This window comes from Sulfitobacter sp. HNIBRBA3233 (genome assembly GCF_040149665.1).
GTDB lineage: Bacteria > Pseudomonadota > Alphaproteobacteria > Rhodobacterales > Rhodobacteraceae > Sulfitobacter > Sulfitobacter marinivivus.
Window position 1 is genome coordinate 56197 of the sequence record NZ_JBEFLP010000004.1, and the last position, 56381, is coordinate 112577.

Below are 56381 nucleotides of genomic sequence, written 5' to 3' on the forward strand. Positions count from 1 at the left end.
GCGAAAGCATCGGCGCCCAGCAGGAGCGGCTTCGCGATGTCCAGCCGCAGGCGCGGATCAACAAGGGCAAGGATCAGGCATGAGCTATCTGGAGCATACGGTAAAATCCGTTCCCAGCGGATTTCGGAAGATCCTGTACCTGAACTGGCCGGTGATCCTGCTGCTCTGTGCCGTATCGGGAACCGGTTTTCTGATGCTTTATTCGGTGGCCGGCGGCACCTTCGATCCTTGGGCCGCGCCACAGATGAAGCGTTTCGGTCTGGGGGTCGCGCTGATGATCGCTGTGGGGCTGGTGCCGATCTGGATGTGGCGCAACCTTGCCGGTGTCGCCTACGGCGTCTCGATCATGCTGTTGATCGCCGTGGAGTTCTTTGGCTCGGTCGGGATGGGTGCGCAGCGCTGGATCGATCTGGGGTTCATGCGTCTGCAACCGTCCGAGCTGACCAAGATCACGCTGGTGATGTTTCTGGCCGCCTACTACGACTGGCTGCCGGCGCGGAAAACATCGCGTCCGCTGTGGGTGCTTTTGCCGGTTTTCATCATCCTTCTGCCGACGGCGCTGGTGCTCAAGCAACCCGACCTCGGGACAGCGATCCTTCTGCTGACGGCTGGCGGCGGCCTGATGTTTCTGGCGGGCGTTCACTGGGCCTATTTCGCGACTGTCGTGGCCGCCGCTGCGGGGCTGATAGCTGCGGTGTTCCAGTCGCGCGGCACCCCGTGGCAGATGATCAAGGACTATCAGTTCCGCCGCATCGACACCTTTCTTGACCCCAGCTCGGACCCTCTGGGCGCGGGCTATCACATCACGCAGTCGAAAATCGCACTGGGGTCCGGAGGATGGACCGGGCGCGGCTTCATGCAAGGCACCCAGTCGCGACTGAATTTCCTTCCCGAGAAACACACCGATTTCATCTTCACCACCCTTGCCGAGGAATTCGGCTTTATCGGTGGCGTGTCGTTGCTGCTGCTCTACGCGCTGATCATCATCTTCTGCGTGGTGTCGGCGATCATGAACAAGGACAGGTTTTCCTCGTTGCTGATCCTCGGGATCGCGCTCAACTTCTTTCTGTTCTTCGCGGTTAACATGTCGATGGTCATGGGCCTTGCGCCCGTCGTCGGTGTGCCGCTGCCGCTGGTCAGCTACGGCGGATCGGCGATGCTTGTTCTTCTGCTGGCCTTCGGGCTGGTTCAATCCGCGCATGTTCACAGGCCAAGGTAATCCCCCCTATGTCGATCTTTCATTTCGCTTTCAACGTGTCCGATCTGGACAAGACGCGTGACTTTTACGGCGGCCTTCTGGGCTGTTCGGAAGGGCGCAGCTCCGACACATGGGTCGATTTCGATTTTTTCGGCCACCAGCTGTCGTGCCATCTGGGCCCGGTGATGAAGGTCGAGAATACGGGCCGTGTCGGCGAACACATGGTGCCGATGCCCCATTTCGGTGTGGTGCTGGAATACGACGACTGGCGCGCGCTGGCCGACCGTCTGACCGCCGAGGGCGTGGATTTCGTGCTGGCGCCGCAGACCCGCTTCAAGGGAGAACCGGGCGAGCAATCGACCATGTTCTTTTACGATCCCTCGGGCAACCCGATCGAGATCAAGGGCCTGAAATCCATGGCCGGAGCTTTTGCCACATGATCAACGTTCTTTTTGCCGCCCGTTCCGAACGCTGGGACATCTACGAACAGCCCCTGCGCCGTGCCCTGAAGGCTGCCGGTATCGACGCGCAGCTGTCGCAGGATATCCCGCCCGAAGAGGTGGATTACATCATCTACGCGCCGAACAGCGATTTGCAGGATTTCGGGCCCTACACCCGCGCAAAGGCGGTTCTGAACCTCTGGGCCGGTGTGGAAAAGATCGTCGGCAACGACACGTTGAAGATCCCGCTGGCCCGGATGGTCGACCCGGGCCTGACCAAGGGCATGGTCGAATGGGTCACCGGCCATACGATGCGTTATCATCTCGGCATGGACAGCCATATCGTCAATCCGGACAACGAATGGGATCACAGATCGCCACCTCTCGCGCAGGAGCGCGGTGTGCTGATGCTGGGGATGGGTGCGCTCGGCACCGCCTGTGCAGAAGTGCTCGCCGGTCTGGGTTTTCGCGTGACCGGCTGGTCGCGCAGCCCGAAATCGGTGAACGGTGTGACCTGCCTGCACGGTGCAGACCAGCTTGAGGATGCGCTGGGGCGCGGCGAGATCGTGATCACTCTCCTGCCCGACACCCCGGCGACCGAAAACACGCTGAACGCCGAAACACTGGCGCAATTGCCGAAGGGGGCGTTCATCATCAATCCGGGGCGCGGGCCATTGATCGACGACGATGCCCTGCTGGCCGCCCTCGATTCAGGCCAGATCGCCCATGCGACGCTGGATGTTTTCCGGGTAGAGCCGCTGCCGCAGGATCACCCGTTCTGGCGGCATCCGAAGGTCACTGTGACACCGCATATCGCCGCAGACACCCGCGCGAGCACCGCATCCGAGGTCATTGTGGAAAACATTCGCCGCGGCGAGGCGGGTGAGCCGTTCATCAATCTGGTGGACCGTGAACTGGGCTATTGATCCCGCCCCGCGCGGAGCCGGTGCGTGCGGCCAGCCTCAGGCCGCGAGGCCGCGGCCCTTGAGAAGCGCCTCCACCCCCGGCAACCGGCCACGGAACGCAACGTAGAGCTCTGCCGCGTCCTGACTGCCGCCGGTCGACAGGATATGGTCCTCAAGCGCTGCCGCGCGCTCTGCGTCGAAAGCACCGCCAGCCTCGCGGAATGCCTCGAACGCATCGGCGTCCATCACTTCGGACCACATGTAGCTGTAATAGCCGCTGGAGTATCCGTCGCCGGAGAAGACATGGGCGAAATGCGGGGTGGCATGGCGCATCGTGATCGCCTCTGGCATCCCCAGCCGCGACAGGACCTCGGCCTGTTTGGCCATCGGATCTTCCGGCACCCCTTCGTCGTGGAAAGCCAGATCGACCAGCGCCGAGGCGACGTATTCGACCGTCTGGAACCCCATGTCATAGGTCGCGGCACCCAGCACCTTGTCCAGCATCTCTTTGGGCATCGGCGCGCCCGTGCGTGCGTGGGTCGCGAATTCGCCCAGCACTTCGGGCACCTCCAGCCAGTGCTCATAGAGTTGGCTGGGCAGTTCGACGAAATCACGCGCCACCGATGTGCCGCTGACGCTTTCGTAGGTCACATCGGACAGCATCTGGTGAAGCGCATGGCCGAATTCGTGGAACAGCGTGCGCGCATCGTCATAGGACAGAAGTGCCGGATCACCCTTGGCGAAGTTGCACACGTTGATGACGATGGGGGATTGGGTTTCGGGAAATTTGGCCTGGCTGCGCATTGCCGAACACCATGCCCCCGACCGCTTCGATCCGCGTGCGAAATAGTCCCCGATGAAGACAGCACAATGGGCACCCTCGCGGGTCACTTCCCAGGCGCGGCAATCGGGATGGTACAGCGGGATATCCAGCGGTTTGAACTCCAGCCCGAACAGCCGGTTGGCGCATGCAAAAGACGCCTCGATCATCCGGTCGAGCTGGAAGTACGGTTTCAGTTCCGCCTCGTCCAGATCGTGCTCGGCGGCGCGCCGCTTTTCGGAATAGTAATGCCAGTCCCACGGGGCCAGATCGTCGTTCACCCCGTCGCGGCGCATCATCTCCTGCAAGACCTGCGCATCCGCTTCGGCCTGCGCGCGCGCGGGCTCCCACACGGCCATCAGCAGGTCGCGCACCGCTTCCGGTGTCTTGGCCATTTCGGTTTCCAGCTTGTAGGTCGCGAAGTTTTCGTACCCCAAGAGTTCGGCCCGCTCCTGACGCAGCTTGAGGATCTCGGCCGCGATATCACGGTTGTCGGTCTCTCCGCCATTCGCACCGCGCGACACCCACGCGCGGTGGGCGCGTTCGCGCAGGTCGCGGCGCGGGCAGAATTGCAGGAACGGCGTGATCAGCGACCGCGACAGGGTGACAACGGGGCCGTCCGCGTCTTTCTCCGCCCCTGCGGCGCGGGCCGTGTCGATCACGAAATCGGGCAACCCTTGCAGATCGTCTTCTTCCAGCTTCATGAACCACGACCGCTCGTCCGCCAGAAGGTTCTGCGTGAACTGGGTGCCAAGGCTGGCCAGCCGCCCCTTGATCTCTTTCAGGCGCGCATCCTCGGCACCTTCCAATGCCGCACCGGAGCGGACGAAACCACGGTGGGTCAGCATCAGCACACGGGCCTGTTCATCGGTCAGATCCAGCGTATCGCCCTGGTCCCACACCGCATCCAGCCGCCGGAACAACGCCTTGTTCGACGAAATATCGGCGAAATGCGCCGACAGCTTGGGCGAAAAGTCGCGCTGCAACGCTTCGCGTGCGGGATTGCTGTCGGCGCCCGCAACGGTGAAGAACGTGCCGAGCACACGGTCAAGGGACTGTCCTGCCGCCTCCAGCGCCTCGACTGTATTGGCAAAATCGGGGGCGTCGGGATTGGTCGCGATGGCCTCAATCTCGGCGTTGTGGGCGGCCAGCGCCGCGTCCAGCGCCGGGGCAAAATCCTCGTCCTTGATCTTGTCGAAAGGGGCGATCGCGAAGGGGGTAGTCCAGTCCTGCAAAAGCGGATTGTTGGGCGTTGTCATGAGGGAAATCTCCTTTGCCGTACAAGCTAGGGCGGGGTGTCGGGGGTTACAACGCCCCTGCGCCGATCAGCCCTGCAAGGCGCCGCAGGTCGGACAATCGGCGCGCGGTTTCAGACCGATCTGGCGGCTTTCCCCGTACAGCGCATCGTAGATCGCCATCGACCCGCGCAAGGGCGCGCCCGCGCCTGTCAGCAGCTTGACCGCTTCCACCGCCATCATCGATCCCACGACGCCGGGCAGCGGACCGATAACGCCCGCCTCGGCACAGGAAGGGGCCAGATGCGGCGCGGGGGCTTGCGGAAAAATACAGCGGTAGCACGGCGCGCCCTTGGCGGGATCGAAAACGCTGACCTGCCCTTCCCATTGCGACAACGCGCCGGAGATCAGCGGCAGCCCCGCCGCCACACAGGTTTCGTTCACCAGATAGCGGGTATCGAAATTATCGCAGCCGTCGATGACGAGATCATAGTCCGCGAAAAGCTCGGCTGCGATCTCGGCGTCCAGACGGCGGTGATAGGGGAGGACCCGCACGAAGGGGTTCTGGGCCTGCATCTCGGACTGGGCCGAGAAAACCTTGGGCATGCCGATGGATGCATCCTTGTGGATGACCTGCCGTTGCAGGTTCGCACCTTCGACGCTGTCGTCGTCGATCACCCCGATGGTGCCCACGCCGGCCGCCGCGAGATATTGCAGCACCGGTGCGCCCAGACCGCCCGCACCCACAACCAGAACACGTGCATTCTTCAGGGCCTTTTGGCCCGCGCCGCCGACTTCGCGCAGGACGATGTGGCGGGCATAGCGGTTCAGTTCCACCTCGGAAAAGCTGTCGGGTTTTCCGGCGGGCTGGACCTCTTGGCGGATATCGACGCCGGTGCGCCCGCGCAGGCCACGGATCAGGCGTGCGTACAGCCAGACAAGAGCGCCGATGCCCACGAGGATCAGCCAGATCGCAGCGCTGCCACCTGTCGCCTCGCGCAGCGGGTGGCCGTCGGGCAGCACCAGCTGGATTGCGATCGCGGCAACCAGCAGCAGGCCCAGCGCCGGCCAGCGCGCCGACCGTGGGGTGCCCATCAGCGCACCAATCCCCCAGATCACGGCGGCAAGAAAAAGGACAAGCATGGCTACTCCGTTCCGGTGGATCCAAAGCCGCCTGCCCCGCGCACTGTCGGGTCCAGATCGGCTACGGCGGTGAACCTAGCCTGCGGTGCGGGCGCGACCACCATCTGGGCGATGCGCATGCCGTGGACGATCTCGAACGGGGCATCGCCCGCGTTCATCACGATGATCCCCAGGGGGCCACGATAGTCCGCGTCGATGGTGCCGGGGCTGTTGGGCAGCATTATCCCGTGTTTCAGCGCAAGGCCCGACCGCGGGCGTATCTGCGCCTCGTACCCCTGCGGCACGGCGATACGCAGGCCTGTGGGCACCAGTGCGCGCGCACCGGGGCGCAGCGTGATCGCCGCGCGATCCGGCAGGTTCGCGCGCAGATCCGCACCCGCCGCGCCGGGCGTTTCGTAGCGGGGCAGTCCCAGCGATTGGTCCGCCTCCGGTTCCCACGCGAGCCGCACCTCGGGCGTCATTGCGCGAGCGCCTGCGCGATCCGCTCCGCGAGCTTGGCGGCGACCGCGTCCTTGCCCATGCGCGGCCAGCTTTCCGCGCCGCTTTCGGTAATCAGGGTGACCGCGTTTTCTGCCCCCCCCATGATCCCCGTCGCGGGCGACACATCGTTGGCGACGATCCAGTCGCAGCCCTTGCGGGCACGTTTCGCCGTGGCGTTGGCGATCACCTCATCGGTTTCAGCGGCAAAGCCCACGACAAGCGCCGGACGCCCCGTCTGCATCTGGCTGACACCGCGCAGGATATCGGGATTTTCCGCGAAGGACAGATCGGGCAAACCGTCTTTGGATTTCTTGAGCTTGCGCTCGCTGGCCGAGGACACGCGCCAGTCCGCCACGGCGGCGGCGAAGACACCGGCATCCACCGGCAGCGCCGCTTCGACGGCATCTTTCATCTGCTGCGCGGTTTCGACCCGCACGACATGAACGCCTTCGGGTGGGGGCACGTCCGCCGGTCCGGTCACGAACACCACCTCTGCACCAAGTGCCGCCAACGCGCGCGCAAGCGCCGTGCCCTGCGCCCCGGAGGACCGGTTGGCGATATAGCGCACGGGGTCAATGGGTTCATGCGTGGGGCCAGAGGTCACCAGGATGCGTTTGCCCTTGAGCGGGCCATCGCCCAGCTGTGCCTCGATCGCGGCGACGATCTCCATCGGTTCAGACATCCGGCCGGGCCCGTATTCACCGCAGGCCATATCGCCGGAATTCGGACCCACCACGGCGATGCCGTCCGCCCGCAATGTCGCAAGGTTGCGCTGGGTCGCCGCATGTTCCCACATGCGCACGTTCATCGCAGGCACGATCATCACCGGCGTATCCGTCGCAAGCAGCAGGGTGGAGGCCAGATCATTCGCATGCCCTTGCGCCATCTTGGCCATCAGATCCGCCGTGGCGGGGGCGACAACCACCAGATCGGCGACACGCGACAACTGGATATGGCCCATCTCAGCCTCGTCCCCGAGGTCGAAGAGATCGCGAAAGACCTTGCGACCCGCGAGTGCCGACACCGACAGGGGGGTGACGAATTCCTCGCCCGCGCGGGTCAGCACCGGCGTTACCTCTGCGCCGCGTTCGCGCAGACGCCGGATCAGGTCGAGCGTTTTGAACGCTGCGATGCCGCCGCCGATGATCAGCAGAATATGTTTTCCCGCCAGCATGATACGTCCCCTCCGGCCCATGGATCACCGCGCAGCATAGGCGGGTGGTCGCGGCTACGCCAGCCCTCAGTCCGCGAAGACCGCGCAGGGATCGCCGCGCTCAGGCGCGGGCGAGGCAAGGGTCAGATCCCCGCCGCCGGGCACTGTGCCCTCCGGTTCGGCCTGAAGCAGCGTAAAGACGACAGTGCGCGGCGCGGCGTGGGCCAGCAGCGCTGGAACGCCCCAGTCGGCCCGCGCATGGCCGTTTCCGGTGATCACGGCGACAGGTCCGCCGGTATCGCTGAGCGCGGTCAGCGTGACATCGGCCAGCATCATATCACGCAGCCGCTGGGCATCGACCATGACCGGAAGCATCTCTGCCGGAAGCGCGCCGCAATGCGCCGCGTCCTGCATCGCCTCGCGTGTTTCCTGCTCTGCTTCGGAAGGCGGGACATCCAGACCGTAGCGCGATGCCAGCGGATGCTGCGAAAGCGGTGTCTGCAGCGCGTTCTGCACGGCACTGCGCGGCAGTCCGGCACCGTAGATCACCGCATCGGGTGCGGCGGCAAAGATCGGGTAGTACATGGCGAAATCGGGCCATCCGCTGTCGGCCCAGCCCAGCGCCTGCTCCAGTACGCCGGCATCGCTGCGCGGCACATCTGCTGCCCTGTCAGCCTGCGCGGGTGTCAGCATCTCGAACACGATGGCTGCGGGTGCGAGTTCGCCAACCCACTCCGCCTGCCGCCGGTGGTGATCGGGATTGTCATGTTGTTCGCCCAGAATAACAACATCCGCCTGCCGCGCGCCGGACGGCACATCGGCAGCGGCAGAAGACGCAAAAAGCGCGGCACCAGCGGCCGCGCTTCGCGCTATTTCAAAGAATGTCACCCGCGTCACGCAAGGAAGTGGAAGACTTCCTGCGACTGAAGCTCGAGCGACTTGCGCATTTTCGTGAATGCAGCCGCTTCGAGCTGGCGCACACGTTCCTTGCTGAGCTTGAGTTCCTGTCCGAGGCTTTCAAGGGTACGCGGCGTGTCACGCAACTTGCGCTCGCGGACGATGAACTGTTCGCGCTCATTCAGAGCGGACAAGGCATTGACCAGCCACGCGCGCAATTGCGCGATGTCGTGGCTTTCCTCGACACGCTCGGCAGCCTGCGCGCTGTCATCTTCCAGAGCGTCGATCCACTCGCGGCCCTCGTCCTCGGTGCTTTGGGTCGCATTGAGCGAGTAGTCGGAGCCGGAAAGGCGCCCTTCCATCATCTCTACATCGTGCAGCGGTACACCGATCTCGGTCGAGATCATCTGGCGCAGCTGGTGCTTGTCCAGTGTTTCACCGGCGGATGCGGCTTCACGCTCCAGACGTGCCTGCACCCGGCGCATGTTGAAGAAAAGGGACTTCTGGGAAGAGGTGGAGCCGGTGCGCACCATCGACCAGTTGCGCATCACGTGGTCCTGGATCGAGGCTTTGATCCACCAGACGGCATACGTCGAGAAGCGAACGCCGCGGTCGGGATCAAACTTGTCCGCGGCTTTCATCAGGCCAAGGCCGGCTTCCTGGATCAGGTCGTTCATCGGGGCGCCGTAGCGTTTGAATTTCGACGCCATCGAGATCGCAAGGCGCATGTAAGCAGTGATCAGACGGTGAAGGGATTCTTCGCACCGCTCGTCCCGCCAGGCATATGCCAGTCGCAATTCCGTTTCGGCGTCCAGCAGTTCCGCCTTCATCGCGGTACGTGTGAGTGAAAAATCCTGTGCAGTGCCCAGTGCCATTCTACGTCTCCCGTGTGAACGAAATGCCGCCTTGTGGTGGCTATTTGAAGTTACTACGCATGAAAGTGCATATTGGTTCACAAAAGGTTTCGGAAAATGTTGCCCAAGGGGACACTCGTACTAGGCGGCGCCGCTTCGGGCAAATCCGAATGGGCCGAAAATCTTTTGATATCCAGCGGGTTGCAATTGGTGTACCTCGCGACGGGTAGAATTGAAGACGACGAGACAAATGAGCGGGTCGCCGCGCACAAGAAGCGTCGCGACAGCCGCTGGACAACAGTCGAAACGCCACTTGAGCTGGGGCCATCGCTGGCAAAGCTCGACCCCTCGACACCCGTTCTGGTTGATTGCGCGACGATGTGGCTGAGCAACCAGATGATGGCCGAAGCGGATCTGGAGGCGGCGCAAATCAGGCTGCTTGAAGCACTGCGCGGCTGCCCCGCACCGTGGGTCATGGTGACAAACGAGGTCGGGCACGGGATCGTGCCGGACAATCGGCTCGCCCGCCGGTTCCGCGAGGCGCAGGGCAGGCTCAACATCGCCCTCGCGGCAGAGGCGGATCTGGCCGTCATGGTGATCGCGGGCCTTCCTCAAGTCTTGAAAGGAGAGCTACCATGACGGTCTGGCACTGGGTCCGGCACGGGCCGACACATGAGAAAACCTTTGTAGGCTGGCGCGATGTGCCCGCCGATCTGTCCGATACCGGCCTCATTGACCGGGTGCGCGCCCACCTGCCTGACAAGGCGCTGCTGGTCTCTTCGGATCTGGTCCGCGCCCGTGAAACCGCGCTGGCCCTGCAAGGGCCCGGCCACAGGTTGCTTGCCCCGCACAGCGATCTGCGCGAAATCCACTTCGGTGCCTGGGACGGAATGCATTTCAAGGATGTCGCGGCCCGCGATCCCGAACTCAGCCGTGCCTTCTGGGAAAAACCCGGCGATGTGCAGGCACCGGGCGGAGAAAGCTGGAACCAGACGCGGGCACGGGTGGATGCGCTGGTCGACGAGTTGAACACACAACACCCGCAAGCGCATATCATTGCGGTCGCGCATTTCGGTGTGATCCTGACGCAGGTCCAGCGCGCGCTCGGCGTCACGGCCTATGAGGCGATGGCGCATAAGATCGACAACATCTCGGTCACGCGGCTGACGCATGAAAGCGGCATATGGCAGGCAGCGCAGATCAATCACGTTCCGTGATGGACCACGTCACAAAACGGCGTTTGCCGGACACAGGCCAACCGGAATAAGACATGTCGCATGACATATGATCTCTTTATCGGTGACCGCCTGTTTTCAAGCTGGTCCTTGCGCGGCTGGCTGATGCTGCGAAAATTCGACCTACCCCACCGGATCCATCTGGTGGGGCTCTACAGCGGCACGATGGCTGACGATCTGGCAGCCCTCGCGCCCGCGCGCCTGGTGCCGACCCTTCGCACCCCCGAAGGGACGGTCATCGGCGAAACCATCGCCATGGCGGAAACACTGGCCGAGCGTCATCCCGAGGCGCGCATGTGGCCCGAGGACCCCGATGCGCGCGCCCGCGCCCGATGGCTCTGCGCCGAAATGGCATCCGGCTTCGCGGCCCTGCGCGACGGTTGCCCGATGCAACTGCGCCATGTGGATGGCGGTTTCGTGCCCGACGACGCCATTCTGGCGGATCTGGCGCGGATCGAAACCCTATGGTCGCACGCGCGCGCAGCAGCCGAAGCGGGACCGTGGCTTTTCGGGCGATACACACTTGCCGATGCTTTTTACGCGCCCGTTTGCGCGCGTATTGCAGGCTACGGCCTGCCTGTGTCCGACGCCGCGCGCGCCTATTGCGAGACAACGCTGACCGACCCTGATTTCAAAGAGTGGCGGACCGAAGCGCTCGGAGAGAGCCATGATCCGTTTCCCTATCCGCCCATCGGCAATCCCGAGCCGTGGCCAGTGTCTGGAACCGTGCGTTAACCAATCTTAAAGGACTCCTGCCTATTCCTTAACGCTGGCTGCGGTCGCGCGGCCAGCCACAGGAGAATCCGAATGGTCTCGCGCGCCTATAGCGTTGCATTTCAGGGCGTAGAGGCCCGCCCGGTCGAAGTGCAATGCGCCGTAACGCCGGGATTGCCCGCATTTTCCATTGTCGGCCTGCCCGACAAGGCCGTGTCAGAAGCGCGCGACCGTGTCCGCACGGCGCTGGCGTCACTGGCTATCGCGCTGCCGAGCAAAAGGATCACCATCAATCTCAGCCCGGCGGACCTTCCCAAGGAAGGCAGCCATTTCGACCTGCCCATCGCGCTGTCGTTGCTTGCGGCACTCGAAATCCTGCCGGGTGATGTGATCGAGGGTGTTGTATCGCTCGGAGAGCTATCGCTCGACGGGGCGCTGATCCCGGTTGTCGGGGCGCTGCCGGCGGCTATGGCGGCGGCGGCGGACGACCGCAGCCTGCTGTGCCCCGAAGGGTCGGGGGCAGAAGCGGCATGGGTGAATGCCTGTCAGGTCATCGCCGCACGAACGCTGGGCGATGTCGTGCGTCATTATACCGGTCAGGTCCCCCTGCCGCCCGCCGAACCCGGTGAAGTGTCGGCTCCGCCGCAGGGGCGCGACCTGCGCGATGTGAAGGGACAGGAACGGGGCAAGCGCGCCCTCGAAATCGCGGCTGCCGGGCGGCATCACCTTCTGCTGGTGGGCACGCCCGGATCGGGGAAATCGATGCTGGCCGCGCGGCTTCCGTCGATCCTGCCCCCGCTCACCGCCGTCGAGGCGCTGGAGACATCAATGATACATTCCATCGCCGGCCTGCTGGACGAAGGCGGCATATCGCGCTCCCGCCCGTTCCGCGAGCCGCATCACACCGCGTCGATGGCCGCGATCATCGGTGGCGGGCGGCAGGCCAAACCCGGCGAAGTCAGCCTTGCCCACAATGGCGTCCTGTTCATGGACGAATTCCCCGAGTTTCCGCGCACCGTGCTTGAAACCCTGCGCCAGCCCATCGAAACCGGCGAGGTGACCGTCGCGCGCGCCAACGCGCATGTCCGCTATCCCTGCCGCTTCTTGCTGGTGGCGGCGGCCAACCCGTGCAAATGCGGCTACCTGCCGGACCCCGCGCGCGCCTGCAGCCGGGCGCCCGCATGTGGGGAGGATTACATGGCGCGGATCTCGGGACCGTTGATCGACCGGTTCGACCTGCGTGTAGATGTACCGCCGGTGGCGTTCACCGACCTCGATCTGCCGTCATCGGAGGAGGGATCGGCCGAGGTGGCAGAGCGCGTTGGCACCGCCCGCGATATCCAGCAACGCAGGTTCGGAAAGGATGCACATTCACGCTGCAATGCGGATGCCGAAGGCGAGGTGCTGGAACGGATCGCCGCGCCCGATGGCGACGGGCGCGAACTGTTGCTGAAAGCGGCAGACAGGTTCGGGCTATCGGCGCGCGGCTACCACCGCGTTCTGCGCGTGGCCCGGACCATCGCCGACCTCGACGGGTCGGAGACTGTGCGCAAGCCCCATATCGCCGAAGCGCTCAGTTTTCGCGTCCCCAGCCTTGTTGTTGCCTGATCCACGCGGCCAGCCGGTCGAGTGTCACGCGGGCTTCCGGAAGGATGTTGTGAAACAGCGGCCAGACGTGCGGCAGATCGGCTTCCTCGCATAGCTCAACGCATACCCCGTCGCGGCGCAGTACATCGGCGAGCCTGCGCGCATCGTCACACAGGATTTCGGTATCGCCGACTGTGATCCACGAGGGCGGCGCGCCATCGAAACGACCGAACAGCGGGCTGACGCGGGGCTCTTGCGGGTCCGCGCCGCACAGGAAGGTCTCGGCAAGCTCCGCGGTGCGTTCCGCCGGCAGCATCACCTCGGCCTCGGCGTTCGATCGCAGGCTATCGCCGCTGGCGGTAAGATCGGTCAGCGGCGAGAAAGCGAACACCGCGCCCGGGCGCGGCCTGCCTTCGGCGCAGAGTGCCGCGATCAGGCCGAAGGCCAGCGCGCCACCGGCGCTATCGCCCCCCACCACCACCGACGCCGGATCGATCCCGTCCGCGATCAGCGCGTCCCAAGCAGCGCGCACATCTTCGGGGGCGGCCGGAAAGGGCGCTTCCGGGGCCAGACGGTACTGCGGCATCACCACGCGCGCGCCCAAGCGCTGCCCGATCTGGGCGGCCATCGCACGATGGGTGTCGGGGCTGCCGAAGACGAAACCGCCACCGTGGATATAGAAAACCGTGCGGTTGGGCTGTTGGCCGCGCGGCGTGAGCTCCAGACAGCGAACGCCACCCCAGCGGCGCCAGATGCGGCGCGTCCCGCCGGGGGCAAAGAAGAACAGGCGCGCCTGTATTTCCAGCGACCGGCGTAGCGTGGCGGGCGCCGCAGTGCGCAGGCGCGGCTTCTCGATGCGGCGTAACCAGCCGTTGAGAAGCCGCTGCCGGCGGCTCACTTCAACCGCGCCTCGATCGCATCCCAGACCTTGCCCGCAATATTGACGCCATCGAAGCGCTCAAGCTCCTGAATGCCGGTGGGGGAGGTGACATTGATTTCCGTCAGGTAGTCCCCGATGACGTCGATGCCGACGAAAATCTGCCCTTTTTCCTTCAGCAATGGTCCGATCCGGTCGCAGATTTCGCGGTCTCGGTCGGTCAGGCCGACCTTTTCGGGACGCCCCCCCACATGCATGTTCGACCGTGTCTCGCCATCGGCCGGAACTCGGTTGATGGCGCCGACGCATTCCCCGTCGACGAGAATCACCCGCTTGTCGCCTTTGGACACAGCGGGCAGGAATTTCTGGACGATGAGCGGCTCACGGCTGAAGCCGGTGAACAGCTCGTACAGCGAACTGAGGTTGCTGTCGCCTTGCGTCAGTTTGAAAACCCCCGCCCCGCCGTTGCCGTAGAGCGGTTTCAGGATCACATCGCCATGCTTCTCGCGGAAGGCGCGGATGGTGTCGAGATCGCGCGCGATGGTTGTCGGCGGCGTCAGATCGGGAAAGTTCAGCACCAGCAGCTTTTCGGGATAATTGCGCACCCAGAACGGATCGTTGACCACAAGAGTGGTCTCGCGCAAACGGTCGAGCAGATGCGTCGACGTGATGTAATGCATGTCAAAGGGCGGGTCCTGGCGCAGCCAGACCACGTCGAACTCGGCCAGATCGACCTCCTTGCGCGGCCCGAGCTTTGCGGGATCACCCTCGACACGCTGAACGGTCATGTCATGACCGCGCGCCGTAACGCGGCCTTCCTGATAGGCCAGATGGTCGGGCGTATAGAAGAAAAGGCTGTGGCCCCGTGCCTGCGCCTCTTCGGCGAGGCGGAAAGTGCTGTCGGCGTTGATGTTGACGTCCCCGATCGGGTCCATCTGAAAGGCGATTTTCATAGGTTTGTCCTTGCTGTTGCCCATTAGATGGCAAAGCGAGGCGGTCAGCGCAATGGTGTCATCCGTGACCGAAAGCGTTTTCGATGATCCGTGTGTCCCCCTGCCCATTTACCAGCGCAACATCGAAGCGGACTTCGGTCAGGGTTCCGAGCGGGCTGTCGGACAGGTATTCTTCGGCGCATTTGTAGATACGCCGCATCTGCGCCGCGGTAACACGATCCGCCGCACGTTCGAAGCTGCGGCTCTGCTTCACCTCGACAAAGATCAATCCTTCACCGTCTTCCACGATCAGATCGACCTCGCCCGCGCGGCCCCGCCAGCGGGACCGGGCCACCGCAAAACCGCGCCGTTCATAGTCCTGTGCAATCCGGCCTTCCGCCGCCAGCCCCCCGTGATGGGCCATCGCACCGCGATGCTGGTTAACAGGTCCGGTCACAGTTCGCCCTTTCCATCCTCGCTTCGGTTCAACGTGAGCGCCATCTGGTATACGCGGCGACGCGGCTGCGCGTGGGCCGCGGCAACCGCATCGACCGCATCGCGCATCGACATCTCGCCCAGCGCCGCCTTCAGATCCTCTTCTATATCCTCGAGGTTAACAGTTTCTGAACGCCCGCGGTCCACCAGCACCACGATCTCGCCCTTGGGTTTTTCGGTGGCGTAGATTTCGGCGAGATCCGCCAGCGTGCCGCGCCGGACTTCCTCGAACCGCTTGGTCAATTCCCGGCAGACCGCAACCTGCCGGTCCGCGCCGAGCGCTTCGGCGGCATCTTTCAGCATGGCACCCAGACGTTTGGGCGATTCGTAGAAAACCAGCGTTGCCGCAGTGCCCGCGAGGGCTTGCAGCGCGCTTGTCCGGGCGGCTTTGGCAGCCGGCAGAAAACCGGCGAAATGAAACGCGTCCGTGGGCAGCCCCCCGAGCGCAAGCGCCGTGAGCACCGCGCTGGGCCCCGGTGCGCATGTCACCGGCACCCCCGCTTCGGTGGCGGCACGCGACAGTTCAAACCCCGGATCGGCAATGAGCGGCATACCCGCCTCTGACGCGTAGGCAACCGACTGACCCTCGCGCGCAGCGGCGACCAGACGGTCCACGGTGTTGCCGCCGCTATGGTCATGCAGCGCGACGATCCGGCGTCCGTCCAGCGCCACGCCGTGAATATCCATCAGTTTGCGCAGGCTGCGCGTATCTTCCGCGGCCAGCACATCCGCACTGGCCAATGTATCGAGAGCCCGCAGCGTGATGTCGCGCGCGGTTCCGATCGGAACGCCCACGAAAATAATTCCCGGTGCCAGTTTCTGCTTATGGATATTCAAAGCTGGACCCGCCTCTCGCACACTATATGATTGCCACCGATATCGCACGGCCCCAGGGGCGTGCCAATGACCGGGGAGTACCGTTACCATGTTTGCCATCCGCCGCGCCACGCAAAAGCTTATGCGCCTGATGTTGTTGCCTTTCGTCATGGTGGCACTCGCCGCCTGTGATCCCGCCAGCCTCGGTGGAATCGCATCCAGCGCGGGTCCGCGCATCGACACCAGCGCGCCGGTGCCGGTCGCGCTGCTGGTGCCGCGCGGTGGTTCCGCCTCGGACAATCTGCTGGCCAGCAACCTTGAAAACGCCGCGCGCATGGCGATCCGTGATCTCGACGGGGTCGCGATCGATTTGCGCGTCTACGGCACAGCCGGGCAAGCCAGCGTCGCGGCCAACGCGGCACGGCAGGCCGTCGCGGACGGGGCCAAGATCATCCTCGGGCCAGTCTACGGCGAAGCGGCGAATGCCGCGGGCGTGGCCGTTGCGGCGGACGGCGTCAACGTTCTGTCCTTCTCGAACAACACCACCATCGCCGGCGGCAACGTCTTCGTGCTCGGGCCCACCTTCAACACGACCGCGCAGCGCCTCGTGTCCTACGCCAAGCGCCAGAACCGGGACCGTATCGTCGTCGTCCACGCCAACGACATCGGTGGCCAGCTGGGCCGCAGCGCCATCGTCTCGGCGATCAACTCCAACGGTGCGACCCTCGCGGGATCCGTCGATTACGCGCTCAGCCAGGAAGCGGTGCAGGCGGCGGTTCCCCGCGTGAAGGCGGCAGTCGACGCGGGCAACGCGAACGCGATCTTCCTGACCGCGAACTCCGCCACGGCGCTGCCGCTGTTCGCGGACCGTCTGCCGACGGCGGGCGTCTCGCCTGCCAGCACGCAGTACATCGGCCTGACCCGTTGGGATATTCCCGCACAGACGCTGTCGCTGCCCGGTGTGCAGGGCGGATGGTTCGCACTGCCCGATCCGGGTGCCACCACCGCTTTCTCGGCCCGCTACAGTCAGGCTTACGGTGAGCGCCCTCTCGATATCGCGGGTCTTGCCTTTGACGGGATTGCGGCCATCGGCTCGCTTGTCAAAAGCGGCAAATCCAACGCGCTGACGGCTGCGGCACTGACACAGGGCGCCGGTTTCAAAGGCGCGAGCGGTATCTTCCGGCTGCGCAGCGACGGCACGAACGAGCGGGGCCTTGCGGTTGCGACGATCCGCAACAATCAGGTTGTCCTGCTGGAACAGGCACCACAGGCCTTCGGCGGCGCCGGGTTCTGAGCCAGCGCGTGCAAGACGTTCCAGACCTGAATGCAGAAGAAGCGACAGCGCCACGCCTTGTGGCGCTGCCGTTCGAAATTTTCGACGCCCCCGCGATCGCCGCGAAAATCGAGGCGCTGGCCAAGACCGACAGCGGGGCCTCCGAGCTGCGCAAAGGAGTGCTGGAGCTGCTGCGCGACGCCCAGCGCGACGCCAGGAGCATCATCGCCGAACGGTTCGCGCAAAGCCCGTTCGACGCGGCGGCGATGACATCGTCCTATACCTACCTGACAGATTGTCTGGTCAAGACCGTGCTCGACTTCACGGCCACGCATATTGCCCCGCCCCGGTCCGCCGCTGAGGGTAAATCCCTGTGTATCATCGCTGTCGGAGGCTACGGCCGCGGCGAGATGGCGCCGTTTTCGGACGTGGATCTGTTGTTCCTGACGCGGGACAAGATCACGCCCTGGGCAGAGCAGCTGATCGAGGCGATGCTCTACGTTCTGTGGGATCTGAAGCTGAAGGTCGGCCACTCCAGCCGCACGATCCGCGACTGCGTCAAGCTGGGCGCGGACGATTTCACCATCCAGACCGCGCTTCTGGAACACCGCTATGTCTGCGGCAACACGGCGCTGGCGCTCGACCTCGACAGGACATTGAAGAAAGACCTGTTTTCCGGCTCGGGCCGCGATTTCATCGAGGCGAAACTGGCCGAACGCGACAGCCGCCACATCAAGCAGGGCCAGCGCTATGTGGTGGAGCCGAACGTCAAGGAAGGCAAAGGCGGCCTGCGCGATCTGCAATCGCTGTTCTGGATCGCCAAATACATCCATGGTGTCGAACATTCCGCCGACCTCGTCCCCGAAGGGGTCTTCCGGATGGACGAGTACGAAACCTTCAAGGCAGCCGAGAATTTTCTCTGGGCGGTGCGCGGTCATCTCCATCTGCTGACCAACCGGCCCACGGAACAGCTGACGTTCGACATGCAGGTACAGGTCGCCGAGGCCATGCGCTACGAGGATCGCGGCGGCCGCCGCGCGGTCGAAGTGTTCATGCAGGCCTATTTCCGGCACGCGACGGCCGTGGGCGATCTGACCCGCATCTTCCTGACCAAACTCGAGGATATGCACGTCAAGTCCGAGCCGCTTCTTGAAAAGTTCTTCCGCCGCAAACCACGGATCAAGAACGGCTATGTCGTGGTGCACAACCGCATCGCGATCGACGACGATTCCACCTTCCTCAGTGATCCGCTGAACCTGCTGCGCATTTTCGAGGAAGCGCTTCGCACGGGCATGCTGATCCATCCCGACGCCATGCGGACGGTCAAGGCGAACCTCCACCTGATCGACGACACCCTGCGCACCACGCCTGAGGCGCAACGCATCTTTCTGGATCTGCTGCTCAAGCACGGCAACCCCGAACGCGCGCTCAGGCGCATGAACGAATTGGGCGTGCTGGCCGCTTTCATCCCCGAGTTCGAGCCGATCGTGGCGATGATGCAGTTCAACATGTACCACAGCTACACGGTGGACGAGCATACCATCCAGACCATCGCCCACCTCGCGATGATCGAGAAAGGCGAGCTGGAGGAAGAACTGCCCGTTGCGTCTTCGATCCTGCAACAGGGCGTGAACCGGCGTGTTCTTTATATCGCGCTGCTGCTGCACGACATCGGCAAGGGACGGGAAGAGGACCATTCCGTCCTCGGGGCCCAGATCGCGCGCAAGGTGGCCCCGCGGCTGGGTCTGAAACAGGACGAGGTCGATACAGTCGAATGGCTGGTGCGGTACCACCTGCTGATGTCGGACATGGCGCAGAAACGCGACATCGCCGATCCGCGCACCGTGCGGGACTTTGCCAAGGCGGTGCAGACGGTGCGCCGGCTTGATCTGCTGTGCGTTCTGACCGTATGCGACATCCGCGGTGTTGGCCCCGATACATGGAACAACTGGAAAGCGGCGCTGATCCGCGCGCTCTACCGCCAGACGAAACGCGGGCTTCAGACCGGGCTGGAAGACATCAACCGCTCCAACCGCGGCGCCGAGGCGAAAAAGGCGCTGCGCAAGGCGCTGCCTGACTGGCCCAAAAAGGTTCTCAAGGCCGAGACCGACCGCCACTATCCGCCGTACTGGCAGGGGCTGCACGTCACGGCACATGTCGCATTCGCCGAAATGCTGCGCGACATGACCGAGGACGCGATCCGGATCGACCTGTTTCCCGACAAGGACCGCGATGCGACCCGCGCCTGTTTTGTCATGGCCGACCATCCCGGCATCTTCGCCCGGCTCGCCGGCGCGCTGGCGCTTGTCGGGGCCAATGTGGTGGACGCGCGCAGCTATACCACCAAGGACGGTTATGTCACCGATGCCTTCTGGATTCAGGATTCCGAAGGCAATGCCTACGAGGCCAGCAAGCTGCCACGCCTGCGCCAGATGATCGAGCGGACCCTCCACGGAGAGGTCGTCGCCCGCGATGCGCTGAAATCGCGCGACAAGGTCAAGAAGCGCGAAAAGGCCTTCCGCGTGCCCACGTCGATCACCTTCGACAACGATGGCTCCGATATCTACACGATCATCGAGGTGGATACCCGCGACAGGCCCGGACTTCTCTACGATCTGGCACGGGTGCTGGCGGATTCCAACGTCTACATCGCCAACGCGGTCATCGCGACCTATGGCGCACAGGTGGTCGATACCTTCTACGTGAAGGATATGTTCGGGCTGAAATACTACTCCGAAAGCAAGCAGCGGGCGCTGGAACGGAATTTGCGCGAAGCTATCCTGAAAGGTGTAGAGCGCGCCGCCGAGGGCTGATTGTCAAGCAGGGCTCGTTTCAACCATATTTCTTATTCGTTATGCTCGGGCATTCGCAGTTTGTTAACTTCTTTCTGGCGGGGCGCACCCGATGTGCGCCGGACCGTTCCGGCGGTCGCCGCATCTGTGAACAGAAAGGATCCGAACATGGGTTATTCGAACACGATCAAGATTTCGCTGCTGGCCGGCGCTGTTGCTCTGGTCTCCGCCTGCTCGACCGAGCAGGTCGTCGACACCGGCTTCGATACCGGCGCCTTCGTGGGGCGCACTGCCGTCAAGGGCGCGGTGGGCGCTGGCAAACTGGCCTACCGCGGGACCGCTGCCGCCGTGCGCAGGGCGCAAACAACAGAATGATGCTGCCTGCATCATGCCTGCCTCGGGCGCGGCGTCAGTCGCGCCCCTTTTTCTTTGGCGCGTCCGCGTTACGTAGCGGCGAATGGATCTGACCCGAAACATCGCCACGCTGCCGTGGTATCGCTTCTGCGACAGCCTTCTATTCTGGCAGGCGATGTGGTTCCTGTATTTCCAGCAAAGCCTTTCGGGCGCAGAGGCCATCGTTCTCTATGCGGTTTACGACATTTCCGTCACCGTGCTTGAGGTGCCCTCAGGCTATTTTTCGGACCGTCTGGGCCGCAAGCCGACGCTGCTGTTGTCCGCGCTCTGCGGTATGCTGGGGTGCCTGACGCTGGCGCTCGGCGGCAGCTTTCTGGCTTTCGCGGCGGGCCAGGCGCTGATCGGTGCCGCTGCGGCTTTCCGGTCGGGCACGGACAGTTCGCTGATGTACGAATCCCTCGATGCGGCGGGCAGAGCCGGTGAAATCGAGGCACAGGAGGTCCGCCTTCTGCGGTACTCGCTGGCGGGGTTTGCCTTGTCGGCCTTTGCGGGCGGGGTGTTGGCGCTGTGGATGCCGGTCTTGCCCTTCTATGCTACCGCGCTGGCGTTTGCGGCGGCCCTTTTCCTTGCCGCGCGGCTGGTCGAGCCGCCGAAGGCGGTGCGCGGGCGCGACGCGACGCTGGCGGGCCTGCGGTCGCTGCGCCGCAGCTTTGGCAATCCGGTTCTGCAATGGCTCTTCGCGCTGGCAGTCGTGATGTACGGGTTCAGCCACCTTCCCTTCGTCTTCGGCCAGCCGTTTATCCGCGAGGCGCTGGACGGGATTGGCCTCGCCGCCGAAGCACCGCTGGTGTCGGGCGGTGTGTCGAGCGTGATGATGCTGGTATCGGTGGCCGTCTCGCTGGTGGCGCTTTCGGTGCGCAAGACCATCGGCCTGCCCGCGACCCTGCTTGTGGCCTTCGCGATGCAGATCGCACTCGTGGGCGCGCTTACCCTGTCGACGGCGGTGGTGGTGATCGCTGTGCTGGTGCTGCGCATGGTCCCTGACGCTTTGGCAAGCCCGTTCATCGTGGCGCGCATCCAGCCGCTTCTGTCAGGGGACAGCCGCGCGACGTATCTTTCCCTCCAGAGCCTTGCGGGAAAGCTGCTGTTCTCATCCACGCTGCTGTTTGCCGCCTCGGGCGCACAGTCGGCGGGGCTGCTTCCGGCCGAAGATCTCCAGCGGATCCTTGGCTGGTACGCGCTTGCCGGTCTGGGCTGTCTTGTCGCGCTCGGCCTTGCAGCGCGCAGCGTTCCGGTCGAGGATAGCTTGCGATGAGCGCCTGAAAGGCAGCAAAGAGCCCCGCGTTCAGAAAACCCGGTGCGCGCCCAAATGCTCTGGTGCGGCACCGGCAGCGAGTGCCGCATAGTGATCGAACAGCGTGTCACTGCCGGTCTCGGGGGTTGCCGCGGCGTCGTAGCACTGGCGCACCGCATCCCAGACCAGCATCGATTCAGTGGCGTAATACCGTCCGATCCGCGCCAGTTCGGCCTTTTGCGCCCATGGTTTGTGCAGCCCCCCCGCCAGCCCCAGACCGGCTGCGATCATGTCGATCATCCGCACCGGCACTCGCCGCACCCGCAGCGGGCGGCCCAGCGCGGCGCACAGGGCCTGCGCCTGCTCCATCGGTGTGATCGCAGGCCCCGGTCCGCCAATGGGCAGCACGGCGTTGCGCTTGTCGCTGTCGGTGACGCAGGACGCGATGAAACGGCCCAGATCGCGGTCGCTGATCGGCTTGCACGCCGTCAGTTGCCCGTCCCCGAATACCAGAAACGGTTTGCCTGCCCGCACCCGCTCCACCTGCCCGGACAGCGATTTGAAGTACGCCGTGGGCCGCACGATGGAGTGCACGATTTCGGACCGCTCCAGCGCCGCCTCGAAGGCCAGCTTTGCCTCCTGAAAAGCCAGTTTCGGTTTCTGGACACAGATCGCCGAGAGCAGGACGAACTGCGCGATCCCCGCCTCTTCTGCGGCGTTGAGCAGATTAAGCTGCGCGGCATAGTCGATTTCCCACGCGTCCTGCGGCGCGCCGCTGCGCGAGGCAAGGCAACTGACCACCGCGTCAAACCGCTGCCCGCGCAAGCCGTCCTCGCGCAGCGACCGCGCATCGCGGATGTCGCAGCGGCGATGGTCGCCACCGCTGCCGGGATCGCTGCGGCCCAGCGTGACAACCACATGCCCCGCAGCGACCAGCGCATCCAGCGTGGCACGCCCCGCAGTGCCCGTGGCACCGGTCAGAAGGATCCGCAAAGATGTCATTGCGCCACTCTCCGCCCAAAGCGGTCGCCGCGCAAGCCATCGCGTACAGAAGACAATTGCGTGGCCGCGCGGCAATCGCTACGCCACGCCCATGCGCCATGAAAGGGACAGAACATGAAACCCATCCGCCTGCTGAGCGGCTTCTTCACCGTGGGCCTCTGGACCCTTCTCAGCCGCGTCCTGGGTTTCGTCCGCGAAGTGATGATCCTGTCGCTGATCGGGCCCGGGCCGGTCATGGATGCCTTTGTGGCCGCCTTCCGCCTGCCCAACATGTTCCGCCGTTTCTTTGCCGAAGGCGCCTTCAACGCGGCATTCGTCCCGATGTTCTCGAAACGGCTCGAGGCGCAGGGCGATCCGCTGGACTTTGCGAAAACGGCGCTGTCCGGGCTGTTCTTTGTGGTGCTGGTGCTGACCGGTCTGGGCATGGTCTTCATGCCCGGTCTGGTCTGGCTTACCGCCGAAGGCTTTGCGGGCGATGCCCGGTTCGATCTGACGGTGGGATACGGGCGCATCGTGTTTCCCTATATCCTGTTCATGTCGCTCTCGGCCCTGTTTTCCGGCATCCTGAACGCAACCGGCCGGTTCGCGGTGGCGGCTGCGGCGCCGGTCCTGCTCAACATCTTTGTCATCTCGGCTCTGACATTTGCCGCGCTGACCGACAGCGCGGCCATTGACTGGCTGGTCTGGTCGATCCCGCTGGCCGGTATCGCGCAGCTGGCGCTCACCTGGCGGGCCGCTGCGGCTGCCGGTTTTCCGCTGCGCCCCGCCCGTCCGCGCTGGACGCCCGAAATGCGCAGCCTTGTCACTATCGCGCTGCCCGCGGCCTTGGCGTCGGGCGTGATGCAGATCAACCTCGTGGTCGGACAACTGGTCGCCTCGCAATATGACAAGGCGGTAAGCTGGCTCTTTGCTGCCGACCGGCTGTACCAGCTGCCGCTGGGCGTTGTGGGCATCGCCATCGGGATCGTACTGCTGCCGGATCTGTCGCGGCGTCTGGCCGCCGGTGACGACAGCGGCGCGCGCCATGCGCTCAGCCGTGCGGCAGAGGTGTCCATGGCACTGACGCTCCCCTCTGCCGTGGCCCTTCTGGTGATCCCGCTGACGCTGGTATCGGTGCTGTTCGAGCGTGGCGCATCCGGTGTCGACGATACCGCCGCCATCGCCACTGCCGTGATGATCTACGCGCTGGGGCTGCCGGCCTTTGTGCTGCAAAAACTGGTCCAGCCGCTCTATTTCGCGCGCGAGGACACCCGCCGCCCGTTCTATTTCGCCCTCGTGGCGATGATCGTGAACGCGGGCCTTGCCTTTGGTCTGGCGCCTGTCGTCGGCTGGCTGGCCCCCGCCATCGCCACCACCATCGCGGCGTGGGTGATGTACGCGCTTCTGACCATAGGCGCGCGCGGTTTCGGCGATGCGGTGCGGATGGACGACAGATTCCGCCGCCGCATCTGGCGGATCATCGCGGCGGCCGCAATCATGGGCGTGGTTCTGTGGTTCTTCAACGTGCAGCTCAACACGCTTCTGGCGCTGCCGTGGTGGCGCGGTCTCGGTCTGCTGATCCTCATGGTGATCGCCGCTGTCAGCTACTTTGGCGTCGGCCAGATGATCGGCGCCTTCCGCCTGCAGGAGTTTCGCGCGAACATGCGGCGCGGCGGCAAGGGCTGAGCCCGCTAGCGGTTGCGCATCCGCGCCAGCATCCGGCCCCATTCGCCCGGCGCGCACAGGAAACTGAACGCAAAGCCGGTGACAAAACCCGCAAGATCGGCAACCCAGCCGTTGCCGACCTCGGCGAACAGGCTCCAGACCAGTTGCAAGCCCATCAGGACGCCGATCAGGCTGAAGGCGCGCAACTGCTGGCCGCCTGTCCCCTCAAGCTTGCGCCAGAGCACGAAACTGTAACCGCCGATCAGGCCATAGACGGGCGGATAGGCCCCGACGAGCCAGACCGGATCGTCCAGAAACAGCCCGTAGGCCAGCGCACCGCCAATACCCGACAGAACGAACAGCGCCAGCATCGCCAGAGATCCCATCACTTCGGCGGCCATCTTGCCCAGGGCCACCATCAGAACGATGGCGATCAGACTGTGGGTAAAGCTCAGATGAATGAACGGATAGGTTACGAACCGCAGCAGATGCTCGATCGGCCATTGCCCCTGTTGCAGCATCGCGTCGAATATCTGACCCGAGAACCCCCAGTCTCGCACCAGATCGAGCCGCCAGCCGATCGCGCTGGGCCCGCCAACCAGCCCCGCCTCGCCAAGGCTGAGGCCTGCTTCGACGCCGGCCATTGCCAGAAACAGCAAGATCACAACGGCGGGGAGCGTATTGAAGGGCGGCTCGAACGCCGGATCGTCGTTTTCGTCTGACATTGCTGGGCCTTTCACAGGGGGGCCGCGCCACGCAGTTGACGCCGCACCCCGCCATGGGTAAGCCCATCGCGACCCCAATTCCAGCCCCATCGGAGCGTTCCATGACCGAGAGCCAATTCACCCCGCGCGTCTTCTCCGGCATCCAGCCTTCGGGCGGGCTGACGCTGGGCAACTATCTCGGGGCGATCAAGCGCTTCGTCGATATGCAGAACGCGGGCGATTTCGAAACAATCTATTGCATGGTCGATCTGCACGCGATCACCGTCTGGCAGGATCCCGAAAAGCTGCGCCACAACACCCGCGAACTGGCCGCAGGATTCATCGCGTCGGGCATCAGCCCCGAAAAATCCATTCTGATCAACCAAAGTCAGGTGCCCGAGCACGCGCAGCTTGCATGGATCTTCAACTGCGTCGCGCGCATGGGCTGGATGGGCCGCATGACCCAGTGGAAGGACAAGGCGGGCAAGAATGCCGAGGCCGCGTCGCTCGGGCTTTTCGGCTATCCCGCGCTGATGGCCGCCGACATCCTGATCTACCACGCCACGCATGTACCCGTGGGCGAGGACCAGAAGCAGCACCTCGAACTGACACGCGATATCGCGACAAAATTCAACCACGACTACGGCGTCGATTTCTTCCCGCTGACCGAACCGGTGATCGAAGGCGCCGCCACACGGGTGATGAGCCTGCGCGACGGATCGAAGAAGATGTCCAAAAGCGATCCGTCCGACGCCAGCCGCATCAACATGACCGACGATGCCGACGCCATCGCCAAGAAGATCCGCAAGGCCAAGACCGATCCGGATGCGCTGCCCTCGGAAGTGGCGGGCCTGAAGGACCGCCCCGAGGCGCGCAACCTCGTCAACATTTACGCAGCCCTCAGCGACCAGTCGGTCGAGGATGTGCTGCGCGAGGTCGGCGGCCAGCAGTTTGGTACGTTCAAACCGGCGCTGGCGGAACTTGCTGTCGCAAAGCTCGCCCCCATCTCGACCGAGATGGCGCGCCTGATGGATGACGTGGGCGAGATCGACAAGCTGCTGGCGAAGGGCGCCGAGCAGGCCCGCGAGATCACCGCACCAATCCTCAAGCGCACCTACGAAATCGTCGGCATGGTCGGCGCCTGATCCGTGCAGCGCCGCACAGGGGCGGCGCGCCGGTCGGGATAGCGCAGGCGCGCGCAGGGGGCTAGGGTGAAGGCCTAGACACAGCGCAGGAGCCTTGCCATGGCACACCCTCAAGTCGGTCACGTCCATCTGAAAGTCGCCAATCTGGACCGCGCGGTAGCGTTCTACCGCGACATACTGGGTTTTGACGTGATGGCCCGCATGGGCGACCGCGCGGCGTTTCTGGGCGCGGGCGGATACCACCACCACATCGGGCTGAACACCTGGGAAAGCGCGGACGGCACACCACCGCCACCGGGATCGACGGGCCTTTACCACGCGGCGTTTCTCTATCCCGACCGCGCAGCGCTCGGCGCGGTGATCGCGCGGGTTCTGGACGCCGGCATCGCGCTGGACGGGGCCGCCGATCACGGGGTCAGCGAAGCGGTTTATCTGCGCGACCCCGACCAGAACGGTGTCGAGCTTTACGTCGACAGGCCCCGCGCCGAGTGGCCGGTCAAGGCGGATGGCACCTATGACCTGATCAACGCACCGCTGGACGTGCAATCGATCATCGACGCGGCCCGTTAAGGTCTTTTTCGAAGTCTCTGAAACTCTCGGCGCGCGTTCTGCGTGGCTTCGGTCGTGCGCGGGCAATAACGCCCGCACCGAAAGAACCGATTGGGAGTACAAGTATGAAGACGTTTCTTGCCACAACAGCACTGATCATCACCGCCGCGGCGGCCCATGCCGAAAATCCGATGGTGGGCGGTGCCGAGATGTTCGCGGACCAGCCGATTGCCGCAAATGCCTCGAACGCGCCGAACCTCACCACGCTCGTCGCCGCAGCCAAGCAGGCCGGGCTGGTGGATACGCTGGCCTCCGATGGTCCGTTCACAGTCTTCGCCCCGACTGACGATGCATTCGGGATGATTTCGGAAAAGTCGCTGATGGCGCTGATGGCGGACAACAACAAGGCGCAACTGGCGCAGATCCTGACCTGCCATGTCGTCGCGGCCGAGGCGTTTTCAACCGATATCGCAGGAATGATTGCCGATGACGGCGGTGCGCATGATGTGCCCACGGTCGGGGGCTGCACGCTGAGCGCCTATATGCAGGGCGGCAAGCTGAAGCTGAAAGATGAAAACGGCCGCGTCGCTACCGTCACCATTGCGGATGTGGACCAGTCGAACGGTGTGGTGCATGTGATCGACCGCGTACTGCTGCCCGCAGGCCAGGCCGGCTGATCACTGCGCGAACGCGACGAACGGACAGGGCCGCCCCTTTGGGGCGGTCCTTTTCGTCTTGTGTACGGACAGGGCGCTGCGGCGCCTCTTTCAGCCAAAACTCGTTTGTAGAGCGGCGCCCCTGCCCCTATCTCTTTGCACAGGGAAACAAAGGGCATCGGAGAGCGCACGTCATGACAACAGGATTTTTCTGGGATGAACGGACCTTCTGGCACGCGGGCGGCAACTATGCCTTCACCCTGCCGCTGGGCGGTCTGGTACAACCGCTTGCCGCCGGTGGCCTGCCCGAAAGCCCCGAAACGAAACGTCGCTTTCGGAACCTGATGGAAGTGACCGGGATCACCCGGGACCTAGATATGCGCAGCGCGGATATGGCCAGCCGGACAGAACTCGAAAGGGTTCATCCCGCCAGATACCTCGATGCCTTCAAGGCGCTATCGGATCAGGGCGGCGGAGAGATCGGCCACCACGCGCCTTTCGCGCAGGGCGGATACGAGATTGCGGCCCTGTCTGCGGGCCTGTCCACCGCTGCCGTGCGGGCTGTCGCAACCGGTGAGTTGACCAATGCCTACGCGCTCAGCCGTCCGCCCGGTCACCATTGCGAACCCGAAGACGCGAAGGGCTTTTGCCTGATGGCCAATATCGCCATCGCGCTCGAGGCAGCCTTTGCCGAGGGCCACATCAAGCGCGCGGTCGTGCTGGACTGGGACGTACACCACGGCAACGGGACCGAGCGCATCTTCTATGACCGCGACGACGTTCTGACCATTTCGCTCCATCAGGAAACGAATTACCCGCTCGATACCGGACATCTGGCGGATCGCGGCGCGGGCAAGGGCAAAGGGTACAACATCAACCTGCCCCTGCCACCGGGCGTGGGCCACGAGGGGTATCTGCACGCGCTCGAGGCGGTCATTCCGCATATCGAAGCCTTCAAACCAGACCTGATTGCGGTCGCCTGCGGGTATGATGCCGCCTGCCCCGATCCGCTGTGTTCGATGCTGGCCACGGCGGATACCTTCCGCCAGATGACACGCCGCATTCGCGAAGTCGCCGAAGCGCAGTGCGGCGGCAAGCTCGTGATGTCGCACGAAGGTGGCTATTCCGAAATCTACGTCCCGTTTTGCGGTCACGCGGTGCTGGAGGCGCTGTCGGACAGCAAGATCACCGCCGAAGATCCTCTGGCGGAGGTGTTTCGCATCCGTCAGCCGAACGACCGCGTCACAGCGTTTCACAAAGAGCTTATCGATGAGATGGCGCAAACACTGGAGAGCACCTGATGCCCGATCCGAACCCCGAGGCCCTGCGTTTTCTGCAAACACGCCGATCGCGGCCCGCAAAAACGCTCAGCCCGCCGGTGCCGGACCGCGACACGCTGATGATGTTGCTGGAAACGGCTGCGCGCACACCTGATCACGGCAAGCTTGAACCGTGGCGCTTCATCGTTGTCGAACGGCCCGCCATGGCTGATCTGGCGGAGCTTGCGCAAAAGCGCGGCGAAGCGCTGGGGCTTGATGCCGAGCAGATCGCCAAGGGACGCGCCCAGTTCGATCAGGGCCACCTCGCGGTCGCGGTGATCGAGGTGCAGAAACCGTCGGAAAAGATCCCCCCGCTCGAGCAGACCTATTCCGCCGGGGCGGTCTGCCTTGCCTTGCTGAACGCGGCGCTGGCCGCGGGCTGGGGCGCGAACTGGCTCAGCGGATGGGCAAGCCATGACCGCAGCTTCATGGCGATGGGTTTCGGCCTTGAGCCGCACGAACGCATCGCGGGGCTGATCCACATCGGCACCGAGAAAAGCACCCCACCCGAGCGGCCAAGACCCAATATTTCAGAGATCACCACATGGAAATAGGCGCTATTTTCCGGGCATTCGGTCTGAGCCTGTCGCAGATCGGCGATCCCCGTTTTGCACGGGTGCTGGGCATCGGGATCGCGCTTACCGTGGCGCTTCTGATCGGCTTTTCCGCGGGGCTGGTGTGGTTTGTCGGATGGCTGGCCGGCGATACCGTCTGGCTGCCGGTCCTCGGAGACGTGCAGTGGATCGACGATCTGCTCAGCTGGGGCGCGCTGGCGCTGATGCTGGTGCTGTCGATCTTCCTGATGATCCCCGTCGCCTCGGCGATCACATCGCTGTTTCTGGACGATGTGGCCGATGCGGTGGAGGCGGTGCATTACCCCGCCCTGCACCAGAAGCCGCGCACGCCCTTCGGCGATGCCCTGCGCGATTCGATCAATTATCTCGGCGTTCTGGTCGGGGTGAACATCCTTGCGCTCATCCTTTACATCATATTCACGCCGGTCGCGCTCATCATCTTCTGGCTGGTGAATGGCCTGTTGCTGGGCCGCGAATATTTCGCATTGGTCGCCATGCGCCGCGTCGGGCGGATGCGCGCCAACGAGATGCGGCGCAAGCACTTCGTCACCATCTGGGCTGCGGGCACGCTCATGGCGATCCCGCTGACAGTGCCGATCCTGAACCTTGTGGTGCCGATCCTAGGCGCGGCGACCTTTACCCACCTGTTCCAGTTCGTGACGACGGAACGCCCCGCCCCACCCAGTTTTCCAGATCGTCAACGCTGATGATGCCGGACAGGATGATGGCCACGAAGACCCCCCAAAGAAGGGCCGCGACAATGGTCGTCCAAAGCGCCTTCTTCTTCAGGTGATGCTGTTCGGGCGCTCCTGCGTGGGTGCCCGGCACGATATCGCCCCGGTCACCCTGCGTCTGGACGCGGATGGGCAGGATGACCAGAAACGTCATGAACCACGTTACCGCGTATAGAACGATGGCTGAGGTGATGCCCATGGCTTACACCTGCTCCAGTTCGACAAGCGCCCCGTTGAAATCCTTGGGGTGCAGGAAAAGCACCGGCTTGCCGTGCGCACCGATCTTCGGCTCTCCGCTGCCCAGTACACGTGCCCCGGTCGATTTCAGGTGATCGCGCGCCGCGATGATGTCGTCGACCTCGTAGCAGATGTGGTGGATGCCACCCGCAGGGTTCTTTTCCAGAAAGCCCTTGATCGGGCTGTCATCGCCCAGCGGGTAGAGCAGTTCGATCTTGGTGTTGGGCAGTTCGATGAAGATCACGGTCACCCCGTGATCGGGCTCGTCCTGTGGTGCACCTACGTTGGCTCCGAGCGCGTTGCGATACTGATCGGCCGCGGCCTCCAGATCCGGCACCGCAATCGCCACATGGTTAAGACGTCCGATCATCGCAATCTCCTTACCGGCTTTCATCCTGGCCCTTATGCGACGGGAAATCGTGAAGGGCAATGCGACCCGTTAACCAAGCCTTAGGTATCGGTGCCTAGTCTGAAATCAAGCCAACGAGGATTCGGAGAGTGCCATGAACAACATCGACCCACTCGCGCAGAACCTGCCGACACCGACCGCCGCGCGGCCTCTGCTGGGGCTGACGGTTCTGGTTGTCGAGGACAGCAGATATGCCTGCGAAGCCATGCGGCTTTTGTGTCTGCGCTCCGGTGCGCGCATCAGACGGGCCGATTGCATCCGCTCGGCGCGGCGCCATTTGCAGGTGTATCGCCCCTCGGTGGTTGTGGTCGACCTTGGCCTGCCGGACGGGGACGGATGTGACCTGATCGCCGAACTGGCGCGCGCCGAAGGCCCGCCGCCGATCCTGTTCGCCACCTCGGGCGACCCGAACGGGGAGGAAGCCGCGCGTGCCGCAGGCGCGATGGGTTTTCTCGCGAAGCCGATCACCTCCCTGTCGCTGTTTCAGGAACAGGTTCTGGCGTTGCTCCCGGCGGAGCGCCGTCCACCCGGTCCCCGTGCCATCGGCAACGAATTCATCGCGCCGGATCAGCTGGCCTACCACGACGACATCGCCCACGCCGCCGACATTCTTGAGAACCCGCCGCACGCAAAAGCGCTCGATTATCTTGCGCAGTTCCTCGCGGGGGTGGCGATATCGGTAGACGATACGTCGATGGTGCAGGCCGCGCAGGCCCTGGCCAACCGCCGCGCCCGCGGCGAAGCAGCAGGGTCGGAGACCGCGCAAATTGCGGGGCTTATCCAGCAAAGATTGTCGCGCAAGATTGCCATCTGACGGAGGCGCGCGTCGGCCCCCCCGACCGTCAGAGGGTCGGGTCGCTGGACGCGCGCACCAGCCGGGTCATGTCACCCAGGCTTTCGCGCTGGCGGCCATGGCTGTCGAAGTTCGAGGGCGACAGCCACGTCGAAAACGCCTCTTTCAGCGCTGGCCATTCCTTGTCGATGACCGCGAACCATGCGGTGTCGCGGTTACGGCCCTTCGTCACCAGCGCCTGCCGGAACACCCCTTCGAAGCTGAAGCCGAGGCGCTGGGCCGCGCGGCGGGACGGGGCGTTGAGCGCATTGCACTTCCATTCGTACCGACGGTATCCCGCCTCGAACGCCCATTGCATCATCAGATGCATCGCCTCGGTCGCGGCGCGGGTACGCTGCAACGACGGGGCGAAACAGATGTTGCCAACCTCGATTGTGCCCGCGTCGGGGGTAATCCGCAGATAGCTTGCCACGCCTTCCCAACCGCCGTTCTCAAGATTCCGGATGGCGTAGAAAACAGGATCTTCGCCCGCTTCCACATCGCGCACCCAGCGGTGGTATTGCGCGGAAGACGCGAAGGGGCCGTTCGGCATGTAATCCCAAAGCCCGTCGTGGCCGGCGAAAGCACGGTGCAGCAGCGCTGCGTGGACATCCGCATTCAACCGGTCAAGCCGTGCATACCGCCCTTCCAGCGACAAACCTGCCGGACGCGGCGGCGCTGTCCAGTCATGAACGATCGCGCCGATCGGCGCGCCAGAGGCTGTACGATCTGTCATCAAAGCAGTGATAGGCGCAGACCCGGCCGCCGCCAAGAGTCTTTGATCGCGGAACCCGAACCATCCTTCGCGCGTATCTAGTGAAACACCGTTTCTGAAGGGATCCCCCATGCCATCGATCTATGACGCGATCAAAGCCGACCACGACAATCACCGCAAACTGCTGGACACCATCGCCGATACGTCCGGAGACAGCGAGAAACGTCAGGAAAGCTGGACCGAGTTCTATCGCGACGTCAAATCACACGCCGCCGCCGAGGAGGAGACGTTCTACTCCAAGCTGATTTCCGAGACATGGGGCCAGGACGCCGCGCGTCATTCGGTGCACGAGCACCAGCAGCTTGACGATCTGATGGAAGAGCTGAACGAGATGGACATGTCATCGCCGGGCTGGCTGACCAAGTTCAAGACGCTGAAACACGACTACGAGCATCACATCGAAGAGGAAGAGGACGAAGTCTTTACCCGCGCGAAAAAGGTGATCGGAGAGGAACAGAACGAAGGCTTCGGGATGCGTTTCGAGGCACGCAAGAAAGAGGAAATGGGCCTGATCGACGAAAAGCGTGAAGACAGCCTCGAAGACTGATCGCGCCACACCCGACATGCAAACGGCCTGCCGCATCCCTGCGGCAGGCCGTTTCTGTTCTGCGCCCGGTTCAGTCCTGCGGGATGACGCGCAGGCCCAGTTCCATCAGCTGGTCCGGCAGTGGCTCTGACGGGGCATTCATCATCAGGTCCTCGGCGCGCTGGTTCATCGGGAACAGGATGACTTCGCGAATGTTGCTTTCCTCGGCCAGCAGCATCACGATCCGGTCGATCCCGGCAGCGCATCCCCCGTGGGGCGGCGCACCGTATTGGAACGCGTTGACCATCCCGCCGAAACGCTTGCGTACTTCTTCTTCGCCGTAACCTGCGATCTCGAACGCCTTGAACATGATCTCGGGCTTGTGGTTCCGGATCGCGCCCGACACCAGCTCGTAGCCGTTACATGCCAGATCATACTGGTAGCCACGGACCTCCAGCGGATCCCCCTCCAGCGCTTCCATCCCGCCCTGCGGCATGGAAAAGGGGTTGTGTTCGAAATCGATCTTGCCGGTTTCCTCGTCGCGCTCGTAGATCGGGAAATCCACGATCCACGCAAAGGCAAAGCGGTTCTTGTCGGTCAGACCCAATTCTTCACCGATGACGTTGCGCGCACGGCCCGCCACCGCTTCGAAGGTCTTGGGCTTGCCCCCGAGGAAGAAAGCGGCATCGCCGACCTCAAGCCCCAGTTGCTGGCGGATCGCCTCGGTCCGCTCGGGGCCGATGTTCTTGGCCAGCGGGCCTGCAGCTTCCATGCCCTCACCCTGATCGCGCCAGAAGATATAGCCCATGCCGGGCAGACCTTCCTTCTGGGCGAAAGCGTTCATGCGGTCGCAGAACTTGCGGCTGCCGCCACCGGGTGCGGGGATGGCGCGGATTTCGGTGCCGTCCTGTTCCAGCAGCTTGGCGAAGATCGCGAAACCGGAGCCCGCGAAATGTTCTGACACGACCTGCATCTTGATCGGGTTGCGCAGATCGGGCTTGTCCGATCCGTACCACAGCGCCGCGTCCTTGTAGGAAATCTGCGGCCAGTCGGCCGGCGCATCGACAACCTTGCCGCCGCCGAACTCCTCGAACACGCCTGCGATGACGGGCGAGACGGTATCGAACACGTCCTGCTGCTCGACAAAGGACATCTCGAGGTCGAGTTGGTAGAAATCCGTGGGCGACCGATCGGCACGGGGATCTTCGTCGCGGAAGCACGGCGCGATCTGGAAATACTTGTCAAAGCCCGACACCATCAGCAGCTGCTTGAACTGCTGCGGCGCCTGCGGCAGCGCGTAGAACTTGCCGGGATGCAGGCGCGACGGCACCAGAAAATCGCGCGCGCCTTCGGGCGAGGATGCGGTGATGATCGGCGTCTGGAATTCGCGGAACTCACGGTCCCACATGCGCTTGCGGATCGACGCGACCACGTCGGAGCGCAGCGTCATGTTGCGCTGCATCCGCTCGCGCCGCAGGTCGAGGTAGCGGTAGCGCAGGCGCGTTTCTTCGGGGTATTCCTGATCGCCGAAGACCTGCAACGGCAGATCGCCGTTCACGCGGCCCAGCACTTCGATGCCGCGGGCGTAGACCTCGATCTCGCCGGTGGGCAGCTTTGCGTTCACCAGCTCGGGATCGCGGGCCTTTACGGTACCGTCGATGCGGATGCACCATTCCGAGCGGACCTTTTCGACCTCGGCGAAAACCGGGCTGTCGGGATCGCAGATCACCTGCGTCATTCCGTAGGTATCGCGCAGATCGATGAACAGAACCCCGCCGTGATCGCGCACGCGATGGACCCAGCCCGACAGACGGACGGTATCGCCGACATTGGAGGCATCGAGCGAGGCGCAGGTGTGGGTTCTGTAGGCGTGCATGGCGGTCCCTTTCATTGGGCGAATATCGCGCGCAGCTACACCGCGCGCGGGCCTTGAAGTCAAGGGGACAGGGCAGGATTTGGTCGCCCTTGGCGCTGGATCAGCGCCCCGGGGCCGGTAAAAGCCGTTTCTAGATCAGCCGCCCCATGGCAACGGCTGTGTCAATCATCCGGTTGGAAAAGCCCCATTCGTTGTCGTACCAGCTGAGGATGCGGACCATGTTTCCCTCCAGCACGCGGGTCTGGTCGAGGTGGAAGACCGACGAATGCGGATCGTGGTTGAAATCGGAGCTGACCAGCGGTTCGTCCGTATATCCCAGCACGCCCCGCATCGGCCCGTCCGCCGCCGCGATGATCGCCGCGTTGATTTCCTCCACCGTCGTGTCGCGCGCGGCCTCGAATGTCAGGTCTACCGCCGACACATTGGGCGTCGGCACGCGGATCGCCACCCCGTCGAGCTTGCCCGCAAGCTCCGGCAGGACCAGCCCCACGGCCTTTGCCGCCCCTGTCGAGGTCGGGATCATCGACAGCGCAGCCGCCCGGGCGCGGTAGAGATCCTTGTGCATGGTATCGAGCACGGGCTGATCGCCGGTATAGCTGTGGACGGTGGTCATGAAGCCCTTGTTGATCCCCACCGCCGCGTTCAGTACCTGCGCCACCGGCGCCAGGCAGTTCGTCGTGCAGGACGCGCAGGAAACGATGATATCCTCGCCGGTCAGGGACGCGTGGTTCACCCCGTAGACAACCGTCCTGTCCACCCCATCGCCGGGGGCGGAAATCAGCACCCGGGACGCCCCGTTATCAAGGTGCGCCTGACAGTCCTCGGCAGAGCGGAACACCCCGGTGCATTCCAGCACGACGTCCACGTCCTGCCATGGCAGGTCCGCGGGATTGCGCAGCGATGTGACAGCGATCGGCCCCCGCCCCGCGTCGATGGTATCTCCCGAAACGGTGATCTTTCCGGGAAAGCGGCCATGGACGCTGTCGTAGCGCAGAAGATGGGCGTTGGTCTTGATCGGTGCGAGATCGTTGATCGCGATGACTTCGATATCCTCGCGATCGTACTCGTAAATCGCGCGCAATATGTTGCGCCCGATGCGTCCAAATCCGTTAATGGCTACCTTGATGGTCATACTGCGCTCCCTTCAGTCCGGTCTGCGCGGAGCCTAGACAGTTAGCGCTAACATATCAAGGCGGCGATTACGGCATCGCTGGCACGGCGATTTCGACTAGCTGAGGGCCTGGAATTCGACGCGGCGATTTTCGTCCGCGCGGCTGTCGGCCTGATTGGCCGGGAATCGTTCGCCCATGCCGATGGTTTGCAAACGTTCCGGCGCGATGCCGCAGCTTTCTGTCAGGTGGCGCGCGACCTCTTCGGCGCGCAGGGTCGACAGCCGTTCGTTGTATTCGGCCGAGCCCGATGTATCGGTGTGGCCGACGATCCGCACAAGGTTGATATCCGTCTGCTGGAGCACCTGGCACATCTTCGCAAGCTTGGGTTTCTCAGCCTCGGAAAGGGCAGCGGAATCAAAGCCGAAGGTGATGCGCAGGTTGACCTGAAGTTCCGGATCAAGCTGGCCGAAAACCACAGGCTGCGCCACCAGCGGCTTGTTGGGGTCAGTGGTATTCTGCGCGGCGTCGGCCGTGACGGTTGCCGCCGTTTGCGGCGCCGCAGAGGCATCATCGACGGTCACCAGTTTCAGCCCGCGCGTGGCCCCCAGCGGATTTGCATTGGCTTCGCTGAATGCTTCTTTCTGGCGCTCGAAAAGCGCTGCAAGCTCTTCGACCGAAAGGTCTTCCTGAGCGGCGAGAGGGGAGGCGAGAAAGCCGAGAGCGGCTATCGCAGCGGGTATGGCAAAGCGCATGGATCTGGACCTGTCGTAAAAAAGAATTTGATATGAACGAGGGCTAGGGTATCATCAAAATCGTTTCAAAGCAGCTATTTTTTGAGTTTTCCTATGCATAATTTCCCCGATTCCGGTCCGTTCGGACCGGCTCCGGCCTGATCGGCGGCGGTCGCGGTGTCCGCCCCCATAACCCGCATTCCTCCGCTGCTGCCCGTAGCCGCGCCGCGGCTATACGGGGCGGGTCTGACCCACACGGGCCTCGTGCGCGAACGTAACGAAGACGCGATCCTGACCGATCCGTCCGGCGTCCTGTGGGCGGTCGCGGACGGGATGGGCGGCTACGGGCACGGCGACGTGGCGTCGGATATCGTGATCGAAAGACTGAGCGAGATCACCGATGCGGCGCTGGCCCCGCAAGCCCTGCGTGCGCAGTTGCACAGTGCCAATGCCGACATTCTGGCCCAGACGCGTGGATCGGGGCAGATGGGCGCCACGGTGGTTGCCATGCTGGTGCAGAATTCCGCGGCAACCATTGTCTGGGCAGGCGATTGCCGCGCCTACCTGTTGCGTGGGCGGTCGCTGCGCCTGCTGACCCGCGACCACACGGTCGTTCAGGACATGGTCGACGAGGGTCTTTTGGGCGACAGCGACCGCGAGAGCCACCCAGAACGCCACATCGTCACCCGCGCGGTCGGGGTAGAGCCGGAGCTCGATATCGACGCCACGGTCGTGCCGCTGGTGAATGGCGACAGGTTGCTTTTGTGCAGTGACGGGCTGACCGCCTGCCTTGGCGATCAGGATATCGCAGAACATATGAGGGATGCGGCGACACCCGAGAAAATGTGCGATGCGCTTGTGATCGCGGCCCTCGAATTCGGGGCGCCCGACAATGTATCGGTCGTTTCGGTCTTCGCGGCGGAGGCCTGAGCATGCGGGAAGGTACGCTGATCGGTCCCATCATCATCGCCATCGGCCTCGTGCTCGCCGCGATCTGCCTTGCCGTTGTGGGCGCTCTGTTGCAAACGGCGGACAGCAGCGTGCAACTGCGGCTGGAGCGTACGGAAGCCGACAGCGCGCGGCTGCGCGGCGAGATCGAAACCCTGCGCTCGGAATTGCGTGACGCCGAAGACCAGCTGAAAAAGCTGGCCGAGGAGGTGGCGCTGGGTGTCGGCGCCGCCCCCATGCCGCAGGGCGGCGGGGACCTGACGGTTGTCCCGCCCACAGACTTGCCGGACGAGGAGCACGGCGGCACCGAAGCGATGACCGAGGTGATGAAACTGGCCAAGGCACGGTTCAACCAAGGCATCACACAGCCGCGCAACAGCGTCATGCTGGACGTGCTCGGTGCACCCCGCACATCGAAAACCGTGGATTGCAGCGGTGTAACCCAGCCCAAGCTGAAATCCCTGCTGGAGACCCGTCAGGTCGGGCCGATCCGCGTGACGATGCTGAAACCCGCGCTGGAGAGCCTCGAACGCATCGTCGCGCGCCTGAAAGAAAGCGAGCCGGACATCCACGATGCGCTCGGCACGGCGGGGGCGCTGTGCGCGCGGCTGATCCGCGGCTCCAGTTCCTCGTGGTCGAACCATTCGTGGGGCACGGCGATCGACGTGAAGCTTCAGGGGCGGCTCGACGGGTTCGGGGATGGCGGCACGCAGTTCGGCCTTTTGCTGCTGGCCGAACTCTTCAACGAAGAAGGGTGGTACTGGGGCGCGACCTATAACCGCGAAGATTCGATGCATTTCGAAGTGGGGGTAGAGACGCTGCGCAAATGGCAGGCCGAGGGCAAGCTGTAGCCGATGGCAGCCCCTGCCGCCTCCGCGCTGGATCGTGCCGCAGGTCCCGTTCTGGCCTTTGTCGACGATCTGGAACGGCAGGCGCGCGCGGGTGCCGCGGAACTGGTGGACCGCGCCGAGGCTGAACTGCGCCGCTTCGAAAGCGATGCCGCGCGCGCCGGTGTCGCCCGCAACGCGATCAAACCCGCCCGCTATGCGCTGGCGATGCTGATGGATACCCGCGCGCGCGGCCTGCCCGATCTGTCCCTGAGCAGGTGGTCTGTTCTGGCCCAGCGCCAGCTTTTCGAAGGCCACGACATGCCCGTGGCCCGCATCCGCGAATTCCACGCGACGGCGGCGCGGCAGGGCCCCGAATACGTCGATCTCGAACGGTTTCTCGGCGAGGTTCTTGCGCGGGCCGAGGCCGGGCGCAACGCCCACCGCCGGATCGAGGGGGCGAACTGGAGCCTCAGGATCGCGCTTTATCTTCTGGTGCTGGTTGCGGGTCTCGCCGGCTATGCAGGATGGCTCGAACACAGGTTTCACGCGCGCCTGATCTCGGCCTTCGACGCCGAGGCGCTGAACATCGGGCTTGACCGGGCGCAGGAAGGGCCGGCGCTGGTGCAGCGGCTGGACGAGATGCGCGATGCCGTCGACCGTGTCGCGCGCACCGCTGCCGAAGCGCCGCTGCGCGGGCAGTTGCGGCTGCCGTTCGGCGACGGGCTGGCCCACGCCGAAGCGATCTATGACGCCGCCATCGCCCGCCATGCCCCGACCGCAATCGCCAGTGCAATCGAGGACGTGCTCGCCACCGAAGGGGACGGCCTCATTCTCTACGATGCGCTTCGCGCCTGGTCGGTTCTGACCGGCGCCGAAGACTGGAGCCCGGCCTACCTGCAAGGCTGGATCGAGGACAACGGCGCGCGTGTCGGTCTGGCAGGTCTGGGACCACACGCCGCACGCCTCGACGGGCCGCGCCCCGCGATCACCGCACAGGACACCTTGGTGATGGATCAGGCCCGCAGCTTTGCCGCCGAAGTGCCGGAGCCCGCGCGCGCGTGGCTCGAACTGCTGAGGTCGGAGAGAATGCGCGCGCTGCCTGCGTGGCACCCGACGCAAGAGGTCACCGCGCTGGAAACGGTGGTTCTGCGCCGCTCGGGCAAGCCGATCGAGACGCCTGTACCGGGCCTTTTCACGGCGGATGGCTGGGTAGAGGCGCGCGATTTCGCCGTGGGCGGCGCGGTTCAGAAAGCGCGGGATGTGGCGCCGAAAATCGTCGGACGTGCCCTGCCTGCGGAAAACGGATCCCCCGATCTGTTGATGGACAGATTGCACGTCGAAACGCTGGAGCGGTGGAAGACGTGGCTTGCCGATCTCAGAGTACGGCCCTTCGCACAACGCGAGACGGCGATCATCGTCTCGGGCGCATTGGCCCAGCCCGAAAACCCGCTCACCGCGCTGTTGCGGGCGGTCTGGGTCCAGTCCGGCGGCGCGGACCGGGGCCGCACCCATGCACAGCAATTGATGCTGGCGCGCGAATTCGGTGCGATGATCCAGTATGTCGAACAGGGCCGGATGACCGAAATCTCGCGCCTGTTTTCGCAACTCAACGTGGCGCTGGGGGCCATAGATATCGACGCGGGCCGTGGCACCCGCCGCCTGATGAGCATTCAGGACCGCGCCCGCTCTATCGCGGCACTGAAAAGCGCACCCCGTATCGTGGTGCAGATCGCCGAAGACGTGCTGGCGCAATCCGCCCTGCCCGAGCAGGGCCAATCCGCCAACCCGCTGACCCGTGGCTGGCAAAGCCAGGTCTACCCGCTGTGCCGCGAGACGCTGGCGCGCTATCCCTTCGCCGACACCCAGGATGCGTCGATGGCCGATGTTACCGCGCTGCTGGGACCGACCGGCGCGCTCAGCACCTTTGTCCGCCAGAGCGCCGCGCCCTTTCTCGAAACGGCAGAGAGCCCGTGGCGCTGGAAACCAGAGGCCCGTTTTGCGGGTGTGACCCCCGAAAGCGCCGCGTTTCTGGAACGCGCGATGCAAGTGGCCGAAGGCCTGTTCGCGCCCGATGGCCAGATGCGGTTTGATCTGACGCTGGCGGCGCTGGCCGAACGGGGCCAGACAATGGTGGCCATCGGCGGCAGCGCGCAGGCCGTTCGCGCAACGGGTGCGCCCGCGGCGCTGGTCTGGCCCGGACCGCAGCCGCAGATCGGCGTCGAGGTCAGCTTTCGCGAGGCCGCGGATGCTGAGCGCATCCTGCACAGCGGCCCATGGGGTCTGATGCGGCTGATCGACGGTCTGCGCCTGCGCCAGCGCGACGACGGCCAGCGGATGCTGCTGGACCTGCGCAGCAACGCCGGCCGCGTGTTTCTCGAGATGGAATTCGCCACGCCCCTCAACCCCGTGTCGGTGCGCAGCGCCATGCGGGGCCTCGCCTGCCCGCCCAGCCTGTGAGGTATTTTTCGCCCCACCTGCCCAGATTTCCTGTATAGTTTTCGTGTTTGTATCAAATCCTTTTTATCGACTCGCGCTCTGACCGAAGGAGCAGACCCATATGGAACCCCGCATTGCAACTTTGTTTACGCCTTTACAACAGCTGTCAGGCCCCGACGGCAGCCCGATGGACGCGCTGCTGTTTGCGCATCTCACCGGGAGCGACTGCGTCAGCCGCTGTTTCGAACTGGACGTGCTGGCCGAAAGCATAGACCCCAACATTGACGCCGCAGACCTACTGGGAAAGGCGATCACGATCGCCGTCCATCCCGACCCGTCGGCGCCGGAGACCATCCGCAGCTTTCACGGGATCGTGGACAGGTTCGTTTTCGAAGGAAACGATGACGACGATTTCTACCAGTACCGGCTGATCCTGCGTCCGATGCTCTGGCAGCTGTCAAAGCAGACCGACAACCGGATTTTCCAGAACATGTCGGTGCCCGACATCATTACCGAAGTGCTCGATGTCAACGGGATCAACGACTACCGTTTCGATCTGAAAGGCAGATTCGCTAAGCGCACCTATTGCGTGCAGTTCGGCGAGACGACTCTGGATTTCCTCCAGCGACTGATGGAACACGAAGGCATCCGCTATTTCTTCGAATTTCAGGAAGAGGCGCATGTTCTGGTCATCGCGGACGGGAATTCTGCCGCACCGGTACGCACCATCCGGTTCGAACCGAACGATCTGCAATCGACTGTCGGCGAGGGGGTGATGTCGCGACTGACGCGGACCGACAGCGTGGTGACCGCAACGCATACGGTGAACGATTACAATTTCGAAACCCCCTCCGCCGATCTGATCAACCGATCGGAGAACGGCGGCAGGCATGCCATCGACGACAAGGAACGCTATACCTATCCCGCCGGTTTCACGGAAAGCGCGGCAGGCGGCGATATTGCCGAAGTCCGGCTTGATGAAAACAGGTCCCTGCAACAAAGGATCACCGCCCGCTCGAACGCGAGCGACATATGGTCGGGCGAAGTCATCAAACTGATTGAATATCCGCGCGATGCGGAGAACCAGACATACCTCACGCTTGGTGTCGATTACGACATTCTGGACGGCCAGTATTCGGCCGGAACCGATTTTGACCGCGATGTCGGGATCATCACACAGCTGCATCTGTTTCCATTGGACGGTGTGCGGGAATACAGGCCCCCGCGCACGACCCCAAAACCGGTCATGAAAGGCCCGCAGACCGCGCGCGTTGTCGGTCCTTCGGGCGAAGAAATCTATACGGATGAATACGCGCGGGTGAAGGTACAGTTCTTCTGGGACCGGCTGGGGGACTGGGACGAGGGCTCGACCTGCTGGATCCGTGTCAGCGCCGCATGGGCCGGTGCGGGCTGGGGGTTCATCCAGATCCCCCGGATCGGTCAGGAGGTGATCGTCGATTTCCTCGACGGTGATCCCGACCGCCCGATCATCACCGGACGGGTCTACAACGCGGAACAGATGCCGCCCTACGACCTGCCCGCCAATGCCACGCAATCGGGGTGGAAATCCGCAAGCTCCAAGGGCGGCGGCGGCTGGAACGAACTGCGGTTCGAGGATCTGAAAGGCTCCGAGGAGGTCTATTTCCAGGCCGAGAAAGACCACAACGAGCTGATCAAGAACAACGAGACGCGCCACATCGGGAATGATTTCGCCGAAGAGGTCGTGAACAACGCCAAGCAGGACGTTGGCGTGAACCGCGACGAAACGGTGGGCAACAACAAGACCACCAGCGTTGGCGTCGACCGCACCGTCGATATCGGCAACAACGATACCGAAACCGTGGGCGTCGACCGTTCGCTGACCGTCGGCGCGAACGAGACCATCTCGATCGGGGCGAATTCGACAGAAACCATCGGTGTGAACCACAGCCAGACAGTCGGTGCGAACCAGACCATCACGGTCAGCGTCGCGCGGGTGGACACCGTGGGCGCGGCCGAGACGCGCACGGTGGGCGCGGCCCAGGTCAACTCGATCGGGGCGACCCGCCAGATGACGGTCGGGGCGACCCAGACCCACGAAATCGGCGCCACCGACACATGGAAGATCGGTGCAGGCCAATCCGTCGAAATAGGCATGGATCAGGCCACCGAGGTCGGGGCGAACCACAGCCTGAATGTCGCCGAAAGCAGCGCACACGCCATTGGCAAGGATCTGTCCTTCACTGTGGGCGAGAACATGAACGTCGAGGTCGGCAAGGACATCGTCGTCAAGGCGGTCGACAGCATCACCTTTACCTGCGGCGATGCGAAATTTCAGATGAAGAAGGACGGTACCATCGTTCTGGAAGGCAAGGATCTGACGATCAAGGGATCGGGCAAGATCAACGTGAAGGCCAGCAGCGACGTCACGATGAAGGGCAGCAAGATCAACATGAACTGATCTGCGCCAGTTGCGGCAACAGAACCTGCGGGGCGTCTGCCCGCTGCCCCGCCCACCACATCACAGCGGGTTTCAGCGCCTCGCCCGCCGCCGGTGGCAGCGCTGTGTTGCGCAACGCATCGGCCAGCGTATCGGCGTCACATTCGCCATCCGCCGCGCGCAAGAGCAGCGGCCAGACGCCATCGGCCCAGCCATCCGCCCCGGCGCGGTCGGTCCCCGACAGCGGCACCAGAACGCACAGCGGATAGGACCGCCCGACGGCATCCCCGCTCGGCTCGACCAGTATGATCCAGTCGGATGCACCCAATTGCAGAACGATCCGCACGCCCCCTTCGGGCCAGCCACAGGCACCGCGCGCGATATCGACCAGATGCGCGCTCAGCCACGCATCGAGTGGGCCGCGGACACCCGGCGGCATGCCCCGCGCGACGAAATCCCCCGCTGAAGGCAGTTTGCCGAAAAAACCAGAACCCACCGGCGCTCAGAATCCGCGCGGGCAGGAAAACCCGGAGAACATTTCCAAATCGAAGGGGTTTTCGACCGAGTTGGCCCGCAAGTTGAAATTGGCCGAGAAACCTCCGGCCGAGAGCCGGAGATCAAAGGCTTCGGGCAGGGCTGTGGGCGACAGGCGGCCTTTGCGGATGAGACGCAGGATCGCCCAGCTTCCGGTTTCCGACGTCACCAGTTCGGCCGTGCCGTTCACCGGCGCGAAGCTGAGCGTGATCATGTTGGTGCCGTCCGGTCCCGGCCATGTCATCGGCGCGGGACGTGCGGCGGCGTTGAAATAGCTCAGGTTTTGCCCGTCGACGTTCAGGGTGACGCGGCTGGCGTTGGCAGAAAGGTCCGTCGGCTCCAGCGAGAAAGCCATGACCGGCCCCGCACCGCCCGGAAACAACGCATCGCGCATCGCACGGGCGTGCTCGAACGGCTCCAGCGATGCGGCGTCCAGCCCGAAATCCGCCCGCCAGCGCCACGGGCGCACGGCATTGTCTATATAGGGCTGGAGATGATCGTTGATGAACTTGTCCATCAACCCGCCTCCGCCAAAGAGCCGCGCGAAATCGAGCGTATTGACGTCGATGGCGCTGGACTGATCGAAAGGATACCGGCCCGATGTGGCAGAGGTGCAGAACGGCAGGACATCGGCACGCCAACGGGCGTTCAGCTGCGCAATCACCGCTTCGCGGGTGACGGCGATCGTATCCCCGGCGATCCCTGTCAGCCATGTGTCTATCGGATCGGGCAGAACGGCGGCTTCATTGGCGATGGCACCGGTCAACTGCGGCAATCCTCCCCGTGCCAGCAGCGCAGCCTGCGGATCGGGGCTGGCGGCGACGGTCTGCAATTCGTTCGACAGCGCCGTCAACGCCGCCACCGCATCGCCCAGAAGCGGCGGTTGGCCGTCGACTTCCTGCACCGTCGCACGGATCGGCGCGAAATGGTTCGACACGATCTCGCCCGGCGGGCGCGGAGGCGGGCCGTCGGTCTTGGTGGTGCGCGCGATCTTGGCGCCCGTCTTGACCAGTTTGCCCAGCTTGCCCAGCTTCGACGCGGCCTTGAGCGCCCCTTTCTGTGCGGCGGCGTTGCCGTCGCCCTCTTCTTCGACGCGGGCAAGATGGGTCTCGTAGACCACGGATTCCAGAAGCCGTTTCAACGCCGAATCCGCCGATGCGAGATCCTTGAGGTTCTGGCGCGCCTGCGCCAGATCGCCAATCGGTGTCAGCCGCACGTCGCGCAGGAACCCGTCCCACTGCGAGATGAAATCATCGTAGTAGAGCTTGAGAATATCCTGCTCCAGCGTCTCTTCGGACGCCTCGGCGCTTTCGGAACAGCCGCCCGCGAATACCGCACGGTCAAGGATGGCCTGCGCCGCGACCTCGGGCACGAGCGGCAGAACGACCTGATGGAAACCGTCGTAGGTGAAGGCCCCCGGCAGGCCCACGCGCAGGGTCTGCTCTGACAGGCGGGTCAGGACGCGGGGTCCGTTCGGCCCTGTCTTTTCGGCCGGGATCCAGTCCTTCAGGCCGGTCACCGCCGGATCTGTGCGCAGGTTGCGGTAGGCCCGCACCGCAAGCGGAATCGTGCAGATGCTTTCCAGCGCGACCGAAACCAGCGCCGGGTCATGTTCGATCTTGTCGGGTTCGCCCGACATGCGCGACAGGGCCGCAAGCTGGTGATCGACGGATTCTTCGGTCGGAAACGGATCGATCGGTGCGAACTCCGGCAGGACAACCTGCCACCACTGGCCCAGAAACGCGGCGTCATAGGGCGCCTGCCCCGTCATCATCTGGTAGGATTTCAGCGCGCCAAGCAGGAACTCGGGATCCCGCGAATGCCGCCACATCGTCGCCTCCAGAAGGGCGACCATGCGCGGCTCCAGGATATTGCGCAGGGTCTGGTCGTAAGCGATGGCATGGATCTGCGCCAGCTCCGGCTCCGCCGTCGGGCCGATCAGCGTCAGGGGGCTAGGCGCCACCGAAGTCTGCGCATTCGCGGTTTCGTTCGCCGCTTCCAGCGCGAGGTTGAGGTCGAGCGGATCGGTGGGCGCCTGACGCGCGGCGACATTGGCCAGCCGCGCGGACAGGTTCGTCAGCTGCCGTTCCTGTTCGCCCAGCGCACCGTTGTAGCGCAAAAACGAAAACAGAAAGACAGTCCCCAACAGCACGGTCACCAGCGTCGCACCCGCAAGCGTTCCGCGCCAGATCCACCGGCGCCGTTCCTCGGCGCGCGGATCGAACCGGCCCAGCCCCGCCTCGGGAAAGATCAGATCGGTCAGCAGGTTACGCAGGAAAAAGCTGCGGGTGGTGCCATGCGCACGGCGCGCGGGCATCGGTGCGGACAGGCCAAGCGAGCCCGCGATCCCCGACACCATCCGGTCGATGGGAGAGCCTTCCTGCGTCGCCGATGTGAAATAGATCCCGCGCATCCACGGGCTTTCCTCGTAGCGGCTTTCGCCGAAAATCGCTTCGACCAGAACCTTGAGAGGTCCGGTCAGCTGGTCGAGCTGACCGGGAAAGCGGAACACCTCGGCGCGCTGGTCCAGCGGCAGATCATCGGCAATCCGCGCGGTCAGCCGCTCTTCGAGCGCTTCTTGCAGAACGCGCATCTCGCGCTCGATGGTCAGGCCGTCCACGCGGTCACCGGTGCCCAGTGTCGCCCCCCAGACCTGTTCGCGGTCCTGCGCGTTCAGATCGCCAAAATACGCCTCGAACCCCGGCACCAGATCAGCCTTGGTGATCATCAGGTAGACCGGCAGCTTCAGCCCCGTCTCGCTGCGCAGTTCCGCCAGACGCTTGCGGATCTCGCGGCCATGTTCGCGGATTGCGGTATCGTCCGCGGCCAGTTCCTGCACCGAAAGCGTCAGGATCACGCCGTTCAGCGCGCGGCGCCCGCGGTGTTTGACCAGCAGATCGACAAAACCCTTCCACTCTGCCGCATCGACATCCGGATCGCTTTGCTGCTGGACATAGCGCCCTGCGGTATCGATCAGGACCGCGTCTTCGGTAAAGAACCAGTCGCAGTTCCGCGTCCCGCCGATGCCTTTCAGATCGTCGGACAGGTCTATGGGAAAATGCAGGCCCGACTGGCGCAGCGCGGTGGTCTTGCCGGTGCCGGGCGGACCGATGATGACGTACCACGGCATGTCGCGCAGAAACTTGCGCCCTCCCAGTTTCGATCGCTTCATCTGCTCCATGATGCCCTGGAACTTCGCCTGCACCTCGGCCAGATTCTCGTCACCCGGACGTGACGCGGTTTCGGGATCGGGCGCGGCCAGTTCCGCGACAAAGGCGCGGTTGGCGCGCGCCGCTCGCATCTGGCGCAGCAGCATCGTGACAAGCCACAGGATGATGATCACGCCGATCACGATGATGCGCGACAGGTCGCTGGCAAGCGGTGCCGCCTCGCCCACGCTGATCAGCGGCCCGTAAAACCAGATGAGCGTGCACAGGATCACGATTCCGATCAGCGTCCAGAGGAACCGCGAGAACAGGAAACCGAGGATCTTTTTCAACGCGCCCATGGTTCAGACCTTCTTTTGCAGAATGATTTCGACGCGGCGGTTGCGCGCACGGCCCTCGCGGGTCGCGTTGTCGGCAATCGGGTCGGTTGCCGCGCGCCCCTCGGAAGTGACCAGACCGGCGGGGACACCCGCCGCGATCAGCATGTCGGCGATGGTCTTGGCGCGCGCCTCTGACAGGCCCTGATTGGACCGGAACGGATTAGAGGTGCGCACCTGAATGCTGTCGGTGTGGCCGACGACCTGCACCTGCCCGATGAAATCGATGTTCTCGACGATCACACCGGCCATACTGTCGATCAGGGCCGCGTATTCGCCGTTCAGATCGGCCTTCGCCGACCGGAACACTTCGGGCGATGTGCCCTGAACAACCACAACGGCAAGCGAGACGTCCTCGCGACCGGTCAGGGCTGAAACCCTTTCTTCGGGGGCCGCTTCGGCAAAGAGCGGCAGCAATTCGAAAACCAGCGGATCGGCGGTGAGCTGCGGTTGCTCAACCGTTTCGATGACGGGGCGAAAGATATCGGCGCGTTCGGGCGGCGGCAGCACACCGGCGAGGGTAAAGAGCTGCTCGCCCCGGTTCGACAGCTTGACCCCGAGCCCCACGTAGATCGCCGTCACCAGCGCAAGGGCGATCAGGCCGATCGACCACAGCGGCACGATGAACCGCTTTTCCTCGTCCTGCACCTCGACCCCTTTCCAGTGCGGGGCAAGTGGCGCCTCGGCGGCGTCGCGGTCGCGCAGCAGGCGGCTGATCTGTCCGCGCAGGGCCGCAATCGCGGCCTCACCCTGCCCGCCCTCGACGCGGTACTTGCCCCGAAACCCCAGCGAGAGGCACAGGAAGACAAGCTCCAGCAACTGCGGATCGCGTTCGGGAAAGCGGATCAGATCCTCGGCCAGATCGAAGAAACGCTCACCCGCATCGACGTTGCCGTACATCGACACCACCAGCGGCATACGCGGCCAGCCGCTGTTGCCCCCCCACGGCGTATTGAGCGCGATGTCGTCCAGAAGGGCGGCCACGAACCATGCCCCCTGATCCGCACGGCTGAGCGGCACACCCGCCGATACCGCAGCATCGCGCGATTGCGTCAGCGTGTCGTGCAGCCGGGTGCGCAGAACGTCGGGGTTTTCCGGCGCGGTGGCACGTTCAAGTTCCGGCGCCAGTCCCAGAAGGGCCGCATAGGCATTGACGAGGGGGTTGTCACTGGCGCGGGTTGTGCGGATCGGCGCACCGCGTGGCGCGGCGGCCGCAGGGGCCTGCGCTGCCTGCGAAGCGCGGCGCACCGGTCGGATGCGGGTGCGTCCGGCGTCGTTCTCAAGGCCAAATGGATCATCCGCGCTCATATCGTTCTCACCTGTTTACCGCGTAGCAGTCGATTTCCGGCTCGCGTTCGAATTTTCCGGCCACCCCCACCACAAATCCCGGCGCGTCCTGCAATGCCGCCCAGTGCTCCGACTGCCGGTCGAGTTCGAGGCATAGCCGGTCGCCGTCGTAGGGGATCTCGCGCGGCTGGCTGTTGAGAGGTTTCAGCGGGATGCCGGTCAGCCGCGACTTCCACAGCGTTTCGAACTGGTCCGCAGCACCGACTGTCGCCTGATCGACGAAGAACTTGCGCAGCATCTTTTCCGACATGTCACCGCCCACGCGCAGCACGATCCGGTTGCTGGCGATGATTTCGGGATTGTCGATGCGCACGGTCCAGATGTTTTCCGAATGCCGCGAAACGCGCAGGGCGCGCGACTTCGGCTCGACATGGCGCAGCGACAGCACCAGCGACCGAAGCGTATCGGCCAGCGCCTGAAAGCTCAGCTGCGGATCGGCGTGGTCGTAGGGTGGCAGATCGCCCAGCCTGCGCGCCGAAGCGCCGTAGGTCGCCATCCGTCCCGCGATCCCCGCAAGGGTCTGGTAAAGCGTCGCGGGGTGGACGTTGTTCTGCGCGGCGAGATGGCTCAGTTCGGGGCGCGCGCTGTTGGCAAGCTCGAGGATCAGCAGGTTTTCCATCGACGCGCCGGTTCCGCCCAGAACCATCGCACCGTGGGCATCCGCGATCCGGTCCATGCCGTTGACCAGTTCCTTGAGAAGCTGCGCGTACCACGCCACCGCCTCGATCCGCAGGGCAGGTGCGAGGAATCCCTTGTCCAAGGCGACTGCACCGTCACTGTCGAGCCCCTCGACCCGTGCGATTGGCATCGTAACGTAGCCTGCGGTTTCATCCCCCGGCAGCAGGATTTTGGGGGCAAGGCGCGCGACCTCGATCTGGCTGGCGTCCGCGCCTCCGCGAATGGCATCGCGGACCTCGATCACGTCGCCGCGATAGCGCGTGCCGGACGGCTCGGCGTGGGCCGGATCGATCTGCGCCGATCCCGCCCCCTCGGACGGGATCGCGATCTGGACAAGGCCGCTCTCGGTCTTCGCATCGACGGACACCGGCTTTATCTCCGCAGCTCCGTCGGGGACGGATAGAAACGTGCCATCCGGCATGAAACCGGTCGCCTCGGCCAGCGCGATCTGCCCTGTATCCAGCGCGACCGGATCGACCGTCAGCGCAAGGAAGCCGAACCCCGCGTTCGCCTGCGCTGCCAGTGTCTGGCGGATCAGCCAGTCGGTGTGCCGGTCCTGTTGCTGGAAATGCTGTGTCCGCAGGAACAGCCCTTCCGACCAGACGACCTTGTTTCTATCTGTCATATGCGTCCTCGAAGGGGGTTACACGCGCGCCAGCGACAGGCCGCCGGAGCCCACGTTGATGATCAGCCCGGAGTTGCCGCCCGGTGCCGCGATTTTCGATCTGACCGTGCGGCCCGCCGGATCGCGGAAGCCGCCGACAACGCCGATCACACTGGTGCCCGGCTGGATGGTGATCGCCTTGGACGCCGATCCGCCCGGCGCGAGAACCAGTTGATCCGACCGGATCAGATCGCCGCCCAGCGCGGCAGAGGGGTTTTGTAGCGCGAAATAATCGGCCGCATCGAAGGCTGCCGCGCTGGCCAGTTGCAGCACCGTGATGGTCACCGGCCGGTCTGCCCCGCCGGGGCCGGGGTTCATGCCCGCGCCGCCCTGCGCGCTGACCGACAGCACGGCGGGCGCGTCCTCCATACAGCCGCTCAGAACCGCGGCGGCCCCCAGTGTCGACGTGATCAAAAACGTGCGTCTTGCGAAATCTGTCATTCTAGTCCGTCCTTCTGTTTTCATATGCATCCCTGAAATCCACCCCGACATCGCCCAGAAACTGCTTCTCCGCTGTCTCGGCGATCTCGCGATAGCGCTCTTCGTAAATCTGCCAGAGCTTGGCACTGCGGCCACCGGCCACGAGGGACTCCAAAAGCCCCACGTCTTCCATCTCCTTCTCGATCTCGGAGGGGTCGAACTTGTCCACCATCCGCCGCAGCGCGACCTGAAGCGCGCTCCACGTGCGGACCTGATGGTCTGCAAGGTCGCGAAACGCGCCTTCCACAGCCTCTTCGGGGGGCAGGTATCCCTTCCCGCGCGGGCGGATCAGCGCTGCGAGCGCGTCTTCGGGCGTTGCCAGAAACTTGAGCGGGTTCACGTCGGCGCTGGCGATGATCGTCTGCGCCACGCGCACTTTCTGCTTTTCCTGCGCGCGGGTGCGCAGCAGCAGCATCACGCCTTCAACGAGTTGGCGCATCGAGCGGCCCAGATGTTCCATCTCGGCGGCGGGATCGGCGGAGGGCAACGCAGCGGGATCGAGCCCCATGCCCCGCAGCAGCGCGTCGCGCAATTCCGCGTCGCCCGCCTGCGCCGGTGGCGCCGCTTGTTTGGGCGTGGTCTGTCCACTCGGCGGTTGCTCTTGCGGCTGCGCGTCCGGGGCCTTGCGCTCCGTTGCTTCCGCTTCGGGCGGCGAAGGATCGGCGACGGGATCGGCCCCCAGATCCAGATCGAATGAAAATCCTGCCCCGTCGAAGCCGTCCATTTCCTCTGGGTCGTCTTGCGCGGGCTCCGGGCTGTCCGACCTGCCCCAGTCGCTGAAGATATCGGGTTTGGCCTTCGGGACGGGCGGCACATCGACCGGATCGCGTGATGCCGGTGCCGGATCGTCGTCGTCAAAGAAACCGCCGCGCTTCGGCGGCTCTTCGCGGTCGGGCGGCGCGGGTTGCTCTGCGGGGTCGTTGCGCAGATCCAGACCGAAGGGATCACGCTGGTCCAGCGGGCGCGGCGGTCTGCTGACTTCCTTGTGGCGGTTTTCCTGACTGCCGTCGCTGCGCAGACCGAAGGGGTCAGGCAGGTTTGGGGGGCGCTCCGGCGGCGGGGCGGGCGGCCCTGCCGGGGTGTCATCTGACGGGAAGAAACTGCTGCGCGCGGGCTCGGGCGGGGCGGCTGGCGTCGTGGTTTCCGCCGCGCCGGACGCGGATTCGACCCTCAGCGTGAAGTCTCCCAGATGCAGCCTCATGCCCGGCTCTACGGGCACAGCGTTGCCAAGGCCCACGGGATTAGCGGCATTGTCGATGTAAAGCCCGCCCGAGGACGCATCCGTCACCACCACCTGTCCGGCCTCTTCGCTGATCACGCAGTGGCGGCGCGACACGAACATCTTGGGGTCGTCGAACTGCCAATCCGCATCGGAACTGCGCCCGATGGACAACTGTCCGCCCGAGAACACGCGCTCGGTCTCAACCTGCGGGGCGGGGGCTGCTTCGATGACGAACCTCAGTTTCATGCCGCACTCCTTTGCCGGTCCGGGGCGGGGTCCGCTGTGACGTTGGAAAAGCTCAGATCGTCCGCCGCCGCATCCGCCGCTGGAGCGATCCAGCTGGTGCGGCCCAGACGGCACGCACCGAGCCGTGCGGCGGGCACTTCGCCCGCCTTGAGCACGAGACGCAGGTTGAACAGGATTTCCTTTCCCGCGGCGAAAATCAGCGCGTGGCGCATCCGCGACCAGGCCGCCGGATCATCGAGAAAATCCGAGAATTCAGCGAAAGTCAGCGGGCCGAGGCGCAGCTCTGCGTGGCTTTGGCGGTCGAACACCCGCGCCCCTGCCACGGCCCCTGTGCCCAGCCCCGCATGGGCGCGACCCAGCCGCGATTGCAGATGCTCCGGGATCGAAATCCACCGGCCCTCGAACTCCGACAGGGTGACGGGCACGCCCAGCACGGTTTCAAGAAAAGCGGTCAGCCGTTCGGGGCTGCGCGCCTCCATCACCAGCGATGTGGCGTGACGCAGCTTTGCCCCATCAAGGCGGATATCGCCTGTCGTCGTCCCGGGAAGCCCCTGCCCCGCGAGCGCGCGCATCGTCGCCGTGACACGCCCGCCGTCACCGTGGGCGATATTGATCTCGGGCTGTGCATCCGCCCACGCCCGCCAGTAAAGCGCGATCAGCCGATGTTGCAGCATGTTGATGAAATCGAGAAAGGACGTATCGGCAACCGCACCGCTGCTGTCGCCCGCGAACCAGCGGTTCGACAGTCGCGCCATGATCCAGCGCGTCATATGCAGCGGCATCGGCCCTTCGGGTCCGATCAGACCCAGAACGTTCACGTCGACTTGCGGCTTGCGTTTGTCATCCCCTTCGAAAAAACCGGCCACGTCGGCGGCAGCGAAAGACAGCCGTGCGGTCTGGCCCAGACGCGCGGGTTCGCGCCCCGCTCCGCCCGCGCGACCGAACCGCATGGTGTCGGTCTCGAGCTGGCGCAGGAGTTCGAAGAAATCCATGCGGGCGATGGCTTCGGGCGTGCTCAGATCAGCGCGCGTGTGCCGGTCGTCATCGGCCATGTCACCTCCTTCTGCGCTTGGGTGAGATGCGTGCGCGTGCGCACGAAGGAATTGATCGCGGTGTGCCGCGCGAAAAGCTGCGCCAGCAGCGCCGACAGCAACAACCGGCTGCCCCCGCTCAGGATGGCATCATTCACCTCGACCGTGATCTCGGTGCCATGGCCGAAACACAGCGGGCCACCGATCTGCAACCGCTCCAGCAGGGGGCGCGAGCGCAGGCCTGTGATGGACGTGCCGTGGCGCCCCAGCGCGGGATCGCCGCGGTCGGCGTAAAGCTTGATCAGCGCGCGTAGCGGTTCGGCCCCTGCCTCCCCCTCGGCCAGCGAGATGTGGTTGAGGCTGAGTTGCGAAATCCACCGCCACGTCAGATCGTCGATCTTGCGTTCGTCGGACGCCCCCGACGGCAGACTGGCGCGCAGGGACGCGCGCGGCCTGCGCATCGGCGACAGCAGCCGCACCGCCTGCACCGGATCGCCGCTGTCGAGCGTCAGCTTCGGCTGGTCGTCGAGGATCGGCAGATCGCGGTTCGTACACAGCGCCCGCACATCGAGCCGCCGGATCATCTTGGCCGCACGTCCGTGGCCGGGGCGCCCGATCGCGATATAGAAATCATCCCCGATATAGCTCGACCGTGTCTGCCCGCGCCGGACCTCTTCGGTGTCGGGGCGGCGCGGACGGCGGTCTGCGGAATAGACATAGCCGCTGTCGGCCTCTGCCTCGACCGAGAACAGCGGGGTGACCCGCGATTGCGGCCCGTCCGTTTCCGCATCCTCGACGCGCAGCAGCCGGTAGATTTCGTAGTCGCGCGGGCGCGTGCGGTCGGCCTGAACGATATGCTGCGCGCGGTTCCGGCGGACCTCGACGATATTACACTCGTGCTCGAAGAGGTTGACCACCGGCACCGTGAACAGGCTGAAATCCTTGGCGCTGATGCTCGACAGGTCGGCGCGCTCTTCGCTGAGCAGGACGATGATTTCCAGCGCGTTCTTGTCACAGCGCCGGACCACCGGGGCCAGCGCCCCCAGCCGCATGAAATAAAAGCGGCTCGGCATCAGGAAATACTCGCGCAGCAGCCGGTAGCCCTCGAAGGACGACCGCACGCGGGGCAAAAGCGCGTCACCGTCCGCGACACCGATCATGCCGGGCCGGTCGACGGGCACGAAGGGGATGCTTTTCTCGGCGGGCCGCGCCAGCGCCCCCGCGCCGAAACCGAACACCGCGTCGAAGATATCGCCACCGCGTGTGTCGGCCCCGAAATAGATGTCGAGCTGGTCCAGTGACAGCTCGGAAAGCTGCCCCGCGCCCTCGCGCTTGATCGTGATGCGGATACCCGCCGCCGCGTCACGGGCTGCCGTGCTGTTCACGCCGGCCTGGGAGAGCGCGCCACGGTCCTGAAGATACTCGACCTCGTGGATGGCCACGGGCCACAGCTGCGTCGACTGGGCGGTGGTGTAGGTGCAGCGCGTCTGTTGCCCCTCGCGCAGACCCGACATCAGCCGCGTGCCGCGTTTCATCGTATGCCCGTCGAGCATCCGCAGCACCTGCGGGCCCGGTGTCATCGCGGCCATGGTCATCGCGGGCGCGGGGCCCCCGAGATCGGGATAGAGCGTGTCGATCAGCGTGCGCACATAGCGGCTGCTTTCACCGTCGACCTTCAGTCGCGTCCGCGCGGCGAGAAAGGCAACCCCCTCAAGCAGGCGTTCGACATAAGGATCGGGGCACGGGATGCTGTCGAGCGCGAGATTGCGCGCCACGTTCGGGTGCAGCGCCGCGAATTCCTCGGCGACGGTGCGGATGTGCGACAGCTCTTCCTCGTAGTATTCCAGAAACGCCTGATCCATCAGCGTTCCTCCAGCGCGGTCATGGCGCGGCCGTTGTCCATATCGATGCTGGTGGAGAGCCGCAGCCGTTCAGGCACCGGCGACAGCAACAGCACCCCGTCGATATCGATCCGCATCCCGACCTTGTCGCCGGTGCGCACACGCACCTTGACGGTGTCCTTCTTCAGCCGTGGTTCGAATACGTTCAGAAGCTCCTTGATCTCGCGCGCCAGTGCATCCTTGTCGAAATCCGCACCCGACCGGCCGGAAAAGGACGGCACACCGTAGTTCAGGACGGATCGCCTGATCTCGGGAAAGTCGGCCAGCTGGTGGGCCGGGCTTTCGTGGTCAAGGGTTTCACGGTCGGTGAGCAAGAATTGGGCCTCCAGCCTTTCGATGTTGAACAGCATTTCGATGTCGCGGCGCACGGCCTCGCGCAGCACGTCCGCCGTCACCACAACACCCCCTTCCTCGAGGCGGCGCTTCCGGGTCGACAGGTTGACCAGCCGGTAGGCGAGCAGTTTCGCGTCCTCGTCCAGATCGCTGTGCCGCTCGATGGCCCGCGTCCCGCCGCCGATCAGCGCGGCCACGTCATCGGCAGACCCCAACGCCTTTGTCAGATCGCGCACCAGCGCGTCATGTTCGGCGTCGAGGCCCGGCAGGTCGTCGACCAACCTGTCCCACAGGGACGGCTGGACGGCTTCCTGCCGGGCGACGGAAGGGTTGGTTTCACGGTCCGCCATGGCGACCTACCATGCGCCCGATCAGACGCCTGCCGCGATATCGTAGCTGATCTCGTGCTCGTCTCCGGCGGAGTGATCGTCGGCCTGCACGGTGTACTTATAGGTGACGTTCTCAAAGACGAGACCGAGGATCTCCTCGACCATCTGGCCGTCTTCCTCCTCGCCGACGCCGACCATTTCGTATTTCGAGATGGTGACGTTCTCCATCGTGATGATCAGATAATCGAGATGCGCCTCGCCGCTGTCCTTGCGCACCGAAAGGACCATGTCGGGAAAGGATTTGCCCTGCATACAGGCTAGCGCGAGGTAGACCGACGAGGCATCGACGAACTTCTTGAGGTTCAGTGCCGATACCTGCGCGCGGGCGCGCGCACGGCCCTTGCCCACTTGTGCGGCAGATCCCTGTTCGATGTTCCACATGATGTCATGGATATCGATTTCGTCTTCATGCTCGACACGTTGCGATTCACCGGCGATGTCACCGATCTTCAGATATGCTGTCAAAGGCATTTGGGTTCTCCAATATTGTCTTCATTTTCAATCAGGATTTGACGGAGGGCAGCTCAGAAACCAGACGCAGCGATGCGTTGATGCCCTCCAACTGGTAATGTGGCCGCAGGAAAAAACGCGCGTTGTAATAACCGGGACGGCCCTCAACGCTGTCCACCTGCACTTCGGCCGCTGCAAGGGGACGTTTTGCCTTGGCCTTGTCATCGGCCATGGCGGGATTCGCCAAAACATAGCGATTGATCCATTCACTGAGCCAGACCTGCATGTCGGCCCGTTCCTTGAATGTCCCGACCTTGTCCCGCGCGATCGCCTTGAGATAATGCGCAAAGCGGCTGACGGGGAAGAGATAGGGAAGGTTGGCGGACAGTCGTTCGTTCGCCTGCGCGTCCGGATCGACAAGACGGCTCGCGCGGGTTTCATCGTCCTGCAACGAATGGGCGCCGATGAAGGCCGCGACATCCGTGTTCTTGCGGTGCAGGATCGGCATCATCCCGAGCTTGGCCAGTTCCGCCTCGCGCCGGTCGTCGATGGCGATTTCGGTCGGGCACTTCATGGCCGTCGAGCCGTCGTCGGTCGGGAAGGTATGGA

At 64.3% G+C, this 56381-nt stretch carries 54 protein-coding genes (2 of these 54 only partly in view); 25 read left to right on the forward strand and 29 right to left on the reverse strand.

From position 1 onward, the window contains the following. The 4 genes in view from mrdA to ABMC89_RS17005 are tightly spaced (at most 8 nt apart) and all read left to right on the forward strand, a layout consistent with a single transcriptional unit that may run on beyond the window. Positions 1-83, forward strand: the final stretch of a protein-coding gene (gene mrdA / locus ABMC89_RS16990; RefSeq protein ID WP_349570041.1) for a penicillin-binding protein 2. The gene continues 1840 nt to the left of window position 1, outside the view; 83 of the gene's 1923 nt are visible here — the last part of the coding sequence; its start codon lies beyond the left edge, outside the window; the stop codon is at positions 81-83. Then, positions 80-1219, forward strand: coding sequence for a rod shape-determining protein RodA (gene rodA / locus ABMC89_RS16995; RefSeq protein ID WP_349570043.1), 1140 nt, complete (start codon positions 80-82; stop codon positions 1217-1219). Before mrdA ends, rodA begins: the two co-directional genes overlap by 4 nt. Before the next feature lie 8 nt (positions 1220-1227). Continuing rightward, positions 1228-1638 carry a VOC family protein gene (locus ABMC89_RS17000; RefSeq protein WP_349570045.1) on the forward strand — a complete coding sequence of 137 codons (411 nt, stop codon included), beginning with the start codon at positions 1228-1230 and terminating at the stop codon, positions 1636-1638. Next, entirely contained in the window at positions 1635-2564 is a 930-nt protein-coding gene (locus tag ABMC89_RS17005) for a 2-hydroxyacid dehydrogenase (RefSeq protein ID WP_349570047.1), read from the forward strand. Before ABMC89_RS17000 ends, ABMC89_RS17005 begins: the two co-directional genes overlap by 4 nt. Positions 2565-2600: 36 nt before the next feature. Here ABMC89_RS17005 and ABMC89_RS17010 read toward each other — a convergent pair whose 3' ends face one another. The 6 genes from ABMC89_RS17010 to ABMC89_RS17035 form a co-directional block, all read right to left on the reverse strand. Then, the gene (locus ABMC89_RS17010) at positions 2601-4622 is read right to left on the reverse strand and encodes a M3 family metallopeptidase (protein WP_349570049.1); all 2022 of its coding nucleotides are present in this window, start codon (positions 4620-4622) and stop codon (positions 2601-2603) included. 66 nt (positions 4623-4688) lie between these two features. Continuing rightward, positions 4689-5741 carry a HesA/MoeB/ThiF family protein gene (locus tag ABMC89_RS17015; RefSeq protein WP_349570051.1) on the reverse strand — a complete coding sequence of 351 codons (1053 nt, stop codon included), beginning with the start codon at positions 5739-5741 and terminating at the stop codon, positions 4689-4691. A 2-nt stretch (positions 5742-5743) separates the two neighbouring features. Continuing rightward, positions 5744-6202 (reverse strand): dUTP diphosphatase, encoded by a 459-nt coding sequence (dut, locus tag ABMC89_RS17020; protein WP_349570053.1) that lies wholly within the window; start codon positions 6200-6202, stop codon positions 5744-5746. Then, positions 6199-7395 (reverse strand): bifunctional phosphopantothenoylcysteine decarboxylase/phosphopantothenate--cysteine ligase CoaBC, encoded by a 1197-nt coding sequence (gene coaBC / locus ABMC89_RS17025; RefSeq protein ID WP_349570055.1) that lies wholly within the window; start codon positions 7393-7395, stop codon positions 6199-6201. The genes dut and coaBC overlap by 4 nt, the downstream gene beginning before the upstream one ends. Positions 7396-7461: 66 nt before the next feature. Next, complete coding sequence (locus ABMC89_RS17030; RefSeq protein WP_349570056.1) at positions 7462-8262, reverse strand: ChaN family lipoprotein; 801 nt, start codon at positions 8260-8262, stop codon at positions 7462-7464. A 5-nt stretch (positions 8263-8267) separates the two neighbouring features. After that, the gene (locus tag ABMC89_RS17035; RefSeq protein WP_349570058.1) at positions 8268-9146 is read right to left on the reverse strand and encodes an RNA polymerase factor sigma-32; all 879 of its coding nucleotides are present in this window, start codon (positions 9144-9146) and stop codon (positions 8268-8270) included. A gap of 96 nt (positions 9147-9242) precedes the next feature. Here ABMC89_RS17035 and cobU point away from each other — a divergent pair, with 96 nt between their 5' ends. The 4 genes from cobU (at position 9243) to ABMC89_RS17055 (ending at position 12682) form a co-directional block, all read left to right on the forward strand. Continuing rightward, complete coding sequence (cobU, locus tag ABMC89_RS17040; protein WP_349570060.1) at positions 9243-9764, forward strand: bifunctional adenosylcobinamide kinase/adenosylcobinamide-phosphate guanylyltransferase; 522 nt, start codon at positions 9243-9245, stop codon at positions 9762-9764. Then, positions 9761-10342 carry a histidine phosphatase family protein gene (locus tag ABMC89_RS17045; RefSeq protein ID WP_349570062.1) on the forward strand — a complete coding sequence of 194 codons (582 nt, stop codon included), beginning with the start codon at positions 9761-9763 and terminating at the stop codon, positions 10340-10342. The genes cobU and ABMC89_RS17045 overlap by 4 nt, the downstream gene beginning before the upstream one ends. A 60-nt stretch (positions 10343-10402) precedes the next feature. Next, on the forward strand, positions 10403-11095 hold the full coding sequence (locus ABMC89_RS17050; protein ID WP_349570064.1) for a glutathione S-transferase: 693 nt from the start codon (positions 10403-10405) through the stop codon (positions 11093-11095). A 72-nt stretch (positions 11096-11167) separates the two neighbouring features. Further along, complete coding sequence (locus ABMC89_RS17055) at positions 11168-12682, forward strand: YifB family Mg chelatase-like AAA ATPase (protein ID WP_349570067.1); 1515 nt, start codon at positions 11168-11170, stop codon at positions 12680-12682. Here ABMC89_RS17055 and ABMC89_RS17060 read toward each other — a convergent pair. Genes ABMC89_RS17060 through rsmI form a run of 4 tightly spaced genes read right to left on the reverse strand, consistent with a single transcriptional unit; the run spans position 12648 to position 15802 of the window. Next, the gene (locus tag ABMC89_RS17060; RefSeq protein ID WP_349570069.1) at positions 12648-13559 is read right to left on the reverse strand and encodes an alpha/beta hydrolase; all 912 of its coding nucleotides are present in this window, start codon (positions 13557-13559) and stop codon (positions 12648-12650) included. The two genes, ABMC89_RS17055 and ABMC89_RS17060, sit on opposite strands and share 35 nt — an antisense overlap. Further along, positions 13556-14491 (reverse strand): glutathione synthase, encoded by a 936-nt coding sequence (gshB, locus tag ABMC89_RS17065; protein WP_349570071.1) that lies wholly within the window; start codon positions 14489-14491, stop codon positions 13556-13558. Before gshB ends, ABMC89_RS17060 begins: the two co-directional genes overlap by 4 nt. 58 nt (positions 14492-14549) lie before the next feature. Then, the gene (locus tag ABMC89_RS17070; protein ID WP_349570073.1) at positions 14550-14927 is read right to left on the reverse strand and encodes a YraN family protein; all 378 of its coding nucleotides are present in this window, start codon (positions 14925-14927) and stop codon (positions 14550-14552) included. Further along, positions 14924-15802, reverse strand: coding sequence for a 16S rRNA (cytidine(1402)-2'-O)-methyltransferase (gene rsmI / locus ABMC89_RS17075; protein ID WP_349570075.1), 879 nt, complete (start codon positions 15800-15802; stop codon positions 14924-14926). The genes ABMC89_RS17070 and rsmI overlap by 4 nt, the downstream gene beginning before the upstream one ends. 88 nt (positions 15803-15890) lie before the next feature. Here rsmI and ABMC89_RS17080 point away from each other — a divergent pair, with 88 nt between their 5' ends. The 4 genes from ABMC89_RS17080 (at position 15891) to ABMC89_RS17095 (ending at position 21515) form a co-directional block, all read left to right on the forward strand. Continuing rightward, on the forward strand, positions 15891-17075 hold the full coding sequence (locus ABMC89_RS17080) for a penicillin-binding protein activator (RefSeq protein ID WP_349570077.1): 1185 nt from the start codon (positions 15891-15893) through the stop codon (positions 17073-17075). 8 nt (positions 17076-17083) lie between these two features. Next, entirely contained in the window at positions 17084-19867 is a 2784-nt protein-coding gene (locus tag ABMC89_RS17085) for a [protein-PII] uridylyltransferase (RefSeq protein ID WP_349570079.1), read from the forward strand. A gap of 147 nt (positions 19868-20014) precedes the next feature. After that, positions 20015-20221 carry a hypothetical protein gene (locus ABMC89_RS17090; RefSeq protein WP_349570081.1) on the forward strand — a complete coding sequence of 69 codons (207 nt, stop codon included), beginning with the start codon at positions 20015-20017 and terminating at the stop codon, positions 20219-20221. An 82-nt stretch (positions 20222-20303) separates the two neighbouring features. After that, the gene (locus ABMC89_RS17095; RefSeq protein ID WP_349570083.1) at positions 20304-21515 is read left to right on the forward strand and encodes an MFS transporter; all 1212 of its coding nucleotides are present in this window, start codon (positions 20304-20306) and stop codon (positions 21513-21515) included. 30 nt (positions 21516-21545) lie between these two features. On the opposite strand, the gene ABMC89_RS17100 is transcribed toward ABMC89_RS17095, so the two are convergent. After that, the gene (locus ABMC89_RS17100; RefSeq protein ID WP_349570085.1) at positions 21546-22496 is read right to left on the reverse strand and encodes an NAD(P)H-binding protein; all 951 of its coding nucleotides are present in this window, start codon (positions 22494-22496) and stop codon (positions 21546-21548) included. Positions 22497-22610: 114 nt separating this feature from the next. On the opposite strand from ABMC89_RS17100, the gene murJ reads away from it, so the two are divergent. Further along, the gene (murJ, locus tag ABMC89_RS17105; protein WP_349570087.1) at positions 22611-24161 is read left to right on the forward strand and encodes a murein biosynthesis integral membrane protein MurJ; all 1551 of its coding nucleotides are present in this window, start codon (positions 22611-22613) and stop codon (positions 24159-24161) included. Between the two features lie 5 nt (positions 24162-24166). On the opposite strand, the gene ABMC89_RS17110 is transcribed toward murJ, so the two are convergent. Next, entirely contained in the window at positions 24167-24865 is a 699-nt protein-coding gene (locus ABMC89_RS17110; protein ID WP_349570089.1) for a rhomboid family intramembrane serine protease, read from the reverse strand. A gap of 101 nt (positions 24866-24966) precedes the next feature. Between ABMC89_RS17110 and trpS the strand changes: the two genes are divergently transcribed. From trpS to ABMC89_RS17140, 6 genes are all read left to right on the forward strand, one after another. Beyond that, a complete protein-coding gene (trpS, locus tag ABMC89_RS17115; protein ID WP_349570091.1) occupies positions 24967-25989 on the forward strand; it encodes a tryptophan--tRNA ligase in 1023 nt (340 codons plus the stop codon). A 99-nt stretch (positions 25990-26088) separates the two neighbouring features. Continuing rightward, a complete protein-coding gene (locus tag ABMC89_RS17120; RefSeq protein ID WP_349570093.1) occupies positions 26089-26559 on the forward strand; it encodes a VOC family protein in 471 nt (156 codons plus the stop codon). 104 nt (positions 26560-26663) lie between these two features. After that, complete coding sequence (locus ABMC89_RS17125) at positions 26664-27215, forward strand: fasciclin domain-containing protein (protein WP_349570095.1); 552 nt, start codon at positions 26664-26666, stop codon at positions 27213-27215. A gap of 173 nt (positions 27216-27388) precedes the next feature. Beyond that, on the forward strand, positions 27389-28495 hold the full coding sequence (locus ABMC89_RS17130; RefSeq protein WP_349570097.1) for a class II histone deacetylase: 1107 nt from the start codon (positions 27389-27391) through the stop codon (positions 28493-28495). Further along, complete coding sequence (locus ABMC89_RS17135; protein WP_349570099.1) at positions 28495-29067, forward strand: nitroreductase family protein; 573 nt, start codon at positions 28495-28497, stop codon at positions 29065-29067. Before ABMC89_RS17130 ends, ABMC89_RS17135 begins: the two co-directional genes overlap by 1 nt. Beyond that, a complete protein-coding gene (locus tag ABMC89_RS17140; protein ID WP_349570101.1) occupies positions 29058-29795 on the forward strand; it encodes an EI24 domain-containing protein in 738 nt (245 codons plus the stop codon). Before ABMC89_RS17135 ends, ABMC89_RS17140 begins: the two co-directional genes overlap by 10 nt. Here the strand turns inward: ABMC89_RS17140 and ABMC89_RS17145 are convergent. Continuing rightward, positions 29725-30021 (reverse strand): DUF1467 family protein, encoded by a 297-nt coding sequence (locus tag ABMC89_RS17145; protein WP_349570103.1) that lies wholly within the window; start codon positions 30019-30021, stop codon positions 29725-29727. The two genes, ABMC89_RS17140 and ABMC89_RS17145, sit on opposite strands and share 71 nt — an antisense overlap. 3 nt (positions 30022-30024) lie before the next feature. Then, positions 30025-30429, reverse strand: coding sequence for a methylmalonyl-CoA epimerase (mce, locus tag ABMC89_RS17150; protein WP_349570106.1), 405 nt, complete (start codon positions 30427-30429; stop codon positions 30025-30027). Between the two features lie 133 nt (positions 30430-30562). Between mce and ABMC89_RS17155 the strand changes: the two genes are divergently transcribed. Beyond that, a complete protein-coding gene (locus ABMC89_RS17155) occupies positions 30563-31282 on the forward strand; it encodes a response regulator (RefSeq protein ID WP_349570108.1) in 720 nt (239 codons plus the stop codon). Between the two features lie 28 nt (positions 31283-31310). Here ABMC89_RS17155 and ABMC89_RS17160 read toward each other — a convergent pair whose 3' ends face one another. Further along, positions 31311-32036, reverse strand: coding sequence for a GNAT family N-acetyltransferase (locus tag ABMC89_RS17160; protein ID WP_349570110.1), 726 nt, complete (start codon positions 32034-32036; stop codon positions 31311-31313). A gap of 109 nt (positions 32037-32145) precedes the next feature. Between ABMC89_RS17160 and ABMC89_RS17165 the strand changes: the two genes are divergently transcribed. Continuing rightward, a complete protein-coding gene (locus ABMC89_RS17165) occupies positions 32146-32622 on the forward strand; it encodes a hemerythrin domain-containing protein (protein ID WP_349570112.1) in 477 nt (158 codons plus the stop codon). 70 nt (positions 32623-32692) lie between these two features. On the opposite strand, the gene aspS is transcribed toward ABMC89_RS17165, so the two are convergent. The 3 genes from aspS to ABMC89_RS17180 all read right to left on the reverse strand — a co-directional run bounded on the left by aspS (position 32693) and on the right by ABMC89_RS17180 (position 36341). Beyond that, positions 32693-34477 carry an aspartate--tRNA ligase gene (gene aspS / locus ABMC89_RS17170; protein ID WP_349570114.1) on the reverse strand — a complete coding sequence of 595 codons (1785 nt, stop codon included), beginning with the start codon at positions 34475-34477 and terminating at the stop codon, positions 32693-32695. A 130-nt stretch (positions 34478-34607) separates the two neighbouring features. Then, positions 34608-35609: a type I glyceraldehyde-3-phosphate dehydrogenase gene (gene gap / locus ABMC89_RS17175; protein WP_349570116.1), complete on the reverse strand. Its 1002-nt coding sequence runs from the start codon at positions 35607-35609 to the stop codon at positions 34608-34610. 96 nt (positions 35610-35705) lie between these two features. Beyond that, the gene (locus ABMC89_RS17180) at positions 35706-36341 is read right to left on the reverse strand and encodes an OmpA family protein (protein ID WP_349570118.1); all 636 of its coding nucleotides are present in this window, start codon (positions 36339-36341) and stop codon (positions 35706-35708) included. 156 nt (positions 36342-36497) lie between these two features. Between ABMC89_RS17180 and ABMC89_RS17185 the strand changes: the two genes are divergently transcribed. The 4 genes from ABMC89_RS17185 to ABMC89_RS17200 all read left to right on the forward strand — a co-directional run bounded on the left by ABMC89_RS17185 (position 36498) and on the right by ABMC89_RS17200 (position 42974). Further along, positions 36498-37250 carry a PP2C family protein-serine/threonine phosphatase gene (locus ABMC89_RS17185; RefSeq protein ID WP_349570120.1) on the forward strand — a complete coding sequence of 251 codons (753 nt, stop codon included), beginning with the start codon at positions 36498-36500 and terminating at the stop codon, positions 37248-37250. A gap of 2 nt (positions 37251-37252) precedes the next feature. Beyond that, positions 37253-38119: a M15 family metallopeptidase gene (locus ABMC89_RS17190; protein ID WP_349570122.1), complete on the forward strand. Its 867-nt coding sequence runs from the start codon at positions 37253-37255 to the stop codon at positions 38117-38119. Positions 38120-38122: 3 nt separating this feature from the next. Continuing rightward, on the forward strand, positions 38123-40555 hold the full coding sequence (locus ABMC89_RS17195) for an ImcF-related family protein (RefSeq protein WP_349570123.1): 2433 nt from the start codon (positions 38123-38125) through the stop codon (positions 40553-40555). A 100-nt stretch (positions 40556-40655) separates the two neighbouring features. Beyond that, positions 40656-42974 carry a type VI secretion system Vgr family protein gene (locus ABMC89_RS17200; protein WP_349570124.1) on the forward strand — a complete coding sequence of 773 codons (2319 nt, stop codon included), beginning with the start codon at positions 40656-40658 and terminating at the stop codon, positions 42972-42974. Here the strand turns inward: ABMC89_RS17200 and tagF are convergent. The 11 genes in view from tagF to tssC are tightly spaced (at most 31 nt apart) and all read right to left on the reverse strand, a layout consistent with a single transcriptional unit that may run on beyond the window. Then, complete coding sequence (gene tagF / locus ABMC89_RS17205) at positions 42961-43449, reverse strand: type VI secretion system-associated protein TagF (RefSeq protein WP_349570126.1); 489 nt, start codon at positions 43447-43449, stop codon at positions 42961-42963. The genes ABMC89_RS17200 and tagF overlap by 14 nt on opposite strands. Before the next feature lie 6 nt (positions 43450-43455). Then, a complete protein-coding gene (gene tssM / locus ABMC89_RS17210) occupies positions 43456-46995 on the reverse strand; it encodes a type VI secretion system membrane subunit TssM (RefSeq protein ID WP_349570128.1) in 3540 nt (1179 codons plus the stop codon). A 3-nt stretch (positions 46996-46998) separates the two neighbouring features. Then, complete coding sequence (gene icmH, locus ABMC89_RS17215; protein ID WP_349570130.1) at positions 46999-48339, reverse strand: type IVB secretion system protein IcmH/DotU; 1341 nt, start codon at positions 48337-48339, stop codon at positions 46999-47001. A gap of 7 nt (positions 48340-48346) precedes the next feature. Then, positions 48347-49681 (reverse strand): type VI secretion system baseplate subunit TssK, encoded by a 1335-nt coding sequence (gene tssK, locus ABMC89_RS17220; protein ID WP_349570132.1) that lies wholly within the window; start codon positions 49679-49681, stop codon positions 48347-48349. Between the two features lie 18 nt (positions 49682-49699). Then, positions 49700-50161, reverse strand: coding sequence for a type VI secretion system lipoprotein TssJ (gene tssJ, locus ABMC89_RS17225; RefSeq protein WP_349570134.1), 462 nt, complete (start codon positions 50159-50161; stop codon positions 49700-49702). 1 nt (position 50162) lies between these two features. Continuing rightward, complete coding sequence (gene tagH, locus ABMC89_RS17230) at positions 50163-51668, reverse strand: type VI secretion system-associated FHA domain protein TagH (RefSeq protein WP_349570137.1); 1506 nt, start codon at positions 51666-51668, stop codon at positions 50163-50165. Then, entirely contained in the window at positions 51665-52720 is a 1056-nt protein-coding gene (tssG, locus tag ABMC89_RS17235) for a type VI secretion system baseplate subunit TssG (RefSeq protein WP_349570139.1), read from the reverse strand. The genes tagH and tssG overlap by 4 nt, the downstream gene beginning before the upstream one ends. Then, positions 52684-54561: a type VI secretion system baseplate subunit TssF gene (gene tssF / locus ABMC89_RS17240; protein WP_349570141.1), complete on the reverse strand. Its 1878-nt coding sequence runs from the start codon at positions 54559-54561 to the stop codon at positions 52684-52686. Before tssF ends, tssG begins: the two co-directional genes overlap by 37 nt. Further along, positions 54561-55283 (reverse strand): type VI secretion system baseplate subunit TssE, encoded by a 723-nt coding sequence (gene tssE / locus ABMC89_RS17245; protein ID WP_349570143.1) that lies wholly within the window; start codon positions 55281-55283, stop codon positions 54561-54563. Before tssE ends, tssF begins: the two co-directional genes overlap by 1 nt. A 21-nt stretch (positions 55284-55304) precedes the next feature. Then, complete coding sequence (locus ABMC89_RS17250; RefSeq protein ID WP_349570145.1) at positions 55305-55793, reverse strand: Hcp family type VI secretion system effector; 489 nt, start codon at positions 55791-55793, stop codon at positions 55305-55307. A 31-nt stretch (positions 55794-55824) separates the two neighbouring features. Continuing rightward, positions 55825-56381 carry the final stretch of a type VI secretion system contractile sheath large subunit gene (gene tssC / locus ABMC89_RS17255; RefSeq protein ID WP_349570147.1) on the reverse strand. 949 nt of this gene lie beyond the right edge of the window, so 557 of the gene's 1506 nt are visible here — the last part of the coding sequence; the start codon falls outside the window, past its right edge; the stop codon is at positions 55825-55827.

What these genes read in the sequence shown, in the direction of transcription:
- rodA (WP_349570043.1), top strand. Translation starts at nt 80, where the DNA reads ATGAGCTATCTGGAGCATACGGTAAAATCCGTTCCCAGCGGATTTCGG.
- ABMC89_RS17000 (WP_349570045.1), top strand. Translation starts at nt 1,228, where the DNA reads ATGTCGATCTTTCATTTCGCTTTCAACGTGTCCGATCTGGACAAGACG.
- ABMC89_RS17005 (WP_349570047.1), top strand. Translation starts at nt 1,635, where the DNA reads ATGATCAACGTTCTTTTTGCCGCCCGTTCCGAACGCTGGGACATCTAC.
- ABMC89_RS17010 (WP_349570049.1), bottom strand. Translation starts at nt 4,622, where the DNA reads ATGACAACGCCCAACAATCCGCTTTTGCAGGACTGGACTACCCCCTTC.
- ABMC89_RS17015 (WP_349570051.1), bottom strand. Translation starts at nt 5,741, where the DNA reads ATGCTTGTCCTTTTTCTTGCCGCCGTGATCTGGGGGATTGGTGCGCTG.
- dut (WP_349570053.1), bottom strand. Translation starts at nt 6,202, where the DNA reads ATGACGCCCGAGGTGCGGCTCGCGTGGGAACCGGAGGCGGACCAATCG.
- coaBC (WP_349570055.1), bottom strand. Translation starts at nt 7,395, where the DNA reads ATGCTGGCGGGAAAACATATTCTGCTGATCATCGGCGGCGGCATCGCA.
- ABMC89_RS17035 (WP_349570058.1), bottom strand. Translation starts at nt 9,146, where the DNA reads ATGGCACTGGGCACTGCACAGGATTTTTCACTCACACGTACCGCGATG.
- cobU (WP_349570060.1), top strand. Translation starts at nt 9,243, where the DNA reads ATGTTGCCCAAGGGGACACTCGTACTAGGCGGCGCCGCTTCGGGCAAA.
- ABMC89_RS17045 (WP_349570062.1), top strand. Translation starts at nt 9,761, where the DNA reads ATGACGGTCTGGCACTGGGTCCGGCACGGGCCGACACATGAGAAAACC.
- ABMC89_RS17050 (WP_349570064.1), top strand. Translation starts at nt 10,403, where the DNA reads ATGACATATGATCTCTTTATCGGTGACCGCCTGTTTTCAAGCTGGTCC.
- ABMC89_RS17055 (WP_349570067.1), top strand. Translation starts at nt 11,168, where the DNA reads ATGGTCTCGCGCGCCTATAGCGTTGCATTTCAGGGCGTAGAGGCCCGC.
- gshB (WP_349570071.1), bottom strand. Translation starts at nt 14,491, where the DNA reads ATGAAAATCGCCTTTCAGATGGACCCGATCGGGGACGTCAACATCAAC.
- ABMC89_RS17080 (WP_349570077.1), top strand. Translation starts at nt 15,891, where the DNA reads ATGTTTGCCATCCGCCGCGCCACGCAAAAGCTTATGCGCCTGATGTTG.
- ABMC89_RS17090 (WP_349570081.1), top strand. Translation starts at nt 20,015, where the DNA reads ATGGGTTATTCGAACACGATCAAGATTTCGCTGCTGGCCGGCGCTGTT.
- ABMC89_RS17095 (WP_349570083.1), top strand. Translation starts at nt 20,304, where the DNA reads ATGGATCTGACCCGAAACATCGCCACGCTGCCGTGGTATCGCTTCTGC.
- ABMC89_RS17100 (WP_349570085.1), bottom strand. Translation starts at nt 22,496, where the DNA reads ATGACATCTTTGCGGATCCTTCTGACCGGTGCCACGGGCACTGCGGGG.
- murJ (WP_349570087.1), top strand. Translation starts at nt 22,611, where the DNA reads ATGAAACCCATCCGCCTGCTGAGCGGCTTCTTCACCGTGGGCCTCTGG.
- ABMC89_RS17110 (WP_349570089.1), bottom strand. Translation starts at nt 24,865, where the DNA reads ATGTCAGACGAAAACGACGATCCGGCGTTCGAGCCGCCCTTCAATACG.
- trpS (WP_349570091.1), top strand. Translation starts at nt 24,967, where the DNA reads ATGACCGAGAGCCAATTCACCCCGCGCGTCTTCTCCGGCATCCAGCCT.
- ABMC89_RS17120 (WP_349570093.1), top strand. Translation starts at nt 26,089, where the DNA reads ATGGCACACCCTCAAGTCGGTCACGTCCATCTGAAAGTCGCCAATCTG.
- ABMC89_RS17125 (WP_349570095.1), top strand. Translation starts at nt 26,664, where the DNA reads ATGAAGACGTTTCTTGCCACAACAGCACTGATCATCACCGCCGCGGCG.
- ABMC89_RS17130 (WP_349570097.1), top strand. Translation starts at nt 27,389, where the DNA reads ATGACAACAGGATTTTTCTGGGATGAACGGACCTTCTGGCACGCGGGC.
- ABMC89_RS17135 (WP_349570099.1), top strand. Translation starts at nt 28,495, where the DNA reads ATGCCCGATCCGAACCCCGAGGCCCTGCGTTTTCTGCAAACACGCCGA.
- ABMC89_RS17140 (WP_349570101.1), top strand. Translation starts at nt 29,058, where the DNA reads ATGGAAATAGGCGCTATTTTCCGGGCATTCGGTCTGAGCCTGTCGCAG.
- ABMC89_RS17145 (WP_349570103.1), bottom strand. Translation starts at nt 30,021, where the DNA reads ATGGGCATCACCTCAGCCATCGTTCTATACGCGGTAACGTGGTTCATG.
- mce (WP_349570106.1), bottom strand. Translation starts at nt 30,429, where the DNA reads ATGATCGGACGTCTTAACCATGTGGCGATTGCGGTGCCGGATCTGGAG.
- ABMC89_RS17155 (WP_349570108.1), top strand. Translation starts at nt 30,563, where the DNA reads ATGAACAACATCGACCCACTCGCGCAGAACCTGCCGACACCGACCGCC.
- ABMC89_RS17160 (WP_349570110.1), bottom strand. Translation starts at nt 32,036, where the DNA reads ATGACAGATCGTACAGCCTCTGGCGCGCCGATCGGCGCGATCGTTCAT.
- ABMC89_RS17165 (WP_349570112.1), top strand. Translation starts at nt 32,146, where the DNA reads ATGCCATCGATCTATGACGCGATCAAAGCCGACCACGACAATCACCGC.
- aspS (WP_349570114.1), bottom strand. Translation starts at nt 34,477, where the DNA reads ATGCACGCCTACAGAACCCACACCTGCGCCTCGCTCGATGCCTCCAAT.
- gap (WP_349570116.1), bottom strand. Translation starts at nt 35,609, where the DNA reads ATGACCATCAAGGTAGCCATTAACGGATTTGGACGCATCGGGCGCAAC.
- ABMC89_RS17180 (WP_349570118.1), bottom strand. Translation starts at nt 36,341, where the DNA reads ATGCGCTTTGCCATACCCGCTGCGATAGCCGCTCTCGGCTTTCTCGCC.
- ABMC89_RS17190 (WP_349570122.1), top strand. Translation starts at nt 37,253, where the DNA reads ATGCGGGAAGGTACGCTGATCGGTCCCATCATCATCGCCATCGGCCTC.
- ABMC89_RS17195 (WP_349570123.1), top strand. Translation starts at nt 38,123, where the DNA reads ATGGCAGCCCCTGCCGCCTCCGCGCTGGATCGTGCCGCAGGTCCCGTT.
- ABMC89_RS17200 (WP_349570124.1), top strand. Translation starts at nt 40,656, where the DNA reads ATGGAACCCCGCATTGCAACTTTGTTTACGCCTTTACAACAGCTGTCA.
- tssM (WP_349570128.1), bottom strand. Translation starts at nt 46,995, where the DNA reads ATGGGCGCGTTGAAAAAGATCCTCGGTTTCCTGTTCTCGCGGTTCCTC.
- icmH (WP_349570130.1), bottom strand. Translation starts at nt 48,339, where the DNA reads ATGAGCGCGGATGATCCATTTGGCCTTGAGAACGACGCCGGACGCACC.
- tssK (WP_349570132.1), bottom strand. Translation starts at nt 49,681, where the DNA reads ATGACAGATAGAAACAAGGTCGTCTGGTCGGAAGGGCTGTTCCTGCGG.
- tssJ (WP_349570134.1), bottom strand. Translation starts at nt 50,161, where the DNA reads ATGACAGATTTCGCAAGACGCACGTTTTTGATCACGTCGACACTGGGG.
- tagH (WP_349570137.1), bottom strand. Translation starts at nt 51,668, where the DNA reads ATGAAACTGAGGTTCGTCATCGAAGCAGCCCCCGCCCCGCAGGTTGAG.
- tssG (WP_349570139.1), bottom strand. Translation starts at nt 52,720, where the DNA reads ATGGCCGATGACGACCGGCACACGCGCGCTGATCTGAGCACGCCCGAA.
- tssF (WP_349570141.1), bottom strand. Translation starts at nt 54,561, where the DNA reads ATGGATCAGGCGTTTCTGGAATACTACGAGGAAGAGCTGTCGCACATC.
- tssE (WP_349570143.1), bottom strand. Translation starts at nt 55,283, where the DNA reads ATGGCGGACCGTGAAACCAACCCTTCCGTCGCCCGGCAGGAAGCCGTC.
- ABMC89_RS17250 (WP_349570145.1), bottom strand. Translation starts at nt 55,793, where the DNA reads ATGCCTTTGACAGCATATCTGAAGATCGGTGACATCGCCGGTGAATCG.